The sequence below is a fragment of the Lysinibacillus sp. AR18-8 genome (genome assembly GCF_001705465.1).
Classification (GTDB): Bacteria; Bacillota; Bacilli; order Bacillales_A; family Planococcaceae; genus Lysinibacillus; species Lysinibacillus capsici.
On sequence record NZ_MDGU01000030.1, the window covers coordinates 1 to 57,671 of the forward strand.

The following is a 57,671-nucleotide window of genomic DNA, read 5'->3' on the forward strand; positions in this document are numbered from 1 at the left end:
GATCGAGGACTTAACCAAAAATGTTTGAAACATTCAATGTATCGTTTATCCAGTTTTGAAAGAACAAATCTTTCAATTAAATACAAAGTCTAGTGATGATGGCAAAGAGGTCACACCCGTTCCCATACCGAACACGGAAGTTAAGCTCTTTAGCGCCGATGGTAGTTGGGGGCTTCCCCCTGTGAGAGTAGGACGTCGCTAGGCAATTAAAAGGTCATGGATGTATTCCATGGCTTTTTTTATTTTGTGAACTATTCATAAAATGCTATAATATATTTAATATTTTCAAGTGGATTTAAAGGAAATTTCTTTCGCCTAGATACATTCTGGATTTAATAATGGAGGAATCAAAATGAGGCAGAACATTTTTTCTGCGATTTCGATCTCAAGTCTACTACTTATATTCTTTATGTTTGGCTATGATTCAACCAAATGGTATGGAAACTTTTTTACATTTCTCTATCGTGTAAATATGTTTATGCCGTTTATTTTAGGTGGTTTAGGCATCACCAGTGCCCTATTTGGTATCAAAGGATATCGTATGGTTCTTGTTGTCCTTCATTTGTTCCTACTGCTATTATTTTTTTGTATCTATTTAAAGGCATTTTTTGTTCCATGAGCATTCATCAAAACTGCGGAGAGGAATTCTGCAGTTTTTTCTATTTATTTAAGTTCTTACATACTTCTGTAAGCAACAAAAGGTATAATGAATTACAAATTGGTTGTGAATGAATATGTACAATGGAAAGGAAGAAAAAGTTGGGAAAAAAGCAAATTTGGTATGAGGTACAGGAAAACGAGTCAATCGAGGATTGCTTGGCAAGAATGCGGAAAGATGGCTTTATGGTCATAGGACGAAAAGAAGAGCCACTTTTTCATATCGTAGATGGTGAGCCAGCTTATTTGCGCCAAAAAATTCAGTTTAAAGGTATACTTGCTCAAGATATCGAATGATTTTGACTAAAAACCGAACGTTTTTTTTCACCTAATAAAAAATGTTCGCATTTTTGGATTGACGATAAGACAATCCCTTGTTAAAATGTGAGAAGGAAAAACAAATAGATCCCACATATATGCTAGAGGATTGGCTCTAGTGTCTCTACCCGGCACCGTAAATGCTGGACTATGCGGGAAAGCACTTTTGGCGTAAGGTGAGAAGGTCTTTGTACAGCTATGTACATGGAGACGATCTTGTCCGAATAATCCTCAAGTAAACTGCTTTCACGTGTACTGGTAGAGAGTAGTTTATTTGGGGATTTTCTTTGTAAATAAGAATTGCAGTAGCTATTCAAAATAGAGGCTAGCACAATAAATAATTGATCATTTTTCTATCGTTTAAAAGGAGCGACAATTTATGAATCCGAAAATCGGTGTCATTATGGGTAGTTCAAGTGACTGGGAAACAATGAAACATGCATGTGATATTTTAGATGAATTACAAGTACCGTACGAAAAGAAAGTTGTATCTGCACATCGTACACCTGATTTAATGTTTGAATATGCAGAGGCAGCTCGCGAGCGAGGAATACAAGTAATTATTGCTGGAGCAGGCGGTGCTGCACATTTACCAGGAATGGTGGCAGCTAAAACAACATTACCTGTCATCGGTGTACCAGTTCAATCACGTGCACTTAATGGACTTGACTCACTATTATCCATCGTTCAAATGCCTGGTGGTGTACCTGTAGCTACTGTTGCGATTGGCAAAGCAGGAGCGACTAATGCAGGGTTACTTGCAGCTCAAATTTTGTCAACAACAGATGCGGAGCTTGCTAATAAATTAGATGCTAGACGTGAAGCAACAAAGCAGCAAGTATTAGAAAGTACAGGTGACTTAGTGTGACGAAGATTATTTATCCTGGACAAACGATAGGCATTATAGGCGGAGGGCAACTTGGTCGAATGATGGCACTTGCTGCAAAGGAGTCAGGTTTTAAAGTGGCTGTTCTTGAACCAGCAATGGACTCACCTTGTGGGCAGGTAGCAGATATTCGCATTGTAGCTCCATATGATGATGAAGCTGCTTTAGAAGAACTTGCAGAAGTAAGTGATATTATCACATATGAATTTGAAAATATTGATTATGAAGGCTTAAAGCGTTTATCACAAATGGCTTATGTTCCTCAAGGAGCAGAGTTGGTACGTATTACACAAAACCGTATAACAGAGAAAGAAGCTATTGTGAAAGCTGGTTGCCCAGTAGCACCATATATTGTTGCAAAAACTTATGAAGAATTAGTAGCCAATATTGATTCGATTGGTTATCCTTGTATAGTCAAAACAGCAAGAGGTGGTTATGATGGCAAGGGACAGCAGCTTTTAAAATCAACTGAAGATTTGCCTTTAGCGAAAGAATTATTCACGCATTCGCAATGTATTGCAGAAGGATTTGTTCCTTTCGTAAAGGAAGTATCGGTCATTGTTCAAAGAAATGGTCATGGTGAATCGTATTGTCAGCCAGTTGGAGAGAACATTCATGTTCATCATATTCTTCACGAGACAATAGTACCTGCTCGCATAACTGAAAGCACAGCTCAAGCTGCAGAACGAGAAGCTTTGAAAATTGCAGATTATTTACATTTAGTAGGAACGCTAGCGGTAGAAATGTTTGTATTAGAAGATGGTAGTATTGTTATCAATGAATTAGCACCAAGACCTCATAATTCTGGTCACTATTCAATTGAAGCATGTAATGTTTCACAATTCCATCAGCATATTCGTGCTGTTTGTGGCTGGCCGTTACGTAAGCCACAACTATGGGCACCATCCATTATGGTCAATGTATTAGGGCAGCATGTCGTGCCACTCAGTAACTCAATTGCTAAATATCCTGAATGGTCCATACATCTTTATGGGAAAGCTGAAGCTAAGGTCAACCGTAAAATGGGCCATGTGACGATTATGACAAAAGACTTAGAAGCTACACTACAACAAATCGAGAGTTCTGGCATTTGGTCAGAATAGAAGGAGATACGCGATGATTGAACGTTACACAAGACCCGAAATGGGTGCAATTTGGACAGAACAAAATAAATACCAAGCTTGGCTAGAGGTTGAAATTTTAGCTTGTGAAGCATGGGCAGAGTTAGGAGATATCCCTAAAGAGGATGTTGCTAAAATTCGCGAAAATGCTTCATTTGATGTGAATCGTATATTAGAAATTGAACAAGAAACTCGTCATGACGTTGTAGCCTTTACTCGTGCTGTTTCTGAAACACTTGGAGAAGAGCGCAAATGGGTACATTATGGTTTAACTTCTACGGACGTAGTAGATACAGCACTTTCTTATTTAATCAAACAAGCAAATGATATTTTACGAAAAGATATAGTAAATTTCATTGATATTATTGCTACTAAGGCAAAAGAACATAAACATACAGTTATGATGGGACGCACACATGGTGTTCATGCTGAACCAACAACTTTCGGTTTGAAACTTGGTTTATGGTATGAGGAAATGAAGCGTAACCTTGAACGTTTTGAAGCAGCTGCCAAAGTAATTGAAACAGGAAAAATGTCTGGAGCTGTTGGAACATATGCCAATATCGATCCTCGTGTTGAGCAATATGTTTGCGATAAATTAGGACTTGCAGCATCACCGATCTCCACACAAACTTTACAGCGTGATCGCCATGCTCAGTATTTAGGTGCATTAGCTTTAATCGCTACTTCAATTGAAAAATTCGCAACAGAAATTCGTGGACTACAGAAATCTGAAACACGTGAAGTGGAGGAAGCTTTTGCAAAAGGACAAAAAGGATCATCTGCAATGCCACATAAGCGTAATCCAATCGGTTCTGAAAACATGGTTGGTATGTCTCGTTTAATGCGAGGTTATATGGTGACTGCTTATGAAAATGTAGCTTTATGGCATGAGCGTGATATTTCACATTCATCTGCAGAGCGTGTTATTTTACCGGATGCAACAATTACTCTTAACTATATGCTAAATCGCTTCGGTAATATTGTGAAAAACTTAACAGTATTCCCTGAGAACATGAAACGTAATATGGATCGTACATTTGGTCTTATTTATTCTCAACGCATCTTACTAGCATTGATTGATAAAGGACTAGTACGTGAAGAAGCTTATGATACAGTACAACCTTTAGCAATGCAGGCTTGGGACGAGCAAGTTCAGTTCCGTACATTAGTCGATGCAAGTGAAAAAATCACATCTTATTTAACAAAAGAAGAGTTGGATGATTGTTTTGATTACAACTACCACTTACAGCATGTTGATATGATTTTTGAACGACTAGGACTTAACTAATATTTATTTAGCCATCTAATAATAAATGTTAGAGCCACCAGTAAAAGTTTCAGAGTTGAATCGTAGAGATACGGTTCAATTCTGAACATTATTACAAGCGTATCTCATAATATCAGGGGGAAAACGAAATGACTAAAGGTCAACTTTTGTATGAAGGTAAAGCAAAAAAATTGTTCACAACAGAGGAGCCAAATGTGCTACTTGTTGAGTACAAGGATAGTGCAACAGCATTCAATGGTGAAAAGAAAGAGGAAATTGAAGGTAAGGGCATTTTAAATAATCGCATTACTTCATTAATTTTCGAAAAATTACAAGCTAACGGAATTGCGTCACATTTCGTAAAACGATTATCCGATACACAACAACTTGTAAAAAAAGTAGAAATTATTCCGATTGAGGTAGTTGTTCGTAATATTGCTGCTGGAAGTTTAGCAAAGCGTCTAGGTCTTGAAGAAGGGACACCTTTAAAACGACCAATCGTTGAATTTTATTATAAAGACGATGATTTAGGCGACCCACTTATTACGACAGAACATATTGATGTTCTTGAACTTGCCACACCAACCGAAGTAACAGCTATTTATGATGGTGCATTAGCCGTTAACAAAGTGCTACAGCCGATCTTTGCAGATGTCAATGTGACATTGATTGATTTTAAATTAGAGTTCGGCCGTGATATGGATGGTCATGTATTATTGGCAGATGAAATTTCACCAGATACATGCCGACTTTGGGATGCAACAACGAAGCAAAAGTTAGACAAAGATGTTTTTCGTCGTGACCTTGGTAATTTAACTGAAGTTTATACTATTATACTTTCTAGACTCGGAGGCAAATAACAATGAAAAAAGTAAAAATCTATGTAACATTACGTGAGAGTATTCTTGATCCTCAAGGCTCTGCAGTACAAGGTTCTTTAGCTAAGATGGGCTACGGTGAAGTAGAAGATTTACGTATCGGTAAATATCTTGAACTATCAATTAAAGATTCAGAACGTGACATTGATACTCTAGTAAAAGAAATGTGTGAAAAGGTTTTAACGAACGTTGTAATTGAAGACTACCGTTACGAAGTCGAGGAGGCTATTTAATCATGAAATTCGCAGTACTCGTATTCCCTGGGTCAAACTGTGACATCGATATGTATCATGCGATTAAAGACGAGCTAGGTGAAGAAGTAGAATATGTATGGCATACAGCAACAGATCTAAGTGGTTTTGATGGTGTATTAGTACCTGGAGGATTCTCCTATGGGGATTATCTTCGTTGTGGTGCAATGGCTAATCAATCTAACATTATGACAGAAGTTAAGAAGGCAGCAGATGCTGGTAAACCTGTATTAGGTGTATGTAATGGCTTCCAAATCCTAACGGAAGCAGGTTTATTGCCAGGAGCTTTATTGCGCAATAAAAACTTAAAATTTATGTGCCGTACAGTGCAGCTTAAAGTTGAAAACAACAATACATTATTCACAAATCAATATGAGCAAGGTCAAATCATCAATATTCCAATCGCACATGGTGAAGGTAACTACTACTGTGACGAGGAAACTTTACAATCACTAAAAGATAATAATCAAATCGTATTCACATACTCAGGTGACAATCCAAACGGTTCTTTAGAAGATATCGCAGGGATTATAAACGAGCGCGGCAATGTATTAGGGATGATGCCACACCCAGAGCGAGCTGTTGATGCACTGGTGGGCGGCGCAGACGGTCTAGCAGTATTTAAATCAATCGTGAAGCAGTGGAGGGAAAATCATGTCAACAACTAAGTTTGAGCCAACAGCACAGCAGATTAAAGATGAGAAGCTATACGCTGGAATGGGGATGTCAGACGAAGAATTTGCAATGGTAGAAGGTATTTTAGGACGTCTACCTAACTGGACAGAGACAGGTCTTTTCTCAGTAATGTGGTCTGAACACTGCTCGTACAAAAATTCAAAGCCAGTACTACGTAAATTCCCTACTAAAGGGCCACAGGTATTACAAGGACCAGGTGAAGGTGCAGGGATTGTTGATATTGGTGACGAACAAGCAGTAGTGTTTAAAATGGAATCGCATAACCATCCATCTGCAATAGAACCTTATCAAGGGGCTGCAACGGGTGTCGGTGGTATTATCCGTGACGTTTTCTCAATGGGTGCACGTCCAATCGCTATGTTAAACTCATTACGCTTTGGTGAATTAAAGTCAGCACGTGGTAAATATCTATTTGAAGAAGTAGTAGCGGGAATCGCAGGATATGGTAACTGTATCGGAATCCCAACAGTAGGTGGCGAAATTCAATTTGATCCTTGCTATGAAGGTAATCCTCTAGTGAATGCTATGTGTGTCGGTTTAATTGATCATAAAGATATTCAACGAGGCATTGCTGCTGGTGTAGGTAATACAGTGATGTATGTTGGAGCGAAAACAGGCCGTGATGGTATTCATGGTGCAACATTCGCCTCTGAGGAATTAACTGAGGAATCAGAAAACCAACGTCCAGCGGTACAAGTTGGAGATCCATTTATGGAGAAGCTTTTACTTGAAGCTTGTTTAGAGGTTGTAAAATCGGATGCTCTAGTTGGTATTCAAGATATGGGTGCAGCTGGTCTTACTTCTTCTTCAGCAGAAATGGCTTCAAAGGCTGGTTCTGGTGTAGAAATGAACTTAGACTTAGTGCCTCAGCGTGAAACAGGAATGTCAGCGTATGAAATGATGTTGTCTGAGTCTCAAGAACGTATGCTTTTAGTTGTGAAAAAAGGTCGCGAAGATGAAATTAAAGCGATTTTCGATAAATACGATTTAGATGCAGTAGCGATTGGTCGCGTTACAGATGATAAAATGCTTCGTCTGCTACACGCAGGACAAGTAGTTGCAGAGGTACCTGCAGACGCATTAGCAGAAGATGCACCTGTTTATCATAAACCATCTGCAGAACCTGCATACTATGCTCAGTTCCAAGCAATCGAAAACACTGAACCTGCTGTGACTGATTACAAAGAAACACTCATTGCTTTATTAAAAGCACCGACAATTGCTTCTAAAGAATGGGTATACGATCAATATGATTATCAGGTACGTACATCAACAGTTGTTAAACCAGGATCTGACGCTGCTGTTATTCGAGTACGTGGCACAAATAAAGGGTTGGCAATGACAACAGACTGTAACTCACGTTATATCTATTTAGATCCAGAAGTGGGTGGTGCTATCGCAGTAGCCGAAGCAGCTCGTAATATCGTGGCAACTGGTGGCACGCCACTTGCGATTACAGACTGCTTAAACTTCGGTAATCCAGAGAAACCAGAAATCTTCTGGCAAATTGAAAAATCTGCAGATGGTATTTCGGCAGCTTGTACGGCATTAAATGCTCCAGTAATCGGAGGTAACGTTTCTCTTTATAATGAGCGTTCAGGCGAAGCGGTGTATCCAACGCCAACAATTGGTATGGTTGGTCTTATTGAAGACTTAGCACATGTAACGACACAGGATGTAAAGGCAGCAGGAGATCTTGTCTTTGTTATTGGTGAGACAAAAACAGAGTTTGGCGGTTCAGAGCTTCAAAAACTTTTAAATAATGGTGTTATTTCAGGGAAAGCGCCAGCTATTGATTTAGAGGTTGAAGCGACACGTCAGCAAGCTTTATTAAAGGCGATTAAAGCAGGCCTTGTTCAATCTGCGCATGATGTAGCAGAGGGAGGTCTAGCTGTGGCGATTGCTGAAACAACATTTGGCGCTAACGGTCTTGGTGTGGATGTAACATTAACAGGCTCTGCAACAACTGCGCTATTCAGTGAGAGTCAATCTCGTTTTGTTGTTACAGTTAAAGAAGAAAATGCTGCAGCATTTGTAGAAATCATGAAAGATGCTCAAAAAATTGGTGTCGTAACAAACGATGCACTTGTGAAAATCAACGGGGACAAAGGTGTGCTTGTAGAAGGTACAGTGGAGGAATTCCGTTCTAATTGGAAAGGAGCAATCCCATGCTTGCTGAACTCAGAGGCTTAAACGAAGAATGTGGGGTGTTTGGTATTTGGGGTAACCCAAGTCCAGCGCACCTTAGCTATTACGGGCTTCATGCTCTTCAACACCGTGGACAAGAAGGCGCTGGAATTGTCGTTTCAGACGGACAGCATCTTCGCGCGGTGAAAGGCGAAGGACTAGTTAATGATGTTTTCAACGAAGATAAATTAAAAGCAGTGAACGGCAAAGCAGCTATTGCGCATGTTCGTTATACGACTGCTGGTGGTGGCGGTATTGAAAATGTACAGCCATTATTATTCCACTCCTCAACTGGTAGCCTTTCAATTGCCCATAACGGTAACTTAGTCAATGCGACACATTTAAAGCAATATCTAGAGCGACAAGGTAGCATTTTCCACTCTAGCTCTGATACAGAAGTGTTGGCGCATCTTATTAAGAAAAGTTCGCATTCACCATTCCGTGCGAAGGTGAAAAATGCCCTATCTCTTTTAAAGGGTGCCTATTCTTTCTTAATTATGACAAAGGATGAAATGCTTGTTGCACGTGATCCACATGGTTTACGTCCATTATCTCTTGGAAAGCTAGGAGATGGCTGGGTGGTAGCTTCTGAAACTTGTGCATTCGATTTAATTGGTGCAGAATTCGTTCGTTCGGTAGAACCAGGTGAATTAATCATTATTAATGATGAGGGCGTAAAATCAGATCGTTTTGCTGATATGGATAAACGTTCGATGTGTGCGATGGAATATGTTTATTTAGCACGTCCTGATTCGGATATTGATGGTATTAACGTTCATATGGCACGAAAACGTATGGGTAAACAGCTTGCTCGTGAGTGTGCGCATATTGAAGCAGATGTTGTAACAGGTGTTCCTGATTCAAGTATTTCCGCAGCGATTGGTTTTGCAGAAGAAAGTGGAATCCCTTATGAATTAGGTCTTATTAAAAACCGTTATGTTGGTCGTACGTTTATTCAGCCGACACAGGAGCTACGTGAACGTGGTGTGAAAATGAAACTTTCACCTGTTGTTCAAGTCGTAAAAGGAAAAAAAGTAGTAATGGTTGATGATTCTATCGTTCGTGGTACAACATCTCGTCGCATTGTCAAAATGCTAAAAGATGCTGGCGCAGCGGAAGTTCATGTTGTGATTTCATCACCGCCGATGACAAACCCTTGTTATTATGGCATTGATACATCAACGCATGAAGAACTAATTGCTTCTAGTCATAATGTAGATGAAATTCGTGAAGCAATTGGTGCAGACTCTCTGACATTCCTTTCTGTTGAGGGGATGGTAGAAACAATTGCACGACCATACGAAGATGAAAACCGAGGACTTTGTCTTGCATGCTTTACAGGCAAATATCCAACAGAGATTTTCCCGGATACGATTTTGCCACATGAAAAAGAATTATTACGTTAAGAACAACATCGCAACAAATTAGTGTCTTACAGTCATTTCTATCTAGGAAACTTAGGCGACTTGGATGATAAGGAGGAACTCTGCGTGTCAAAGGCATATGAACAAGCAGGTGTAAATATTGAAGCGGGCTATGAAGCCGTAAAACGAATGAAGTCTCATGTTGAACGTACGAACCGTCTAGGTGTAATGGGGACATTTGGTGGTTTTGGTGGCATGTTTGACTTGTCAGAACTGAATCTTAAAGAACCTGTTCTTATTTCGGGGACAGATGGTGTTGGAACAAAGCTAAAGCTAGCCTTCATGGTAGACAAGCACGATACAATCGGTGTGGACTGTGTAGCAATGTGTGTAAATGATATTGTTGCTCAAGGAGCAGAACCGCTGTACTTTTTAGATTACGTAGCTCTTGGAAAAGCAGAGCCTGCAAAAATCGAACAAATTGTCAAAGGTGTTGCAGATGGCTGTGTGCAATCAGGTGCGGCTCTAATAGGTGGAGAAACTGCGGAAATGCCTGGTCTTTATGAAGAAGATGAATATGATCTAGCTGGCTTTGCAGTAGGTGCGTGTGAAAAGTCTGCTATCGTGACAGGTGAAGAAATCGTAGAAGGCGATGTACTTATTGGAATTGCATCAAGTGGTGTACATTCAAACGGTTATTCTTTAGTGCGTAAAATTGTCTTTGCAGATCATCAATATGCTGTGGATGCTATTGTAGAAGGCTATGAAGATCTAGGCCCAATCGGTGAGGCGCTTCTAGTGCCAACAAAGCTATATGCTAAACCTGTGCTAGCAGCTTTAAAGGCAGCAGATGTACATGGCTGTGCACATGTTACAGGTGGCGGTTTCTATGAAAATCTACCACGCATGATGCCAGAGGGACTAGCAACGGAAATCGACTTAGGTTCTTGGCCTGTATTACGTATCTTTGAATTCCTAAAAGAGAAAGGTCAGCTAGAAGATAAAGATTTATATAATGTGTTTAACATGGGTATTGGCTTTGTAATAGCTGTGCCAGAAACTGAAGCTGATAAAGTAATCGCTGCAGTTGAAGCAAATGGTGAAAAGGCTTATACAATCGGACGTGTTATTAAAGGTGACGGAGTAGTATTTAATGGCTCACATGATGGGAGTTTAGTGTAATGACTGCACCAACAAAAATAGCCGTGTTCGCGTCAGGTAGCGGTAGCAATTTTCAAGCCATTCAAGAGGCCATTGAACGTGGTGAACTCCATGCAAAGGTCGCACTAGTGGTCACAGATAAGCCTGGAGCATTTGTAGTAACACGTGCTGAAAACTTTGGGATTCCAGTGTTAGCATTGAATCCAAAAGAGTTTGTCTCGAAGTCAGCATATGAGACAGCTATTATCGAAGCTTTACATGAGTGCGATGTGAAATGGATTGTGCTTGCTGGGTATATGCGTTTAATCAGTGACGTATTATTAGCAGCCTTTCCACAGCGAATTGTTAATATTCACCCGTCCCTATTGCCTGCCTTTCCTGGAAAGGACGCTATTGGACAAGCCATTAATCATGGTGTGAAAATAACAGGTGTAACAGTGCATTTTGTTGATGAAGGAATGGATACTGGACCAATTATCGCTCAGGCAGCGGTACCTGTCATTGAAGGAAATCGCGAGGCAACAGAAGTTGAAATTCACAAACAAGAGCATTTATTATATACAAAGGCATTACAGCAATTATTACAGTAACTGAAGAGGGAGTTAGGTCGAGAATCCTACTCAACAAGTAAGACCTAACTCTATTAATCTATTGAAGCAAGTCAGTTCGTGGACAGCACGATAAAAATTAGGAGGATATTGTTGTGACAAAACGTGCATTAATCAGTGTTTCCAATAAAGATGGTATTTTAGAATTTGCAAAGGAATTAGTAGCATTAGGTTATGAAATTTTATCAACTGGCGGTACAAAAAAAATGTTACAGGATAATGCGGTAGCTGTAACAGCAGTAGATGAAGTAACGAAGTTTCCTGAAATTTTAGATGGTCGTGTGAAAACTTTAAATCCAATGATTCACGGTGGTCTATTAGGAAAGTTTGATGATGTCTCTCATCAAGCACAGATGAATGAGCATGGAATTGAACCAATTGAAATTGTTTGTGTGAATCTCTATCCGTTTGTTGAAACAATTTCAAAGCCTAATGTAACTTGGGATGATGCAATTGAAAACATTGATATCGGTGGTCCAACTATGTTACGTTCTGCTGCAAAAAACCATCAATATGTAACAGTAATCGTGGACAGCAATGACTATGCAACAGTATTAGAGGAACTTAAAGCAGACGGTGCCACAACAATTGAAACACGTCGTAAACTAGCTGCGAAAGTTTTCCGTCACACAGCCGCTTATGATTCTTATATTTCGAACTACCTGACTGAAGAAGAGTTCCCAGAGAGCTTAACGATGACATATGAATTAAAGCAAAATTTACGCTATGGCGAAAACCCTCACCAAAAAGCGGCCTTCTACCAAAAGCGTCTTGGCTCTGACTTTTCATTAGCTTATGCTACACAATTACATGGTAAAGAGTTATCCTACAATAATATTCAAGATGGTAATGCAGCATTGCAAATTGTAAAAGAATTTGAAATGCCAGCTGCTGTAGCGGTGAAACATATGAATCCATGTGGTGTTGGCACTGGTGTCACGTTAGAGGCAGCATTCGATAAAGCATATGAAGCAGATCCAACATCTATTTTTGGCGGTATTATCGCATTAAATATGGAAGTGGATGCAGCAACTGCTGAGAAGCTAAGTCATATTTTCCTCGAAATTATTATTGCACCTGCTTTTTCACAAGAAGCATTGGATATTTTAACGAAAAAGAAAAATATCCGCTTACTAACAATTCCTTTCGAGCAAGCGAAACAAGATTCATTCAATGTAGTATCAGTTGAGGGTGGCCTTCTTGTACAGGAGCCAGATCGTTATGGCTTTGGCAATGCGGATATTAAAGTGGTGACAGATCGTGAACCAACAGAGCAAGAATGGGAAGCATTGCAACTTGGTTGGTCTGTTGTCAAACATGTGAAATCCAATGCGATTGTTGTAACAGATTCTCAAATGACACTTGGGGTTGGTGCAGGGCAAATGAATCGTGTAGGTGCAGCTAAAATTGCCTTTGAACAAGCTGGAGAAAAAGCGAAAGGTGCTGCATTAGCATCAGATGCATTTTTCCCAATGAGCGATACTGTGGAGGCGGCGGCAGCTGCAGGAATTACAGCAATTATTCAACCAGGTGGTTCCATTAAAGATCAAGATTCCATTGATAAAGCAAATGAATACGGCATTGCGATGGTATTCACAGGCGTACGTCATTTTAAACATTAATTGTGAAATTATATAGAAATCTAAACAGACCGAGATGTTGGTTCATCTCGGTTTTACTTACAAAGAGGAGGATTCTCTAAAATGAATGTATTAGTAATCGGAAGCGGTGGCCGTGAGCATGCAATCGCTAAACAATTTAGCATCTCTCCATCAGTGAACAACGTATTCGTAGCGCCAGGAAATGATGGGATGCGAGGCGAAGTAGAAGTTGTTGCTATTGATACAATGGATTTCGCAGGTCTCGCTCAATTTGCCAAGGAAAATGATATTGCATTAACATTTGTTGGCCCAGAACAGCCGCTTGCTGAAGGCATTGTCGATTTCTTTACAGCTAGAGGTTTACGTATTTTTGGTCCTACAAAAGTTGCTGCTCAAATAGAAAGCAGTAAATCCTATGCGAAAGAAATTATGAATAAATACAATATTCCTACAGCAGCACATGAAACATTTACTGAAGCAGAAAAAGCAATAGCGTATATTAAAGAACAAGGGGCGCCTATTGTCATTAAGGCTGATGGTTTAGCGGCTGGTAAGGGCGTCGTTGTGGCAATGACAGAGGAAGAAGCGATTGAAGCTGTAGAGGATATGATTGGAAACCAACGTTTTGGTGAATCCTCTTCACGTGTTGTCGTTGAGGAATTTTTAGACGGTGAAGAATTCTCTTTTATGTCTTTTGTGCACAAAGGACAAATTTATCCGATGGTTATTGCACAAGATCATAAACGAGCTTATGACGGTGATAAAGGACCAAACACAGGAGGTATGGGTGCTTATTCACCAGTACCACAAATCCCACAAGAGGTAATAGATATTGCATTTCAAACTATTGTAGAACCAACTGTTAAAGGGATGGAGGCAGATGGTGCTTCCTTTACAGGTATTTTATACGCAGGGTTAATTTTAACAAAGAAAGGTCCTCAGGTCATAGAGTTTAATGCTCGTTTTGGTGATCCTGAAACGCAAGTTGTATTGCCACGTATGGTTTCAGATTTTGGTGCATTTATGATGGCGTTAATGGATGAACAGCCTTTTGATTTACAATGGTCAGAAGAAGCAATGCTTGGTGTAGTCATTGCAGCAGAGGGTTACCCAGGAGACGTTGAAAAAGGTAAGGTATTACCGAATTTAGAGGCAATTTCGACATCACATGCAGTTTTCCATGCAGGTACAAAATTAGTAGACGGTCAATTCGTTGGTAATGGAGGACGTGTACTGTTAGTTGGTGCAAAAGCAGCTACTTTACAAGAAGCACAGGAAAAGGTTTATGAAGGTATTGCAACGGAAACATGGGATCACTTTTTCTTCCGTAAAGATATTGGCTGGCGTACGTTTAAGTAATTATTATTTTCACTAAATATTTTTTATCGTCTTTTGAAACCTCTTGTTGTTTCAAAACGTAAGAGGTAAGAGCCGTCTCAATAATAGATTGGGACGGCTCCTTTGACTAAGAAGGATTCTGAGCTTTATTCGTTGAAGAATCGCTACTATTTGAGGAATTTTGAGTTGAAGTGCTGGTGTTAGATTGTTTTGAAGCAGTAGCTTGTGAACCTGAAGAATTACCAGCTATAGCAGAGGAAAAATCCTTCATGAGCTTATCGATTTGTTCAGTAGACATAGAATTTTGCCCGCTGAACATACTTTGCATAGAGGTGTTCATGGCATTCTGCATATTGGAGCTTAAAACTGCTTTCGTTGGACAATATTTAAAAAGTCCCTCAGCCATTTTCATGGCACCTAATGCAATCATTAATCGACCTTTTGTACAATTAGGATTTCTAGAAACTTTAGCGATACCAAATGCGGTTAAACTTGTCCCCATGGCAAAACGACAAAATGCATTCTTTTCGCTTAAATTTGCTTGCTGCATCATCATTACTTCCTCCTTTAGTCATTGTGGAAAAAATAAGCGAGGTGCACTTTGCTTTATGAAAGTGCTGTGTTACGATTGAAACAAGATGATTGCATAAAGCATAATTTTTATGAAAATATGCGATTATGCAGTAGTAGTATGTGATTTCAAGTTGGATTTACACAATGAAAAATTACGTAATTTAGGAAGGAGCGAATAGCATGGATCCAGTATGGAAAATAACAAAAATACGTCAACAATTAGCAGTAATCGATGGGAAAAAGGCACCAGATATCGTGCTGAAGAATGCACGTTATTTGCATAGTATGTTAAAGCAATTCATAGTAGGGAACATTTGGATTTTGGGAGATCGCATTGTCTATGCTGGTGACAGAATGCCTCCTTTATTAGAAGGAACAGAAGTGGTGGATTGTACAGGAAAAACAATCGTACCTGGCTATATTGAGCCACATGTACACCCATTCCAGCTTTATCATCCACAGTCATTTGCAGATTTTTGTGGTCAGCTTGGGACAACAACTTTTATTTCGGATAATTTAAGCTTTGTTTTAAATTTAGAAAATAAGAAAGCGTTTTCAATTTTAGAGAGTTTGAAAAAGCTACCTTTTTCTTTTTATTGGTGGACTCGCTTTGACTCACAAACTGAATTGGAGCAAGAAGAAGAGGTTTTCTCTAATACTTCTATATTAGAGTGGTTAGAGCGAAGTGATGTCTTACTTGGTGGAGAGTTGACAGGCTGGCCTAAGCTGTTGCATGGCGACGATCAAATGCTTTATCGTATGCAAATGGCTAAGGGACTGGGAAAAAAAATTGAAGGTCATTTCCCTGGAGCTTCAGAAAGAACATTGGCACGAATGAAACTGCTTGGTGCTGATGGTGATCATGAGGCAATGACAGTAGAAGAGGTAGAGCGTCGTATTATGCAGGGCTATGCTGTAACTTTACGTCATTCTTCCATACGACCAGATTTACCACATCTACTAAAAGGAATAGTAGAAAAAGAGCTTCCAATCTTTGATCATTTAATGATGACAACAGACGGTTCAACTCCTTCATTCCATGAGGATGGTGTGATGGATAAATGCATTCAAGTAGCTTTAGATGCAGGGGTATCTCCTATTGATGCTTATCAAATGGCTTCCTATAATGTAGCACGTTATTACAACATGTCTAATTTACATGGTTTTATCGCAACAGGGCGTTTTGCTTCACTCAATATTTTACAAGATGAATATCATCCTGTTCCAGAAAGTGTTTTATCAAAGGGTGTCTGGTTGAAGCGTAATGGGGATCGTGTGCATAGAATGGCGACAATTGATTATTCTGCCATCCCAGCTTTAGATTTAGATTTCTCATTAGATTCACAGGATTTCCAGTTTTCTATGCCGTTTGGGATTCAATTAGTTAATGATGTGATTACAAAGCCTTATAATTCTTTAATTACGAAAGAAGGGCCATTGGCAAATCATGATGAGTGCTATTTAATGCTCATTAACCGAAAAGGCAACTGGCATGTAAATACAATGATTAAAGGATTTGCAACGGATGTCCAAGGCTTTGCATCCTCTTATTCCAACACTGGTGACATATTGTTAATTGGAAAAAATAAAGACGATATGATTAAAGCCTTCGAAGAAATGAAGGCAATGAATGGTGGTATTGTTCTCGTCGAAAAAGGAGAAGTTATAGCGGACATACCATTAACAATTGGTGGACTTTTATATGATGGAGATGTATTCACTTTAACAGAGAAAGAAAAGGCTTTAAAACAAGCTTTAGCAGATAGAGGCTATCAATTAGGAGATGCCATTTATACATTATTATTTTTACAATCTACTCATTTACCATATATTCGTATAACACCACAAGGAATTTTCGATGTGATGAAGAATAAGTTATTATTACCTGCTGTTATGCGCTAATTCATGAAAGTGTTTCAGTTGTTTAAACAATTACAAATATTGTAATTGTTCAAAGGAGAGATATGCTTGTGTTCAAATCGAAAAAATTATGGATTGCTTTTGCATTTAGTGCTTTGGTAATCGGGGGATGTTCAAAGGATACACCAAAAGTCAAAGAGGATGATGAACCAATTGTAGAGGAAGAAGCAGTAGTGGAGGAGCCTGTGCAACAACCAGCATTTGTTGCACCACTTACTGGGGAGGCTGTACAAGAAGAAATTACACAGCGACCAATTATCGTAACCATTAATAATCATCCAGCGGCACGTCCACAATCAGGCTTAGCTGCGGCGGATATCACTTATGAAATGCTTGCAGAAGGTAATGTGACACGCTTTTTAGCAGTATACCAAAGTGAACTGCCTGAAAATATTGGGCCAGTTCGTAGTGCACGCTCTTATTTTATCGATATGGCCAAGGGATTTGATGCCTTTTATGTAGCACATGGCTATAGTCCTGAGGCGAAAACAATGCTTGATCATCGTATCGTCGACAATATCAACGGTATGGCTTATGATGGTATTCTGTTTAAACGTTCTAACGACCGCGTTGCGCCACACAATTCCTATATTACATCAGAAAACATTCTAAAAGGTGCTGAAATGGTAGGCGCTTCAATGAATTACAGTGAAAAAGTACTTCAGGCTTTTTATGAACCAGATGAACGTGGTAAAATAGGTATTGAAACAAGTCAAGTTGACATTTATTACGGAAATAATGAAGATTTCCATAACGCGTATGTGTATAATCATCAAACGAATCACTATGAACGACAATCGGCTAGCGTGGACACAAAAGATATGTTAACAGGCGAAACAGTGTCATTAGCAAATGTTCTATTTTTCGAAATGGATCACCAAACAATTGATGATATTGGTCGCCAAGCAATTGATTTAACGTCTGGTGGAAATGCGTATGTATTTCAAAATGGCTATTTGAGGGAAGTCAAATGGGCTAATGTTAATGGAATACCAATGGCTGTAGAGCAAACAGGGGATCCTGTAAAGCTTGTACCAGGAAAGTCGTGGGTTCATTTCGTACCATCTTCGCCAGGGTTACAAGCAATGGTGAAAACGCAGCCTTAAAGGGAGGAAAATTGTATGCAAATCGAAAAAATTCGGGGGCATCAAACAGATCAATTATTTAAAGCAGTGTTAGAGTTGAAGGACATCGAGGAATGCTATAAGTTTTTTGATGATTTATGTACGATTAGTGAAATTCAATCGTTGGCACAACGCTTTGAGGTTGCACATTTATTACGATTAAAGAAAACCTACGAATCCATTAAAAAGGAAACAGGGGCAAGTACTGCAACTATTTCGCGCGTGCGTCGCTGCTTCGATTATGGGAATGATACATATGATGAAATGTTAGGTCGTTTGTATCCAGATGAAAAACCATTCCAAGCACCAAAAGAATAGTCAGAAAAAAGGCTGAGTAGAAGTTCTACTCGGTCTTTTTCATTTTTTTGTCGTGTATCATAAGCTATACTTGTAAACGAATAGATAGAAAATGATAGGTGGTAAACATAGATGGATTATTTAGAATGGAGACATGTGTTCAAGCTAGATCCAGCGAAGGACATTTCCGATGAAGCATTAGAAAAAATTTGCGAGTCTGGGACAGATGTTATTTTGGTCGGGGGAACAGATAATGTAACGTTGGATGGGGTATTAGATTTACTTGTTCGAGTGCGTCGTTTTGAGGTGCCGATAGCACTTGAAATTTCTACGATCGATGCGGTAACACCAGGTTACGACTATTATTTCATCCCAACGGTATTAAATAGTGATGATCCAAAATGGATTAAAAATTTACATCATGAGGCTATTAAAGAATACGGCGATATTATGGTATGGGATGAATTAGTAGCGGAAGGATATTGTATTTTAAATCCTGATTGTAAAGTAGCCCATGTAACGGGTGCGAAAACAGATTTAACGATTGATGACGTGGTAGCTTATGCACGCATGGCAGAGAATTTCTTTAAACTGCCTGTTTTTTATTTAGAGTACAGTGGAATGTATGGCAATCTAGAGGTAGTTAGTGCTGTGAAAAACGAACTGAAGCATACCAAACTCTTTTACGGTGGTGGCATAACATCTGTAAAGCAAGCAGAGGAAATGGCACGCGTTGCAGATACGGTAGTAGTTGGAAATATTATTTACGAAGATTTAAAAGCTGCACTTGCGACTGTTAAGGCTGTTAAAAATACGTTATAATTTTAGAACAAATGTTTGTAAGGCGGTGCGAAATGGAACAGTTAACAAAAAATTTACTAGCAGGCATGAATCCTGAACAAGAAAGAGCAGTTAAAACAACTGAAGGACCATTACTCATTATGGCAGGCGCTGGGTCAGGAAAAACACGAGTTTTAACACATCGTATTGCTTACCTAGTTATCGAAAAGGAAGTATATCCTTCTAAAATTTTAGCGATTACATTTACAAATAAAGCAGCACGAGAAATGCGTGAACGTATTGATGGCATTCTTGGTAATGGTACGGGCGATAGTATGTGGGTTTCTACTTTCCACTCTATGTGTGTAAGAATTTTACGTCGTAATATCGATCAACTAGGCATTTCTCGTAATTTCTCTATTTTAGATTCTACGGATCAGCTTTCAGTCATCAAAAATGTGATGAAGGAAGAAAATATTGATCCAAAACGTTTTGAGCCACGAGCAATTTTAAATGCTATTAGTGCAGCAAAAAACGAGTGTATAGCAGCGGATGATTACGCAGGCCAAATGAATGATAAGAATCCTTATGAACAAACAGTTGCACGTGTCTATAAAGGCTATGAGAAAAGATTACGCCGCAACCAATCCCTTGATTTTGATGATTTGATTATGACGACGATTACGTTGTTTAAACGTGTACCTGAAGTGCTTGAATATTATCAAAATAAATTTCAATATATTCATGTCGATGAATATCAAGATACCAATAAATCTCAGTATTTACTTGTACAATTACTAGCAAAGAAATTTAAAAATATTTGTGTTGTAGGTGATTCCGATCAGTCTATCTATCGTTGGCGTGGTGCAGATATTGGGAATATCCTATCCTTCGAAAAGGATTATCCAACTGCAAAGGTGATTATGCTAGAGCAAAATTATCGTTCAACTAAACGCATCCTACAGGCAGCCAATGACGTCATTCAAAATAATACAACACGTTACCCAAAAGAATTACGCACAGAAAATTCAGAAGGTGAAAAGATTGCACTATATAAAGCTTATAACGAGCAGGAGGAAGCGCAATTTGTTGTACAAACGATTCAACAGTTAATTGAAAAAGAAAATCGTTCATTTGATGACTTTGCTATTTTATATCGTACAAACGCTCAATCTCGTGTAATGGAGGAAGTACTTGTTAAGTCCAATATGGCCTATCAAATAGTAGGCGGAACAAAGTTCTATGATCGAAAAGAGATAAAGGACTTACTAGCATATTTACGACTTATTGCTAATAATGATGATGATTTATCACTAGCACGTATTATTAATGAGCCAAAGCGCAGTATTGGTGCAACTTCCTTTGAAAAAATGGCACGTTATGCGATAGATCAGGATCGTTCGATTTTTGACGCGATGAATGATCTTGTTTTCATGGGATTATCAGGGAAAGCAGCAAATTCGGCTGAGCAATTTTATGCCATGATTAAAGGCTTTACACAAATGCAGGAATATCTATCGGTCACTGAAATTGTGGAGCAAGTTATTGATAAATCGGGTTATCGAGCAATGTTACAAAACGAAAAAACAATTGAAGCAGAAAGCCGTTTAGAAAATATTGAAGAGTTTTTATCTGTCACAAAGGCTTTTGAAGAGCGCAGTGATGATAAAAGCTTAATTGCCTTTTTAACAGATTTAGCCCTTATAGCTGATATTGATGCACTTGACAAAGAGGATGCATCTAAAGGCAATATTATTTTAATGACGATGCATGCAGCTAAAGGCTTAGAGTTCCCAGTTGTCTTTATTATCGGTATGGAGGAAAACATCTTCCCACATTCACGCTCACTAGACGATCAAGAAGAAATGGAAGAGGAACGCCGCCTTATGTACGTAGGTGTGACCCGTGCTGAGGAACGTCTATATTTAACATGTGCCCAAAGCCGAACGATTTTTGGTCGTTCAAGCTTTAATAATGCATCCCGATTTTTAGGTGAAATTTCTCAAGATATTACAGAGTCAATTTCTAAGGCAGGGACAACATCAACAGTACCATTTGCTACTAACAATCGTTCAATCGGTGGCCATCAAAAGCGTACGCTGGGTGCTATTCAGCAAACACAACCTGCCACAGCACGTTTACAAGCAACGGGGGGAGATCAATTTGGATGGAAAGCTGGAGATAAGGCGATTCATAAAAAATGGGGAACAGGTATGGTTGTTAGTGTAAAAGGTGAAGGTGATAGTACAGAGCTTGATATCGCATTCCCACAACCAATTGGTATAAAGCGATTACTTGCTCAATTTGCACCGATTGAAAAAGCGTAAGCGGAGGAACGTAAATGAACGAAATAGAACAGCGTATAGCGGAGTTAAATAAATTACTGCATGAATATGGTTATGCCTATTATGTGTTAGATAAACCTGTCGTAGCAGATAGTGTCTATGACCAGCTATTACAGGAACTGATTGCATTAGAAGAAGCGAACCCATCCCTTATTTACCCCGATTCTCCTACGCAGCGTGTTGGTGGAGCAGTGGTAGAGGGTTTTAAAAAAGTGACGCATGATTACCCAATGCTTAGTCTTTCAAATGCTTTTCATGAAGCGGATTTACGAGAATTCGATCGTAAAGTGCGTCAGGCTATCGGAGATCAATTTTCATATGTATGTGAGCTGAAAATAGATGGTTTAGCTATTTCATTAAAATATGAAAATGGCATGTTTGTACAAGGGGCTACAAGAGGAGATGGTGTGGTAGGAGAAGATATTACCGCCAATTTAAAGACAATCCGTGCGATTCCCCTTCGTTTAAAGGAACCCATTACGATTGAAGTACGTGGTGAGGCGTATATGCCAAAAAAATCCTTTGAAAACTTAAATGCCCAACGTGCTAACAATGGTGAGGAGTTGTTTGCTAATCCACGGAATGCTGCTGCTGGCTCATTACGTCAGTTAGACCCTAAAATTGCGGCCAGTCGCCAATTATCAACGTTTATCTATGCCATTGGCGGAGACGGTGAAGTATATGGTATCGACGGTCATGCAGAAATGCTTGATTATTTAGAAGGCTTAGGCTTCCCTTCCAATAAAGAACGCCAACGATGCTCTACTATTGAAGAGGTAATGGCCTTTATAGAACATTGGACAGAAAACCGTCCAAAATTAGCTTACGAGATTGACGGAATTGTTATTAAAGTTGACCGTTATGCTCAGCAAGATGAACTAGGTTATACAGCAAAGAGTCCACGCTGGGCGATTGCCTATAAATTTCCCGCAGAGGAAGTTGTTACAACGTTACTTGATATTGATTTAACAGTAGGTCGTACAGGTGTTGTTACTCCTACAGCGATTTTAACCCCCGTACAAGTAGCGGGAACGACGGTTCAACGTGCTTCTTTACACAATGAAGATTTAATTCGAGATAAGGATATTCGTCTTGGAGATACAGTTATTATTCGAAAAGCTGGTGACATTATTCCTCAAGTTGTGGGTGTGCTAATAGAACAACGTCCTGAGGATTCAGTCCCTTTTGTCATGCCAAAAAATTGCCCTGTTTGTGATAGTGAATTGATTCGGATTGAAGGCGAAGTTGCCCTGCGCTGTGTAAATCCTGCGTGCTTTGCGCAAATTGCAGAAAGCATAAAATATTTTGTTTCTCGAAACGCGATGAATATTGACGGTCTTGGGGATAAAGTAGTGGAGCAATTATTACGTGCAGATTTAATACATGATGTTTCTGACCTGTATCATTTAACGGTAGAGCAGCTTGTGGAATTGGAGCGTATGGGCGAAAAATCAGCAACTAATTTAGTAAATGCCATTCAAGCATCGAAGGAAAATTCGATGGAGCGTTTATTAATTGGACTAGGAATTCGTCATGTTGGTGAAAAAGCAGCCAAAATCGTATCAGAGGAATTTGGTTCAATGGAAGCAGTGATGGCTGCAACAGAGGAGCAGCTTGTGGCAATTTATGAAATTGGAGATAAAATGGCTTCATCGTTAGTGGAGTATTTCTCAAATGAAGATGCACGAGCAGTCATTAAGCGTCTTGCTGAAGCAGGCGTGAATATGACATACAAAGGTAAAAAAGTAGAAGTAGCGATAGGTGATAGTCCTTTTGCAGGTAAAACAATTGTCTTAACTGGTAAACTTGAGCAATTGACACGCAACGAAGCAAAAGCGAAAATAGAAGAGTTAGGTGGTACAGTCACGGGTAGTGTCAGCAAAAAAACAGATCTAGTGATCGCAGGTGCGGATGCAGGCTCTAAACTAACAAAGGCTGAGCAATTGGGTATCGAAGTTTGGACTGAAGATAACTTAATTGAACAACTTAACCTCATTTAATAAGTGCATGATATCCTCCCTTTTATGAATAGGAGGCAATGTTGAGTGCACAACCGTTACAACAAGGCGTCGAGTAGATTCGTCGACCTAAAATTGACTATTAGTAAAGGAGCACTAAATAATGAAGTCTTTTCGACTCATTCCAGCAATCGTAGCTGCTGCAATGCTAGTCGGCTGTGTGCCTTCTGACAAGAAGGAGACAGAGCTTACACAGGAAACGCAACAGAAAGAAAAAGCTGAAACAACAATTATCCCAAGCATACAAATTGATGAATCTTATTATAAGACGCTTATCCCTTATAAAGAGAGTGCAAGTAGAGGTCTAGTGGTATCTAACATTTATACGAAATATGATATGAAGGAAGTTGAATCAGGTTTAATGCGTTTATCTCAAAACGAGTTCGACACAGAAAACTACTACTTCCAAGAAGGTCAATATTTAGCTGAAAGTACAGTAAGCTCTTGGCTTGCTCGTAGTTCACAAACAGAGGATGGATTAAATCCACCGACAACAGACACAATGACACCTGAGGAGCGAGCAACAAAGGCTCCAGTTTATTTATCCCATATTGTAGAGCAAAACTACTTAACAAAAACGAAGGATAATAAAGTGAAACTAGGCGGGATTTCAATCGGTCTTGCCTTAAATTCTATCTATTACTATCAAAAAGAACAGTATGGCGAATATTACGAGGAACCAATTTCAGAGTCTACTCTTATTGAGCAGGGCAAAAAAATGGCTACTGAAATCGTTTCTCGTTTACGTTCACGTGAAGAGTTAAAGGATGTACCGATTGTAGTCGGTCTGTTTAAGCAGCAAGCCCGTAATCAAATTATTCCAGGGACATACTTTAGCTATGGTGTAGCAAAAGCTGGGCAGAACAGCATCGCTGATTGGGAAGGTATAGATGAAAATTACGTCTTGTTCCCAACAGATGATTCACAAGATGTATACCGAGATGTCAACAATAACTTCAAGAACTTCAAGCAAGATGTTGATAAATATTTTTCTAACTATACAAGTGTGATCGGAACTGGTTTCTATCGTAATAAACAAATACAAAACCTTTCGATTGAAATCCCAATCCAATTTTTCGGCAAAGCAGAGATAATAGGATTTACGCAATATTTAACAGGGATTTTAATCAATCAATTTGATAATATTCATGTGGAAGTGAGTGTTACTTCAGTGAATGGTCCTGAGGCATTAATCATCAAAAAGGCCAATGACAAGGACCCTTACGTGCATGTCTATGATTAATATAGTCAGCCTTTGTGCTGACTATATTTTTTATGGTAATGGATTGAAATAGAGGAACACAACAGGATGATAGAGACAACACTTTGTTATAGTAGTGAAAGTTTCTATATTTTTAGTGAAAGTTGTGATTTTTAAAATGAAAAATGTTATGATTATTGGCATGGTTAACTTTATTCAACCCTATTGTTATCAATAAAAACAATGAATTGAACAAGTATTCGGAGGTGTGAAAAATGGCTAAATTAACAAAAGAAGAAGTAAAGCACGTGGCAAATTTAGCACGTCTTGCAATTACAGAAGAAGAAGCAGAGAAATTTGCTGAACAGCTTGGTAAAATTACAGACTTTGCGGAGCAGTTAAATGAACTGGATACAACAAATGTTGAACCAACAACGCACGTTTTACCATTAGTGAATGTAATGCGTGAAGACGTAGCAGTAAAAGGTTTAGACCGCGAAGTAATGATGTTAAACGTAAAAGAACAAGAAGATGGTCAAGTAAAAGTACCAGCTATCATGTAATACTAAAACATAGGAGGATTCCTCATGACGCTATTTGAACGTTCAGCTAAGGAGTTACAAGCAGAAATTAAAGCGGGTAACTTATCAATCGCTGACTTAACGAAAGAAGCATACGAGCGTATTGCAAAGCTTGATGGCGATGTACAAGCATTCCTTGCTTCAAACGAAGAAAAAGCAACTGCTCAAGCTGCTGAAATGGATAAAGTACCATTTGAAAAGCGTGGACCATTATTCGGTCTACCGATCGGTGTGAAAGACAACATCGTAACAGAAGGCTTAGAAACAACATGTGCCTCTAAAATTCTAGAAGGCTTTATGCCAATCTATGATGCAACTGTTGTCAACAAGCTACGTGAAGCTGGCATGATTACAGTTGGTAAATTAAACATGGACGAATTTGCAATGGGTTCTTCAAACGAAAACTCATACTATAAAACAACAAAAAATCCATGGAACTTAAACCACGTACCAGGAGGTTCTTCAGGTGCATCTGCAGCAGCTGTAGCAGCTGGTGAAGTACCATTCTCTCTTGGATCAGATACAGGTGGTTCAATCCGTCAACCTGCAGCTTACTGTGGTGTTGTAGGGATGAAACCTACATATGGTCGTGTATCTCGTTTTGGTCTAGTTGCATTCGCATCTTCTCTAGATCAAATTGGACCAATTACACGCAATGTTGAAGATAATGCGCTATTACTAGAAGCTATCGCTGGATTAGATCCAAATGATTCGACTTCTGCGAATGTTGAGGTGCCAAATTACGCTGCAGCTCTTACTGGTGATGTTAAGGGCTTACGTATCGCTGTGCCAAAAGAATTCCTTGGTGAAGGAGTTGGTGAAGCAGCTCGTCAATCAGTGCTTGCGGCATTAGAGGTATTAAAAGGCTTAGGTGCTACTGTAGAAGAGGTATCACTTCCTCACTCGAAATATGCACTAGCTGCGTACTATATCCTTTCTTCATCTGAAGCGTCTTCTAACTTATCTCGTTTCGATGGTATCCGCTATGGTTTCCGTGCAGAAAACGTTACAAATTTAATGGACCTTTATAAAGAAACACGTGCACAAGGCTTTGGTGATGAAGTAAAACGACGTATCATGCTAGGTACTTATTCACTAAGTGCAGGTACGTATGATGCGTACTACAAAAAAGCACAACAAGCACGTACATTGATCAAAGCAGACTACGATAAAGTATTTGAAGACTTTGATGTTATCATTGGACCAACAGCTCCAACACCAGCATTCAAGATTGGTGAAAATGTTGATGATCCAATGACAATGTATGCAAACGATATTTTAACAATCCCGATGAACTTAGCAGGTGTACCAGCGATTTCAATTCCTTGTGGCTTTGAAAACGGCCTACCATTAGGTTTACAAATAATTGGTAAATATTTCGATGAAGCAACTATTTACCGTGTGGCTCATGCTTTTGAACAAGCAACTGAGTTCCATAAAGAAGTTCCTCAAATGTGGGAGGGAAAATAACATGAACTTTGAAACAGTCATTGGTTTAGAAGTACACGTTGAGTTGAAGACTAACTCAAAAATCTTCTCACCAGCACCAGCTCACTTTGGTGCTGAACCAAATACAAATACAACAGTAATCGATTTAGGCTATCCTGGGGTCCTACCAGTCCTGAACAAAAATGTAGTAGATTTCGCTATGCGTGCAGCACTTGCACTCAATATGGAAATCGAACAAGAAACAAAGTTTGACCGTAAAAACTACTTCTATCCAGATAATCCGAAAGCTTATCAAATTTCACAATTCGATAAACCAATCGGTAAAAATGGTTGGATTGATATTGAAGTAGACGGCTATACAAAACGTATCGGTATCACACGTCTTCATATGGAAGAAGATGCTGGTAAACTTTCACATGCTGGTGACCATTCACTAGTTGACTTTAACCGTCAAGGAACACCGCTTGTTGAAATCGTTTCTGAGCCAGATATTCGTACACCAAACGAAGCATATGCATATCTCGAAAAATTAAAATCGATTATTCAATATACTGACGTATCTGATTGTAAGATGGAAGAAGGCTCATTACGTTGTGATGCCAATATTTCTATTCGCCCTTATGGTCAAGAAGAATTTGGTACAAAAACAGAGCTTAAAAACCTGAACTCCTTCAACTATGTTCGTCGTGGTTTAGAGCATGAAGAATTACGTCAAGCAGATGTATTATTATCTGGTGGCGTGATTGAGCAAGAAACACGTCGTTTTGATGAAAAAACAGGTAAAACAATTTTAATGCGTGTTAAAGAGGGAACAGACGATTACCGTTACTTCCCAGAGCCAGACTTAGTTCGTCTTTCAATTGATGATGCATGGTTAGAGCGTGTGAAATCTGAAATTCCTGAGCTTCCAGATGCTCGTAAAAAACGCTATGTTGAAGAACTAGGCTTAACACCTTATGATGCTGGAGTTCTTGTTATCTCTAAAGAGATCTCAGACTTCTTTGAGGCAATGGTAGCAAATGGGGCAGATGCTAAGCTTTCTGCTAACTGGTTAATGGGAGATGTTTCTGCTTATTTAAACGCAGAGCAAAAAGATCTAAAAGATACTGCATTAACACCAGAAAACCTTGCTGAAATGGTGAAATTAATCACAGACGGTACAATTTCTTCTAAGATCGGTAAAAAAGTATTTGCTGAATTGGTAGAAAATGGCGGATCTGCACAAGATATTGTGAAAGCAAAAGGCTTAGTGCAAATTTCTGATGAAGGTGCATTACTAGCAATCGTAACAGAAGTTTTAGATAACAATGCTCAATCTATCGAGGACTTCAAAAATGGTAAAGACCGTGCGATTGGCTTCTTAGTTGGTCAAATTATGAAGGCAACAAAAGGTCAAGCTAACCCACCAATGGTTAATAAATTATTACAACAAGAAATTGCCAAACGATAATACTCGTTGTAACATAATAGCCGAGAGAGCTTCATTGCTCCCTCGGCTATTAATTTTCAAAAATGTAACAAATTTGCATTTTGCGAAACTTAATAGTTGTTTAAAAAGAGTATTCATAGCAAAATATAGAATAGACAGTAATAAGGGGGACGAGCCAATGAAAACAGAACAACAGTATTTTAATGAAGCTATATCAATACAGCAATATATGGAGAACATGACGACGTTAAAAGAAGAAAGCTTTCGTATTTATGATGGCTTTGAAGTACCAACAAACGATGATTTTATTGAGTTATTAAAAGAAAAACAACCTAAAATTTTAACGATTACAGAGGATTGGTGCGGAGACGCAATGTTAAATAATCCAATTATTCGCCGTATTGCTGAAGCGGCAGGATTAGATATGCGTACCGTTTTCCGTGATGCTGATACAGAACTAATTGATCGTTATTTAACAAACGGTGGTCGTGCAATTCCAATTTATCTCTTATTAGATGATGCTGGAGAAGTGATTGGAAAATGGGGACCACGCGCACCAGAATTACAAGAGTTCGTCGTAACGAAACGAGCAAGCTTACCAGATAAAGAAGATCCAACATTTGAAGAGGCACAAAAGGCTCTTTATGCAGAAATTCGTGAAGAAAATATCTCCAATCAAACATATTGGACATTTGTTTATGAGGACTTTAAGAAGCAAGTAACAGAAGCATTACAAAAATAACAAGAGTATTGCAACATTTCAACGTACAAATCGTTGAATGAAGTAGAATCTTATGAAGCAGGAAGGTATGTTATGAAACGAGCAAGAATCATTTATAATCCTACATCTGGACGCGAAGTGTTTAAGAAACATCTACCAGAGGTGTTGGAAAAACTAGAGGTAGCAGGCTATGAGACATCCTGTCACGCAACAACATGTGAAGGCGATGCAACGCTTGCAGCAAAAAATGCGGTAGAACGCGGTTTTGATATCATCATCGCAGTTGGTGGAGATGGCACATTAAATGAAGTTGTTTCAGGTGTAAGTCCATTTGAAAACCGTCCGAAAGTTGGTCTAATTCCAATGGGCACTACAAATGATTTTGCCCGTGCCGTGCATATCCCTCGAAATATTGAAGAGGCAGTAGACATTATTATTCAAGGCGACACATTGCCAGTGGATGTTGGTCTCTTAAATGGCGAACGCTATTTCATCAATATTGCTGCTGGCGGACGTATTACAGAGCTAACATACGAAGTACCAAGCAAAATGAAAACAATGCTTGGTCAGTTAGCCTATTATGTAAAGGCAGTTGAGATGATTCCATCCATCAAAGCCTCACATATGCGCATTGAATATGATGGCGAAGTATTTGATGGCGACGCTATGATGTTCCTATGTGGGTTAACGAATTCAGTAGGCGGCTTTGAAAAACTAGCTCCTGATGCAAGCATTAATGATGGTTACTTTACTTTAATAGTGCTAAAGAAGGTAAGTCTTCCTGAATTTATTCAACTAGCTGCCATGGCACTAAGAGGCGAACATTTAAATGATGATCGTGTCATCTACAAAAAAGCTAGCGTTGTCAAAGTTACTACAGAAAATGAGGTCCACCTTAACCTCGATGGCGAATATGGCGGAGACGCTCCTGCTACATTTGAAAACCTAAAGCGTCACATCGAAATCTTTGTTCCACTCGCAGATATTCGAGAGGAAGACCGTATTTAATGAACCCGAAAAGCTCATCCGATTTTATTGTGGATGAGCTTTATTTTGTATTTTTTTGATTGCTTGAAGTGCTCTCAAAGAAGGAGAGGCCGCTCCAAATTAAAATTCCATCATTAGAATAAAACTGGCTAAATCCCATAAACTAAGCTTTAGAAGTAAGAATGTGAATGAAATTAGAAAAATGTTTGGCAAATGTGCGTATATTACTTGAACAAAATTTGAAACCTTAATAATAGACTGAAGTTTCGGTCCGTTATTAAGGTTTTTTTCGTTGGAATAGTGGAAAATGGGGGTATGGATAAGGGAAAGGAAGTGTTGCCTTTGTATAAGTCACAAGAAAAGAAGCTTATATGGCTAAGCTTTGGTGTTGCAATCATTATGCTACTTTCTATTCTTGGAAGAATATTTGGAAGTTAAGGGGGCAATGAGATGATTAATGAATCAGCGGTCTATTGGAGCCGAGCATTAACGGAGTTAACATTATCGTTCCATATTATTTATGCAACAATTGGTGTGGGTGTCCCGTTAATGATTATGATTGCTCAATGGACTGGGTATAAAAAGAATGATGAACATTATATCTTAATGGCAAGACGTTGGGCCCGTGGTTTTGTCATTACTGTAGCAGTCGGTGTGGTAACTGGAACCGCAATCGGCTTACAACTATCATTATTATGGCCTAATTTTATGCAACTCGCTGGTCAAACAATTGCGTTACCACTTTTTATGGAAACGTTTGCATTTTTCTTTGAGGCGATTTTCTTGGGCATCTATTTATATACTTGGGATCGCTTTGATAGTCAGAAAAAGCATATGCTTCTGTTAATCCCTGTTGCTGTCGGAGCATCGATGTCGGCAGTCTTTATCACAATCGTTAATGCTTTTATGAACGCACCAAGAGGATTTGATATCGTAGACGGAGAACTTGTTAATATTCAACCTTTTCTTGCAATGTTTAACCCCGCCATGCCAACGAAGGTTGCACATGTACTTGTGACAGCGTACATGACATCGGCATTTGTGCTAGCAGCTATTGCAGGATTTAGAATGTTAAAAGGCTCGAAGCATGTATACCATAAAAAATCACTACTTTTACTAATGAAAATTGGCTTGATTTTCTCCATAGCAGCCGCTGTGATTGGAGATTTTTCAGGAAAATACTTAGCCGAATATCAACCCGAAAAACTAGCAGCAGCAGAATGGCATTTTGAAACAGAAGGTAAGGCGTCTCTTGTATTATTTGGTGTCTTAGATGGAGAAGAAGTTAAATATGCTATCAAAATTCCGTATGCTTTAAGCATTCTTGCACATTTTAATCCTAATGCAGAGGTAATCGGCTTAGATCAATTTGAGGAAGAGGATCTACCACCACTCTATATTCACTATCTCTTTGATATCATGGTTTCCATTGGTATGTTTATGATGCTAGTTTCATTACTTTATGTTGTAGGGAAAGCACGGTGCTGGCAGTTTATTCATTCACGATGGTATAGATGGATTATCGTAGCGGGAGGACCACTATCAATTATCGCTATTGAAGCAGGTTGGTGGCTTGCCGAAGTTGGACGTCAACCATGGATACTTTATGGACTAATGCGTACACCTGAGGGAGCTACGACGAGCGACCATGTGGATTTAATGCTGCTTTTATTCGCAGGAGTCTATGCAGTATTAGCAGTGGGAAGTATTGTCGTATTGGTAAGAATGTTTAAAAAGAACCCAATCGAACGCGAGATTGAAGATCGCCACTCTGAAAAAGGCGGTGACATCCTATGACGTTAGAGATTTTAGGTATTTCAGTATTATGGATATTCCTATTTGGCTATGTCATAGTCGCATCAATCGATTTTGGTGCTGGCTTCTTTAATGCATACAGCCTACTTATTGGAAAAAATCATATTTTAACAAATATTATTAAACGTTATTTATCGCCTGTTTGGGAAGTTACCAATGTCTTTTTAGTATTCTTCTTTGTAGGAATCGTAGGTTTTTTCCCGCAAACCGCTTTTTATTACGGAACGATTTTACTTGTGCCCGTTAGTATTTCGCTTGTACTATTGGCAATTCGAGGCTCCTACTATGCCTTTGAATCGTATGGTACACGAGGCCATATCGGATATACACTGACATATGGTGTAGCAGGTTTATTAATTCCCGCTTCTTTATCCGTTGTCTTTGCCATTGCTGGTGGAGGCTATGTTGATGTAATTGATGGGCAGCCTGTGCTGAACTACTGGACTTTATATACAAGTCCATTTGCTTGGAGCATTGTGGTACTAAGTATCGCTGCGGTATTGTATATTTCAGCCGTATTTTTAACATGGTACGCGCATAAAGCAAATGATAGCGAAGCAACGAAACTAATGAGAAAATATGCTCTTGTGTGGGCAGCACCGCTAATGATTAGTGCGCTTGGCATTATGTATGAAATGAAATCCATCAACCCAGAGAGCTACAGTCATATGGTAAATTTATGGTGGATGTTTGCGATTTCAGCTGTCTTATTTATTGTCACAGTCGTACTCATTGCCATGCGTAAAAAGTACGGACTTGCAGTTGGGCTCCTGATTGCTCAATTTGCCGTAGCCTTCTTTGCTTATGGAATTGCTCAATATCCATATCTACTGTATCCGTATTTAACCATTTACGATAGCTTTACAAGCACACAAATGGCGATCGCTTTAGTTATCGCATTTATTTTAGGACTGTGTCTTCTTCTTCCTTCACTTTATTTATTGATGAAACTATTCTTATTCAATAAAAAATATGTGACAGGAAAAGAAGACAATCACGCATAGGAGGAAAGCACATATGCAAAGTTTTTTAATTTTTTATGCACCTTTTATTGTCGTCATTCTTGGGATCTTGTGTGCATTTTGGTGGGCACCAAGGGATTATCATATTACAAAAGAGCAGGAAAAGAGTCGCGAATAGCGACTCTTTTTTCAAGTTAATTAGCAGAGACGCGCAACAGCCAAGTCTTGTTCTTTTTTCATTCGCCAACACATGCTACAATAAGGAGATTGAAATGGAGGATGTACGAATGTCAGCACCCGTGAAAAAAAATGAACGACTTTCAGTTTATATAGAAGATCTAACGCATGATGGCAATGGTGTCGCAAAGGTTGAAGGTTATCCACTATTCATACAAGGCGCACTGCCAAACGAAACGGCCGAAATCCATGTGTTAAAAACATTAAAAAACTATGGCTTTGCAAAGGTAATAGATATTATCAAGCCATCTCCAGACCGTGTTGAAGCTCCATGTGATTACTTCAAGCAGTGTGGCGGCTGTCAATTACAGCATTTATCCTATGAGGGGCAGCTAAAATGGAAAGAAAATATGGTGCGCAATGTGATGCAGCGGATTGGTAAAATTCATGCACCTGTTCACCCAGTAAAAGGTATGAAAGAACCTTGGCACTACCGTAATAAAGCACAAATTCCTTTCTCTGAAAATGAAGCAGGACAAGCGATTGCCGGCTTTTATAAAACAAAAACGCATAGCATTGTGGATATGGATCGCTGTTTAATTCAAACAGGAGAAGCAGATGCTATTCTTGCAGGCTTGAAAAAGGAATTAGCAACGTTAGGTGTTCGCTCTTACAATGAGCATACACATGAAGGCATGTTGCGTCATGTCGTTATCCGTAAAGCACGAGCAACAGGAGAAGTCATGGTTGTCCTTGTAACGAAAAAGAAAAAGTTACCACAAAAAGAGGCAGCTATTGCAGTAATCCAAAAGCTAGTGCCAAACGTTACATCAATTATGCAAAATGTGAATAGTGAGAAAACCAATGTTATTTTTGGTGATGACACAATCAACCTTTGGGGTAAAGACGTTATTATTGATACTATCGGTAATGTACGTTTTGAAATCTCTGCTCGTTCTTTCTATCAAGTCAACCCAGAGCAAACAGAGGTCCTCTACAAGCAAGCACTAGATTATGCTGACTTACAGGGAGATGAACGTGTCATTGATGCGTATTGTGGAATTGGTACGATTTCTTTATTCCTTGCTCAAAAAGCAAAGACTGTCATGGGCGTGGAAATTGTCCCACAAGCGATTGAAGATGCCAAACGCAACGCAGTGCTTAATGGTTTTACAAATACTTATTTTGAGGCAGGCCCAGCAGAGGAAGTTATCCCAAGATGGTATAAAGAAGGCAAGGAAGCAGACGTACTAGTAGTTGATCCACCGCGCAAAGGCTGCGATGAAGCACTGCTAACTACTATTCTAGAGCAACGACCAAAACGAGTGGTCTACGTATCCTGTAACCCAGCCACACTAGCACGCGATCTTCGCATTTTAGAGGATGGCGGCTATCAAACGCAGGAAATCCAGCCAGTGGATATGTTCCCGCACTCCACACATTGTGAAGCCGTGGCATGGCTTAAGTTAAATGTGTAACACATTACTAAACTCATCTATACAATATAAAAATTACCGTTTTAGGACGGAATTTAGTTAAAATCAATAAAAACTCGGATTCGATCAAATACGAATCCGAGTTTTTTTCGATGTAATTTCTTCCATCTGTAACATTCACTAATTGAGCCAATTCCCACTGACAAAAACCATTCAGAACATCCCATCACTTATAAACTATATATAATTGTGTATCTCTAGTTTTAATTGTTTTTTTCTCCAATATGACTTAAAAGAGACTCTGTTAATTCTCGTCTTATTTGCGTGATATGGTTTTCCATGAGTTGCTTAGCTTGGTTCGCATCTCCAGAGGCGATGGCTAAGTAAATTTTTTTATGTTCATCGATAGTCTCTTGCGTTCGTTCTGGATCTTCCAAGCGTTGTCTGCGGGTAGCTCGGATTGTGTCTTGCATATGCTCACTAAGGGTTTGGAACAGTTGTAAAAATATAGAGTTATGTGAAGCGAGTACAATATTATGATGGAAACTTAGGTCTGCTTGAATTCCTAATTCTACATCATTTTTACCTTGATCCATCATGTCTAATGCTTGGCTAATTCGCTCTAAGTCTACAGAAGTAGCTCGTCGTGAAGCTAAAAAGGCACACTCTACTTCAAGTGCTTGGCGAAGCTCCAACATTTCATAAATTAATTTTTTTTCAGTATTAATAATTGTAGAGGAGAGTTCTTCACCTAAAGTATGGGACTCTGCTGTTTTAATAAAGCTACCACTGCCTTGTTTAATTTCAATAAATCCCTTTATTTCAAGCTTTCGAAGTGCCTCTCTTACCGATGTTCGACTGACATTAAAACGACTCGCTAATTCTCTTTCTGTCGGGAGTTTATCCCCAGGCTGTAATTCACCATTTAAAAAATATTCCTTTATTTGATCAACAATTACTTGATACGCTTTTTTCTTTGGTTGAGGCATTACCTATCTCACCACCTTAAATACATAGTACTATAAACGCTTTAATCATACAGAAATACAGCATGTTTATCAATTTACGAAAAAAAATAATAGTTGATATTTTCTGAATATTTAGTACAATGTAAAAAGGTTGGACCAATTTTAAGAATATAGAAAATTGGTATGACATATAAAATTAATAATTAAACCATCCAAATACTATGAGAGCAAAAGGGGAAGGAAAAAATGATTACTACAAATGAAGAATTAGTGATGGCCCTACGAAGTGTTCTTCCAGAAATTGAAGTGACAATCAATCAAACGATTTTAGAACAGCATAGCAGTGATGAATCCTATCATAGTGCCTGTCTACCCGATATTGTGGTATTTCCGACAAAGACAGAAGAAGTGAGTAAGATAATGAACATAGCAAATCAATACAAAGTACCAATAGTGCCATTTGGAAGAGGAACAAGCTTAGAAGGACATGTGATTCCTTATAATCATGGGATAACAATTGATTTTTCACTCATGAACAGAATAGTAGAAGTTAGAGAGAAGGACTTTCTTGTGAAAGTTCAACCAGGGGTGACACGTTCTCAATTGAATAAAGAGTTGAAGAAATATGGATTATTTTTCTCCGTAGACCCAGGAGCAGATGCGACAATTGGAGGAATGGCCGCAACAAATGCTAGTGGGACAACATCTGTTAAATATGGTACTATGCGCGATCAAGTTCGAGATTTAGAGGTTGTTCTGTCAGATGGAACAGTGATTCATACAGGGAATTTAGCAGAGAAATCTTCATCGGGCTATCATTTAAACGGTCTATTTGTTGGGTCAGAGGGAACACTTGGTTGTTTTACTGAGTTGACGTTAAGAGTTTATGGTATTCCTGAATGTGTCATGGCTGCTAGAGCGTCCTTCGAAACAGTGAATGATGCTGTGGAAGGAGTTGTGAGTATTCTACAAGCGGCAATTCCCATTGCAAGAGTTGAACTTGTAGATGAACCTTCAATGAAACAAGTGAACTTGTATAGTCAAACAGCTTATGAAGAACAACCAACCTTATTTTTGGAATTTGAGGGAAATGAGGCTGGCTTAAGGCAGGATGTAGAATTTATGAAAGAGATTGTAGCGGCTCATAATTGCAAAAATATTGAATTTGAGATGGATAATGCAGCCCGAAATCAACTATGGGAAGCTCGCCATAATTTAGCTTACGCCTATGTCCATGGACATCCAGGAAAAAAACTAATGGTAACCGATGTTTGCTTACCGATATCCGAGTTAGCAGGTGCTATTGAACATGCAAGAGAAGCACTTGATATGTTAGCGCTTACAGGTGGGGTTGTTGGACATGTTGGTGATGGAAATTTCCATGTACTATTAATGATTGATATGAATGATCCAAAGGAAATAAAGAAAGCTGATGAATTAAATGAGTTGATTGTGATGTATGCACTGGAACGAGGAGGAACTTGCACAGGAGAACATGGTGTGGGCATTGGTAAGCAGAAATATCAAGAGAAAGAACACGGTAAAGCACTTCTAGTGATGGAAAAGATTAAACAAGCACTTGACCCTGACACACTTTTCAATCCGAATAAAATATTGAAAATAAAAATATAGGGAGTGGAAATATGAAAATTTTAGAAGCGATTAGTACGATTGCTGGAAAATACTTTGCTATATGGGTTATTTGTATTGCTGTTATTGCCTTTATAGCTCCAGAACCCTTTTTAATATTTGGCGGGTATATCACGATTTTGCTAGGCATTGTTATGTTTGGCATGGGTCTGACGTTAAAAGCAGTTGATTTTAAATTGGTTATCACGAATCCAGTACCAGTCATTATTGGTGTATGTGCTCAATATGTTATCATGCCACTTTCCGCTTTTTTAATTGCTTATATAATGAACTTGCCAGCAGAATTAGCTGCAGGGCTAGTCCTTCTTGGATCTGTACCTGGTGGAACTGCTTCAAACGTCATGGTGTATTTAGCTAAAGGAAATGTACCTTTGTCCATCACAATGACATCCTTTTCGACATTATTAGCTCCAATTGCCACACCAATCATCCTATTATTACTTGCAGGTAAATGGATGCCAGTTGATCCAATAGCAATGTTTACTTCAATTATTCAAGTAATTATTATCCCTATTATCCTAGGGATTATTATCAGAAGAGTTGTTCCTCAAATCGTAGAAAAAAGTATTAATGTGATTCCTCTTATTTCAGTAGTTGCTATTATGATTATTGTATCTGCTGTTGTTGCTGGTAATGTCGATACCATCGCTTCGGCAGGCTCCATTATTTTTGCAGCTGTAGTGCTTCATAACGCATTCGGATTGTTATTTGGTTATATAACAGCCCGTGTATTAGGCCTTGATGAAAGCAATCGAAGAGCTATTTCAATTGAAGTTGGAATGCAGAACTCTGGTCTGGGTGTAGCGTTAGCCACTGCCCACTTCGGTCCCTTAGCGGCCCTACCTAGTGTACTTGGGGCTGTTTGGCATAATATTTCTGGTCCGATTCTCGCTACCTATTGGTCGAAAAAACCAGAGAAACCAGAGGTACAGTATAATAAACAGATGCAAGAAGATAACGGCAGAACTCAAATATAGAAAGTAAATATTTGAGTTCCACCCGATAGTATTGCAGTCATATTATCTATTTTGTTTAAATCCACCTCACAAATGGATCCATTCGAAAAAATATAGAAATGAAAATTAGGTATAATAAAAGTAGATGAGGTAGAAATAATCTATACCATCTACTTTTTTGTTTGTTAAAATACCATTTAGGACTGATTTTCGTTAAAATAAACATTGTTGATTTTTACATTAGCTCTTGATAATTAATGCTTCTACCTCTATTAGGTAATGAGGTAAATATATCAATATGTCCATAGTGAGAGGATTTGGAATTAACATGATAGATAATTTTTGGCGCGATTTACCACGGCCTTTTTTCGTGCTTGCACCGATGGAAGATGTAACGGATGTTGTTTTTCGTCACGTTGTAAGTGAAGCAGGTCGACCAGATGTGTTTTTTACTGAGTTTACAAATTCGGATAGCTACTGTCATCCAGAGGGAAAGAAAAGTGTGCACGGTCGTTTGCTCTTTACAGAAGATGAGCAGCCAATGGTGGCACATATTTGGGGAGATAATCCCGAATATTTCCGTGAAATGAGTATTGGGATGGCAGAGCTAGGTTTTAAAGGCATTGATATTAACATGGGCTGCCCTGTACCGAATGTAGCATCAAGAGGGAAGGGGAGTGGCCTTATTCTCCGACCAGATGTGGCCGCAGAATTAATTCAAGCAGCAAAAGCGGGCGGACTGCCTGTTAGCGTGAAAACACGGCTTGGCTACAAGGATGTAAATGAGTGGGAGGATTGGCTAACGCATATATTAAAGCAGGATATTGCGAACCTTTCGATTCATCTACGAACAAGAAAGGAAATGAGCCTAGTAGATGCGCATTGGGAGCTTATTCCGGAAATCAAAAAACTTCGTGACCGTATTGCACCTAATACGCTACTGACGATCAATGGAGATATTCCTGACCGTCAAACGGGACTCCAACTAGCTGAACAATACGGGATTGATGGCGTGATGATTGGACGAGGTATTTTTAAAAATCCTTTTGCTTTTGAAAAAGAGCCAAAAGAGCATAGCAGTAAAGAGTATCTTAATCTTTTAAGACTGCAGCTCGATCTTCAAGATCAATACGCGGAAGAACTACCACGTTCCATCACAGGACTTCATCGCTTCTTCAAAATTTATGTCAAAGGATTCAGAGGAGCTGGTGAATTAAGAAGTCAATTGATGAACACAAAATCAACGGATGAAGTGCGTGTATTGCTAGACAACTTTGAATCAAACGATATTGATTGACAATGAAATGATGAAACCACCAATAAAGTCAAGTAAATAACAGTAGAAATAGGAGCAAAGTTTTGAGGATGAGATTTCCCTTTCTTTGCTCCTTTCAATTTATCGCTATTGATGTTTTAGCTTCAGATGCTAGGGGGAGGGTTCTTGTTTTTATGTTCTTCTGTTTAAATGTAGTTTTTATCTAGTAATATGAATCCTCACAATTGATTTATCCTTATTTTTACAAATTCCTTTTAGTGGTATTAATATATATTGAAACTAAATGGTTAAAATAGTCGTATAAGGTATTATAGATTAGAGGAGGTCGGAAAAATGGATTATACTAAAATCTATAATAAGGAACTGATTGCCTTAGTAAAAGAGAAAATAAAGTCCGTCGGTGAAATTAAAGCGGTGAAGTTTGTGAGAGAACAAACAGATATGTCCTTAATACAGGCAAAAAAATTTGTCGATTTTTGTAAGAATAGACGTAAAAATTAGAGTCATTAAACTGTAGCTCTAATTTTTTATGAATTTATCTTCAATAGTCATTGAACTACTAAATAAGAAATATATGAGAAAACGCTATTATTAATAAAAATTAGTTATTCAACAAACGGGCGATTTTTCATAATAAGGAAAAGTGTCATTCTTTATGAATAGGACCATATTGCTAAAGAAGACTCTTTAATGAAGAAGAAGAAAATTTCCTCGAGCAGATCATTGACAATAGTTGAAAGGCTATCTTGAATACAGAGACGAAGGTGTAAATGAAACAAACCCGGGATTGGATTCCCGGGTTTGTTTTTACTTATTGGCAATTATGACCAATTTACCTGTATCCAGTTCCTTCTCGAATTGAGCAGCTTCCGATTCACTTAATCCGACAGAAGCTAACTTGTTGCGGAGTTCATCTCCACGGGAATTCACCAGGTTCTTCAGAGAAGTCAGGAACCCTTGCTCGCTAATACCAGCTTCTTCTGTCCCGAGTGCTTCGTTAATATCATCTTCACGTTCTTCATAGTGCGCAAAGATGTAAATGTTATCTCGAAGATATCCTTGCGCTTCTAATTTCTCCACTTCTTGTTTCGCCTGTACTACGTTTTCTACTGTCAATTTGACTGTCATTATTGATCCCTCCTATATATGTTCACATTCAATCTATTCCACTAAATTGAATGGATAAAACATCTTTTTAGTTTTTAATTATGTTAGAGTGGCATTAACAACTAATGGAATACTAATGAACAACTAGAAAACATTGGGAGTTGTTATTCTAAATCTTTATTCCAAAGCTACGTCCAATTCTTTATAGAGTCGGGTTTTTTTGTTTGCAATCAATAGAGGATTTAGAGAAACATCAGAGAATTGTATATAAGTACCATTATATGTAATGAAGAGCTTATAGGAGTTGTATGAAGATGATTGTGACAACTAGACCGTTAAAAATTAAATACAATAAATCAGCAAATACTTTTCAGGAGTTTATGCAAATTAATCACAACAAACATTCTCTTACGAAGGAAGTTGTTTTTCTACGATATATCGGTATACCTGATTCTGTAGATTTTTATAAAGATGAGATTCTAAAAATGGAGGAGTATTTCTCCAAGCAAAGCATTTTTTATTTACGACTGCATAAGCTTGAGGTCATTCGTAATAAGGAAGATGTAGATAGATTGTCGGAAAGTTGGAGAATGTGGCAGACTGCTGCTGAAAACCCGCAATTACTGTATAAGCTATCTTTCTGCAGTAAATTAGCGAGTGATCAACTTGAATGGACAAAAAAGCTAAGCTTTAAACAGATGATTCAACTATTTAAAGAAAATCAGCCTTATCCTAATGAAACGTTGTTAAAAAATTTTGCAGTTAAATTTTTGTATTGGATGGATTATTATTTACCACAAATTTTTTCGGAGGAAAATCCAACGTCCCCCAAAATTGTTTTTATAGGTGACATTACGCAGCATGAATTACTATTTTTATATTTCTTATCGTCACTGGGGTGCGATATTTGTTACATGAATCCCAAAGGAGATATTGCCAATATGTACCCTATAATAGAAGCGTCTTCTACCTTACATATGTGTCGTCATTTCTATGAAAAAGAAATAACATTGCCTATTAAAAGTACTTCAAGACAATTGAACATTCCTGCTCAAAAAACGAATGCGACAGAGGAGTGGAGTTATGAGCAATTAGCCTCCTTAGCCACATCTGTTGTGATGATTAAGACCTTCGGGGAGGATGACAAGGTTTTATGCTATGGCTCTGGTGTCGTTCTCCACCAAGATGGATATATTTTAACAAACCTGCATGTTGTGGGTGGTGGAAAATATTATTCTGTGCTCTATGAAAATGATACCAACGAGTATATTACCCATCAATTTGTAAAATATCATGATATGCATGATTTGGCTATTTTGAAGGTAGACAGAATAAGCCATCCTTTACCTGTAAAAATGGATGGACAATTAGTTCGAGGGCAAAAAATTGTGGCGATTGGCAGTCCGTTAGGATTGTTTAACTCAGTTTCTGATGGGATTGTTTCGGGTTTTCGTGATATTCGGCAAATGTCTATGATTCAATTTACAGCCGCTATATCAAATGGCAGTTCAGGTGGTGCTTTATTGGATATGCATGGGCGATTGGTTGGTCTGATTACAGCAGGCTTCGATGATGGTCAAAACCTTAATTTGGCTGTACCTGCCAATCTAATTTATCAGTTTGCTCAAAACTTTATAGAAATACCGTGTTGAATTTCCACTATTCGACCATTGCTTTTTCTTCAGTAATCTTATAGAATGTAGAACGGTATAAATGAACGATATATAAATCCTTTAATACGGTCCAGAGAGGCTGAAAAGGGCTATGTGATATTTTTAAGCTAATATCTTTGCTTTGTCATGCCCTTTTGTCCTCTGTGACGGAAGGGCTTTTATTATTGTTTCGTACCCCTCTTTTAAAGGAAGTCCCGTGAGGCTTCAAAAGAGAATGGACAAGACAGCTATAATCCATTCACTAAAAGAGATCGACAACTAGAAAATGGAGGCTAAAAAGAATGGATTATCGTAAAAAAACCGTGGTTGCTTCAGTGGCAGGGCTAACGCTAGAAGGAATGGACATTATGTTTATTTCCTTTGCTATGACAATGATTATTGCAGAATTTAATATTGATCTTGCAACAGGTGGATTGATTTCATCCATCACGAATATTGGGATGCTACTGGGTGGTATTATTTTCGGTGTATTAGCAGATAAATATGGTCGAGTAAAAGTGTTTACGTATACGATTATTTTGTTTGCCATCGGAACGGCCTTAACAGGAGTAGCAACAAGTATTGAACAAGTTTATGTTTATAGATTTATCGCTGGTTTAGGTGCTGGCGGAGAATATGGTATTGGGATGGCGCTTGTGGCGGAGGCTTGGCCAAAGAATAAACAAGGTAGAGCATCCTCTTATGTCAGTGTAGGTGCACAATATGGAGTAATTTTAGCTGCTTTATTAAGTGCTATTATTTTACCAACTTTAGGGTGGCGTGCATTATTCTTTGTAGGATTACTACCAGTTATTTTCGCCTTTATCGTACGTAAAAATATTGATGAATCACCAGAATGGTTAGCAGCGCAGAAACAACAAAATAATAAGCAAGAGAACGGGAAATTAGCACAATTATTTGCTTCACCTCGTATCACCATGACAACACTCTCCCTAATTCTAATGGCAACTGTTCAAATTGCAGGCTATAATGGTCTAATGATTTGGCTACCTTCGATGTTACAGAAATCGCAAGGTTTATCGGTTTCAAGCTCAGCATTGTGGACAATTAGTACCGCAGTTGGCATGATCATTGGAATGCTGACGTTTGGTAGATTTATGGATCGTTTTGGTGCAAAGCGAACATTCGGGATCTTTTTAGTAGCCTCTGCATGTGCTGTATTCTTTTACTCGTTTGCAACAGGTGCAGTAGCGATATTAGTAGGCGGTGCGGTTGTAGGATTCTTCTCTAATGGAATGTTTGCAGGGTATGGTGCATTAATTAGTAGCTTTTATCCAGTACAAATTCGCAGTACAGCAACAAACACCATTTTTAACTTTGGACGAGCTATAGGTGGGTTTTCACCAATCTTTGTAGGTTTTATTTTACAAAGCTACGATATGACTGTCGTGATGATTTACTTAGCAGCACTGTATTGTATTTCCTTTATCGTTATGCTAACGCTTAAGAGCTCAGGGAAGGAATTGCAAACAGCATAATTTTATAGAGCACGAAAGAACGAATTCCAATTATGTAAATGGGATTCGTTCTTTTCTTATTAGTATTTAATTATAATAAACCTTTTGAACGTTTTTCAGCGATTTCAACAAGACGTTTTGTAATCTCTCCTCCAACGGAACCATTTGCACGAGAAGATGCTTCTGGCCCAAGCTGAACGCCAAACTCTTGTGCAATTTCATATTTCATTTGATTGACAGCCTCATGTACTCCAGGTACTAGAAGTTTATTTGAACTGCGGTTATTGTTAGCCATTGTTCTCACCTCCTTGACCTTAGAATGGTTGCGATTAAATTTTTCATACATTTAAAAAGTAGGAAATGCACACGCTATTTGCTAACAACAACAACTTGTGGAAAGCTAGCAATAATCAGCAAACTCTCTGTTATAATTAAGCCTGGCTCTTTACTATATAAGGTTAATTAAAGGAGGAACATATATGACAAATAATGATATCTTAATTCGTTTACGCTATGCGTTCGATATAAAAAATGTAGATATGGTAGAAATTTTTAAACTTGGTGGCATGGATTATTCAAAGGAAGAAGTATTAAATATGCTGATTAAGATTAATGATGAGGAAGAAGCGCCAGAGGAATACATCAAATGTAATAATAAAATGTTAGAGGCATTTTTAAATGGATTAATTACTTTTAAACGTGGGCCTCAGAAACCAAGAGAAGGACAGGCTGTTGGACCTTTACCTGTGTCAGGTAAAGAAAGCCCAAATAATATGCTGCTAAAGAAAGTAAAAATTGCTTTAGCTTTAACAACTGAGGAGATGCTTGAGATTTTATATGACGGCGGCATTAAAGTTACAAAAGGTGAATTAGGTGCTATTTTAAGAAATCCAAGTCATCGTAATTATAAAGAGTGTGGCGATTCATTCGTACGAAATTTTTTAAGGGGCCTAACATATAAATATAGAGCATAATGCACAATGGATATCAATCATAAAGTGCCATTTTTTTCTTTAAAACTCGTTGACAATTTGTGACGAAATTGTGTACAATAAAATTATCACAAAATGTTCACAAAAAAGATGAAAAATGTTCACAGACAAAGGGGTGCTTGTATGATTTATTTTGACATCTTATTAGTAGCTATTGCATGTATTACAATGCCTTTTATTGTTGCAGTTATGTTAGATATTTTTTATGCGGAACGAAAAAAAGTACGCTTTTCATTACGTCGTACTTCCGTATGGTATATCGCTATGTTTGCGTTATCCTTTATACCTTCCGTATTACTTGTCACACAAAACGTATAATTTATTCAAACACTTAGGGGTAAGTGAATTGAAAGTGGACAGCTACAACGCTAATTGAGGTTGTAGCTGTTTTATTTTGTTCAATAGATGAATCATAATTAAGTAATTTATATAATTATTAATGAAGGAACAGCTAGTATAAAATATGTATGTTTTAAGTAGAGAGCATTGACTACTTTTACCTACTGTGTTAATTTTGGTAGGGAAATATAGGCAAATTTACTGAAAAGTAAAGACGCAAAGCTACAGGTCTAAGGCAATAAATGCTATGGCGGCTGGGTTGCAAAAGAGTGCTAGTTGTATCATTCTCATTCTAGTTTTTGTTCTTTTATGCCTATTTCTTTTGAAATAGGCATTTTTTTGCAAGTAAAGTTCAAAGGAGGAAAAGGGGAAATGAAGTTGTTAAAAAACACATCATTAAAAAATAAGCTTTTACTAACAGTCTCTATCGTTGTATTACTGCTTATCGCTATTATTACGACGCAAAGTATTAGTGAATTGAATAATCGGATGAATGTGGATTTGGAGCAAGAATTAAAAAGTGTTGGTTTATTAACAGCTATGAACTTAGACAGTGATGAAGTAAAAGATTTGCTGTCCGAAAAAGGGGAAACAAACGCAAAGTTTACAAAGATCCAAAAGCAACTTGATATGATTCAGGACCAGCAAGGTATTATGAGCTGGAGTTATATTTGGGATGTCAAGGATGAGGGTGGCGTCAATCCAATTGGCTATACCTCTAATCTAAATGAAGTATATGAAGCCGGTGAAATTTTTACTGATTTAGCGGATGAACATGTAGAAACAGCAAAATTAGCTATTGAAAATAATAGTACAGAGGTAACTGATATATTCGAGGATCCTTTTGGTTCTTGGAGAACGGTTTTTAGTCCTATTAAAGATGATAATGGCCAACTGATTGCCCTATTAGGGATTGATTACTCCGCTGATTATATCAATACGATTATTAAAACAAGTGTGATTAAGCAAATTGTCATTGCCATTATCGGCATTTTAATTTTATTAGTTTTAGTTTACATAATTATAGATCGACTATTAAAGCCACTGAAAAAAGTAGTGAACGTTGCCAATCAAGTGGCAAATGGTGAATTAATAGATGTGGATTTAGAGACATCGAAGGATGAAATTGGTAAATTATCTGAATCCATTCGTACAATGGTGGCTAATTTGCAACATATTATTTTAAACATACGCAATACATCCAATCACGTTTCTTCAGCAGCCAATCAATTAACGGTACATGCTGGTGAAACTTATAACAGCTCAACAAATATTGCACTAGACATGAATCAAATTACACAAAATGCTGAGGCCTCGATGACCATGACAGAGGAAACAGCTGCTGCTATGGAAGAAACTGCAACAGGTATTCAGCAAATTGCTGATTCTGCAAATGTAGCTGCGGAATCCTCTATTTCAGCATCACAGGCTTCTGAACGAGGCAATGAAGTTGTACAACAAGTTATTGCTCAAATGGAGTTAATTAATGATTCTGTTGAACAAATAGGGACAACCATTAATGGACTACATGTTAATACTAAAAAAATAAGTGAAATTGTTAGCTTAATTACTGCTATAGCTGATCAAACAAATCTATTAGCTTTAAATGCTGCGATCGAAGCGGCACGAGCAGGTGAACACGGTAAAGGCTTTGCCGTTGTTGCGGATGAAGTGAGACGCTTAGCTGAACAATCCTCTCAATCAGCAACAGAAATTTACAATTTAATTAGTTCTATTCAGTCTGATTCAAACGCTTCTATCACGGTTATGGAGAAAGGTAAAGAGGATGTTAAGGTAGGGATGGCATTTACCAATGAAGTAGGCGAAATCTTTAAAGAAATTCTTACTTCCTCAGAAGAAGTAGCTAGCCAAATACGTGAAATTTCAGCAGCCTCACAACAAATTTCTGCATCCTCAGAAGAAGTGGCGGCATCTGTTAATAATATTAAACAATCTGCAGAGCAGTCAGCAGAGTTCTCTTCAAATGTCTCGAATTCTACACAAGAGCAATTATCTACCATGCAGGAAGTAAAGGATGCCTCTTCATCACTGGGCAAAACAGCAGAAGAGCTGCAAGGTCTAGTGGCAAAATTCAAATTGGAGAATGATCATAATGGACATTAATTTTACAGGAAAAAATGTTTTAATTACAGGCTCTAGTAAAGGAATCGGTAAAGCAATTGCTTTAGGCTTTGCGCAACATGGAGCTAATATTTTAATTAATTATATTGGGGATGAGCAAGAGGCAGAAGCTGTACGTGCAGAAGCAGAAAAGTTGGGTGTGAAAGCTTTAATATTCCACGCAGATGTATCTAACTCTCAAGAAGTACAAGCGATGCATCAATTTATGGACGAGCATCTCGGGAATCTTGATATTCTTGTAAATAACGCTGGATTTGCACAGGGTTCCAGCATTACAGATTTAACGGATGAGCAGTGGGATCGTATGATTAAAGTTCATTTATATGGCTGTTTCTATAATTGCCGTGAAGCAGCTAAAAGAATGAAGGAACGTAATACAGGAAAAATCATTAATATTTCATCTGATATTGGTAGCTTGGGTTGTGAAGAATTCACGCATTATTCAGCTGCAAAGGGTGCTATTAATGCTTTTACAAAGGCTTTAGCAAGAGAATTAGCACCTTCTATACTTGTCAATGCAGTTGCTCCTAGTGGAACATTTACGGACATTCTACAAGAGTTTGGCGATAACTATGTGGAGGAAGAATCCGCAAAATATCCATTAAAACGTTTAGCGCAACCAGAAGAGATTGCGAAAAGTGTATTATTTTTAGCCTCTAATCATGCTGACTTCTATACAGGTCAAATTTTAACGCCAAATGGTGGGGTCGTAATGAACGGTTAATGGAAAACGAAGGAGTAAATAATGTTAAATATTATTATCTTTTGCTTATACTTATTATTTATCTATTATATTGGCTATAAAGGCTATAAGCGTGTCAACACAGCCGAGGATTTAATTGTTGCTGGCTGGAGCATGCCTTTATCCGTTGTAACGGGTAGTTTAGTCGCTGCATTATTAGCAGCTCCCTTCTTTTTTGCAGCGGTAGGCTCTGGCTATACAAGTGGTGGCTTTGAAGGTTCGGCAACAATGGGTGGTTTAGGGACTTGTATGATTCTTGGAGCACTCATTTGGACAAAGCCATTACGACGTTTAAAGGGCTGGACATTAGCAGATTACTACGGTTTACGCTATGGCAGTAAAAAGCTAGGAGCCTATACAGGGGTTGTTATGGCAATTGCTTTTGGAGTTTTTAATGCAGCGGCGTTAACAGTTGGTGGAACGTATATTATTCAGCAATTGTTGCAAATTGATTTTATACCTGCGGCTCTTCTATTTGTATCGCTAACGGCTATTTATTCAGTTATTGGTGGTTTATGGGCAGTTGCCTATACTGAAATCGTACAAGGTGCGCTTGCAGTGGCAGGTATTTTGGGTATTACCATTTTTATTTTGTTTTACTATCCAGATGTTACATTTAATCCCGAGTGGTGGAATATCAGTACATTATTTGAGAAGGCAGGAGCAGAATTCTGGACTTTGTATCTTGTACTAGCACTTGGAGATATCCCTGCAGTTGACCTTGGGCAGAGGGTAGCTGCTGCAAAAAGTCCACGAGTGGCACAACGAAGCATGATTATTGCTGGTATTATTGTCATTGCAATTAGCTGGATTCCAGGGATGCTAGGGGAAGCCTTTAAGTCTATTTATCCTGAAAGCACAAACCCAGAAACACTGATGCTTACCTTTGCACAAGGTTATTTTCCTCCTTTATTAGCAGCTATTTTCTTAACAGCCATGGCAGCCATGGGGATGTCTACAGTAGCTGCATGTTATGTAGCGACTTCAGGGATTGTGACAAAGAATATTTATTTAGATTTTATTAATCGTAATCCTGATCCTAAGAAGCTATTAAGATTTTCACGATCTATTATTCTAGCTAGTGCTTTATTAGGTTTAGTGCTAGCTGTAAGCTTCCAAAAAGTAATTGATTTAGCTTATTTAGCTTGGGATATTATATTCGTAACAATATTCTGGCCAATCGTTTTAGGACCATTTTGGAAACGTGTCAGTACACCAGCAGTTTGGGCAAGTATTTCCGTTGGCTTAGTTTATTACATTGTGACATCACTAACATTCGTACCTAGTCTGACAATCCAATCAGAAGGCTTCATAGGTCTATTAAATGAATTATGGCAGGCTCCTGTATTTTCAGGTGTTGTTATAACTGGTATCACAATTGTCGTGGTGAGCTTACTCGTTCCGCCATCTGAGCATGTTCTTGAGATGCATAAAATAGAAAAAGATAAAACATTAGACGACGTAAGTAGTAAAGAAGAGCTAATTGGTCGTTAAAAGCAAAAGCACGGATTCATTGTAAAGTTCAATGAATTCGTGTTTTTTATTAGAATGAAACGATAGAATCAAGAATACTATTGCTAGTACATCATCTGAATTTTTCTAGTGATTATCTTGATAAAGGCGGGAATTGGATGAAAAATATTTTCTTCATTTTATTAGGGATTGTCTATCTTTATCTAGCAAATGCCATTGAATTAGTCATTATTAAGCAACTATTTTTTTTAATCGGGCTGGCTTTAGTCGGTCTAGGGAGTATCCGTTATTTAAAAGAGCGTTATATTGCCATACAAACTTTGACAGCCATGACGGAAGCTAGTGAGGAGGAGATAATGGCTATTCCTCATACACAATGTACAGTTTCCAATGATGCTTTAAATGCTTTACTGTTAAATGAACAGACAAACATGCTTATTTTCGCCCGAAGAGAAGCTTTAGACGAAGAACTAAAAATTATAGAGGTTCCATTTAACAGAATATATGAGGTTGCCATCATGGAAGATGAAGTATTTACGGTTAGAACAAAGAATCATCTAATGAGTGGTTCCTTACTTGCTGAAGCAGATGAAATAGAAGAAGAGGAGGTAGAAGAAGATACAATTTCACAGCTATCGCTAAAGTTAGTAGTAGATCATTTATCAGAGCCTATTCAAGAATATATGTTCATGGATAATAGTGAAGATCCCATATCAAAAGAGGAGGACGACTATAAAGAAGCCATAGAGCTTTGTGAGAAATGGTTTCAAAAGATAAGTGTTATTATTAAACGTCATGAACTGGAACGAGTGCCAATAAGTCATTGGCAATAAGAGAGAAGGCTATCTCAAAATAGAAAAATTTGAGATAGCCTTTGTTGTTTAGATGATTAAATTTTAAATTGCTGTAGCTGCGTATTTAACTCTTCGGCCATTCCAGCAAGCTGATTTGCACTTCTAGCGATTTCATCCATTGTAGCGGCGGTTTCCTCAACAGTTGCTGTTGTTTGCTCAACGCCAGCAGCGGATTCCTGTGAAATGGAGGCCATATCATCAATAGAAGCATTAATGGTTTCCGAATTTTGAGCAAGCTGATTTAAATTCGTTGAAATCGTTGAAATATTAACAATCATATCCCCAACAGCATCAGAAATTTTTTCAAATGTTTCATTTGTTTCATCGAGCTGTGCTGTTCCTCTTTTTACTTCCTCATAGCCAGTCTGAAGGGCAGATGTTACATTGCCAGTCTCACCTTGAATACGCTGGACAATTGTTGCAATATCCGTGACAGAGAACTGTACTTGCTCAGCAAGCTTTCGGACTTCATCTGCCACAACAGCAAAGCCCTTGCCATGCTCACCTGCTCGTGCTGCTTCGATGGCTGCATTTAAGGCAAGTAAATTTGTTTGGTTTGAAATATCATCGATAACTGACACAAGCTTGGATATTTCAGCAGACTGTTCATTTAAATTTTCTACCTTTTTCACAGAGTCTAATACAATTTCATTTATTTTAGCCATTTGTTTGGTAGATTGCACCATTAAACTTTTCCCTGAAACCGTTAATTTTTGAACATGACTAGAATGTTCGCTTAATTCAATGCCCTCTTGTGTAGTTTCATGAATGCTACGCTTAAATGCAGTCATTGTTTCTGCCAAATCACCTGTGGTAGATGCTTGTGTTTCTGTACCAGATGCCAGCTCTTGCATCGTTACTGTAATTTGCTCAGTACCTGCTTGTACCTCATTCGATGATTGAGCAAGTTCTTCACTACTAGCTGCTACTGTTTCAGAAACCGAGTAGATAGAATGGATCGTTTGTTTTAATTTTTCGTTCATGTCATTGGCTGCTACCATTAATGTTCCAATTTCATCTCGGGCTTTTACAGGCAGAGGCTCTAGTTGCAAATTTCCATCTGCTAATTCTTTCATCCGGTCGGCTACTACTGTAACAGGTTTAGAGATGGTACTGGCTGTGATAATGGCAATTAGAATACCAGCTATAGTTAGAATCAAGCTAAAGGCGATACCAATTGTTCGATTCTCAGAGCTAGTTGATACAACATCATTACCGACATCTGTAATGGCTTTAGCGCGTTCATCTGCCAGTTTTTCGTAACCATATCGCACTTTCGTTACGAGTTCATGTGTATCCATTAAATTTTCTAAAGCTAATTCTTTATTGCCCTTTTGGTAGATATCAAATACCTCTGTATTGACAAGGGTACTCCAATCACGAGCGATTACTACAAGTTGATCGCGTTCATCTGATTTTTCATATTTGTCTAGAATAGCGTTATTTTCCTCAGCCATTTTGCGATACTCATCAAATGATTGCTTGTATTTTTCGTCGCCTGTCAACACATAATTTAACGCTGCAGATAGACGGACACTCATAGAGAGTGCTAAATTTTTACTTGCATTTAAAACAACTAAATCTTCTTTTACTAAATCTTTTGCCTGTTTTTCCATATTTGTATTGGAATTGTAAGTGTAGGTTGTAAAGCTAACTACTAAAACTAACAAAAGAATAAATGCACTTAAAATTCGTGTTTTAAGTGTTTTAAACTTGATAATGCCTTTCATTTTCCCATCCCTTTACTATCTCATTGAGAAATTTTTTCAACACAAGTATTATTTTATAACTAATTATGTGTATTAATAAGCCTTTCGATAGAAATATTTAAAAATAGTTTTTTAGTACAATGATATAATTATTTTCCTTTTCTTAATAGTTAAATATATATAGATGTCTAACAACCAATTTATATATTTATGTAAAATTTCCTATATAGAAAGAAAATACACCTGAAGCAAAATGCTTCAAGTGCCATAAGTAAAGGATTCTCTATTGTTTTTGATTTTTCGCCTGGCGTTCCCACTGTAGAAGGGAAGGATAAGGGTCAAAAGCCCATTCCGTTTTTCCATTAAATTTATAAATACCATAATGAAGATGTGGAGGGAATTTGCCCGATGTACCTTCTTTTCCATATCCAGAGCTTCCAACATAGCCAAGAACAGTACCAGGTTTTACAATTGTACCTACTTCAATTTCCTTATGATAGCTACCGAGGTGGGCATAATAGTGGTAGGAATTATGATTGTCGCGAATACCAATACGCCAGCCACCAAATTGATTCCATCCTTTTACCTCAACAATTCCAAAAGAGGTAGATAATACAGGCGTTCCATAGCTGGCAAAAATATCAGTTCCCTCATGAATACGGCGTCCACCCCAACCGCGATTGGCGCCCCAAGTGCCCCGGTAACTGTAATCAGAGCGAATATTTAGCGGGAAGGTATGTGCATCAAGTTCAATGGTTTTAAAATGTCTGTACAATGTGGAGATGGTAAATATTTGATTGACTGCTTCTTCGCTTCCGTAATATTCCCATAAAGCTAATTTAAAATCCTCATCAGTCGTTCCAAATTTCCCTAAATAACTAGCCATCGAAAATATGACATCCTCATCATCCTTTGGACTAGCGATTCCATCATGATTACCATCAAGGCCCATTCCTCCGAAATAGCTAATTGTCTCAGGAGAAGTGTCTTCCTTTACAGGATTTAATGCACCTGACCAGTATTCATCAGAAAATTGGATAGCCAAATAGCCTTCTCGTTTAGGGATGTCTTTACGAACTGATTGTAGGTTTCTTTCATATTGATCGATAGCGGCTAAAAAATGCCATGGAATGAGTAATTCATCGAATTGTACATAATAGGACATACGCTGCTGTAAAATTTCTTCTTCTGTAAGATCCTCCTTTGCAAAAGAGACAGAAGGGTACAGCATAATCCCTAAAAATAAAAATGTGAAAAGAAATATAAAATGGCGATGCAATGATGGACCTCCTTTCTAACGTTAGAATAACCGAAATTTTTATCTTCATTCAGTAAGGTTCTATGTATGAAAACAGTTGATATATCCGCAATTTTTTTGCCCCAAAAAATAGAAATAATAAGAAGAAACTTCATCAAAGAAAAAGTAATGGTATCATCATGCCATTAACTTCATACTATGTTATAAATCAAGCCCTGAATGGAGGGAAGGCTATTAACATTTTAGATAAAGTGAAAAACTATCGCGAAGAAGAAAACAGGCTGAAGTGGGAAGGGACATTTGCAGATTATTTAAACATCATTAGGGAAAGACCTGAAGTTGCTCAAACAGCCCATTCACGCGTCTACAATATGATAAAAAGTTCTGGTGTAGAGGAACGCGATGGGCAAAAAATGTACAAATTTTTCGGACAAGAAATTTTTGGGCTTGAAACAGCAATTGAAAGACTGGTGGAGGAATATTTCCATCCAGCAGCACGCAGGTTAGATGTTAGAAAACGTATTTTATTATTAATGGGACCAGTTAGTGGTGGTAAATCAACTATCGTTACCTTACTAAAACGCGGATTAGAGCAATATTCGCGAACAGATGAAGGTGCAGTTTACGCAATTAAGGGATGTCCAATGCATGAAGATCCGCTCCATTTAATTCCACATCATTTGCGTAATGAGTTCTTTGAGGAATATGGGATTAGAATTGAAGGAAGTTTATCGCCTTTAAATACAATGCGTCTTGAAAAGGAATACGATGGACGCATTGAAAATGTAATGATTGAACGTATTACTTTTTCAGAAGATAAACGTGTGGGTATAGGGACATTTACACCATCAGACCCTAAATCACAGGATATTGCAGATTTAACAGGAAGTATTGATTTTTCTACAATTGGTGAATTTGGTTCAGAGTCGGATCCTCGTGCTTACCGCTTTGATGGGGAGCTGAATAAGGCTAATAGAGGAATGATGGAATTCCAGGAGATGCTAAAACTAGATGAAAAATTCTTATGGAATTTATTATCATTAACGCAGGAAGGAAATTTCAAAGCAGGAAGATTTGCTTTAATTAGTGCAGATGAGTTAATCGTTGCTCATACAAATGAAACAGAGTATCGTTCATTTATTTCGAACAAAAAGAATGAGGCATTACATTCTCGAATTATCGTTATGCCAATTCCCTACAACCTCAAAGTTAGTCAGGAAGAGCATATTTATGAAAAGATGATAAAAGAGAGCGATATGTCCCATGTCCATATTGCACCGCATGCTTTAAAGGCCGCAGCAATCTTTTCGGTTCTCACTCGTTTGGAAGTTCCGAAAAAACAAGGTGTGGATCTAATTAAAAAAATGCGCTTGTACGACGGAGAAAATGTGGAGGGATTTAATTCCGTTGACTTAGAGGAGCTGAAGAAAGAGTTTCCGAATGAAGGCATGAACGGTATTGATCCACGCTATATTATTAATCGTATTTCTTCTGCTATTATCCGCAAAGAGATACCATCGATAAATGCATTAGACGTTTTACGAGCATTGAAGGATGGGTTAGATCAGCATGCATCCATTTCTCAAGAGGATCGTGAAAAATACATGAATTACATTGCGGTTGCTCGTAGAGAATATGATGAAATTGCTAAAAATGAAGTACAAAAGGCTTTTGTGTACTCCTATGAGGAATCTGCAAAAACGTTGATGAATAACTACCTTGATAATGTAGAGGCATTCTGTAATAAAAATAAAATTTATGATCCACTTACTGGGGAAGAAATGAATCCAGATGAAAAATTAATGCGCTCGATTGAGGAGCAAATTGGCATTTCAGAAAATGCTAAAAAGGCATTCCGTGAAGAGATTCTCATTCGAATTTCTGCCTATGCACGAAAAGGTAAACGTTTTGATTATAATTCTCATGAAAGATTGCGAGAAGCCATTCAGAAGAAATTATTTGCAGATTTGAAAGATGTCGTTAAAATTACTACTTCTTCTAAAATGCCAGATGAATCTCAACTGAAGAAGATTAATGAGGTTGTGGCAAGGCTTGTTGATGAACATGGCTATAATACAACATCAGCAAATGAGTTGCTACAGTATGTAGGAAGTTTGCTCAATCGATAACTTGATGTTCATTGTTCCAAGTCAGATAGGAGTGTCCCATTTTTAGGGCACTCCTTTTATTATCAGGAGGAGAGATTTATCAACAAAAAGCCCCAGAGGATGTCCGAGACTTTGAAGAGAAACTTTAGAGCATGGTCGAAAAAAATCTGGACCCATTGAGGCGTGATTGATAGATATACAATTGATTTTATGAAAAAAGTTCAAAAATTTAGCTCACAAGCATAGTATAGAAAAAGCGAATTTGATAGATGGGTGAGGATAAAAATGACTGAACACGAAAATAAACGCTTTGTCATTTCTCAGGAAAATTGGTCCCTCCATCGTAAAGGGCACCAAGACCAACAACGCCATATGGAAAAAGTGAAAGATGCGATTAAAAATAATTTACCTGATTTAGTTAGCGAAGAAAGTATTGTGATGTCCAATGGTCGCGAGGTTATTAAGATACCAATTCGGTCACTTGATGAATATAAAATTCGATATAACTATGATAACTCTAAGCATGTAGGGCAGGGACAAGGGGATAGTAGTGTTGGAGATGTAGTAGCGCGGGATGGCAGTAAGGCCAATCAGGCTCCAGGTAAAGGAAAAGAAGCGGGTGACAAGCCTGGCCAAGATTATTATGAAGCGGAAGTCAGTATTGAGGAAATTCAAAATGTTTTATTTCATGAATTAGAGTTACCTAATTTACAGCAAAAAGAAAAGGCAGATATTAAAACAGAAAAAATAGAGTTTAATGATATTCGAAAAAAGGGACTCATGGGTAATGTCGATAAAAAGCGTACCATTTTAAATGCATTAAAGCGCAATGCGATGCATGGGAAAGCAGAAATAACGCCAATCCACAATGACGATTTACGTTTTAAAACATGGGATGAAGTGGAGAAACCAGAATCCAAAGCAGTAGTGCTCGCCATGATGGATACAAGTGGCTCAATGGGCGCATTTGAAAAATATTGTGCGAGAAGCTTCTTCTTTTGGATGACGAAGTTTTTACGGTCAAAATATGAAACAGTAGAAATTGAATTTATTGCTCATCATACTGAGGCAAAGGTTGTCACAGAAGAGGAGTTTTTTACAAAGGGTGAAAGTGGAGGAACCATTTGTTCTTCAGCTTATAAAAAGGCATTGGAATTAATTCAGGATAAATATCATCCGTCTCGCTACAATATTTATCCTGTCCATTTTTCAGATGGTGAAAATATATCGATGGACAATGAAAAGTGCTTGAAGCTAGTAGGAGAGTTAATGGATGTATCCAGCATGTTTGGCTATGGTGAGGTGAATCAGCATAACCGATTCTCAACGCTTATGTATACGTATAAAAAAATTGATGATCCTAAATTCAGATACCATATTTTGAGAAAAAAAGGCGATGTGTATGACGCCTTAAAGAGCTTTTTCAAGAAAAGTGAAGAGTAACATGGAAGTATCCTCAGCACCACGTTCAAAGGAGGGGGCGTAAAATGGACACAAAAGAGCTTCATCGTGCAATAGATGAAATTACCGAAATTGCCTCAAGCTTTGGCTTAGATTTTTATCCAATGCGTTATGAAATTTGTCCAGCAGATATTATTTATACATTTGGCGCCTACGGTATGCCCACGCGCTTTTCCCATTGGAGCTTTGGTAAACAATTTCATAAAATGAAGCTTCAATATGATTTAGGACTTAGTCAGATTTATGAGCTTGTCATTAATTCAAATCCTTGCTATGCATTTTTACTCGATACCAATACTTTAACCCAAAATAAATTGATTATTGCCCATGTTCTAGCACACTGCGATTTCTTCAAAAATAATATACGTTTTTCTAATACAAGAAGAGATATGGTAGAAAGTATGACCGCAACTGCGGAGCGAATAGCTGGCTATGAGAGAGAGTATGGCAAGGATGAGGTGGAGCAGTTTTTAGATGCTGTTTTAGCTATTCAAGAACATATTGATCCATCAATTTTAAGACCAAAGCTATCCTGGAGTGAGGAGGATGAGCTTGAGGAGGAAAAAACACCAACAAAATCACCGTATGATGATTTATGGAGTATAGAAGAAAAAGAAAAAGTTTATAAACCAATTCGACGCAGATTAAAGCAATTTCCTCCTCAGCCAGAAAAGGACCTGTTGTTATTCTTAGAGGAACATAGCCGTGAATTGGAAGACTGGCAACGAGATATATTAACAATGATGCGAGAGGAAATGCTTTATTTTTGGCCTCAATTAGAGACTAAAATAATGAACGAGGGTTGGGCCTCATTCTGGCATCAACGAATCATGCGGGAGCTAAAGTTAACTACTGCTGAAACTATCGAATATGCCAAATTAAATGCGGGGGTTGTGCAGCCCTCCAAAACATCGATTAATCCATATTATCTTGGGATTAAAATTTTCGAGGATATTGAAAATCGCTATAATAATCCTACCGAGGAAATGAAACGGTTAGGTGTTTTGCCAAATACGGGACGTGAAAAGATTTTTGAGGTAAGAGAGGTAGAATCAGATATTTCCTTTATTCGAAACTATTTAACAAAGGATTTAGCGAAGCGTGAAGATTTGTACTTGTTCCAAAAGAAAGGGAATGAATACCGTATAACGGATAAGGATCACGAGATGGTTCGCGATCAACTTGTATCCATGCGTGTAAACGGAGGCTTCCCATATATTGTGGTAAAAAATGGTGATTATTTGCGGAATGGCGAGCTATATTTAGTTCATGGCTATGAAGGGATGGAGTTAGATCCACACTATTTAGAAAATGTATTACCTTATATTTACCAGCTATGGGGACGTCCTGTTCAT

The 57,671-nt window shown here is 38.1% G+C and carries 51 protein-coding genes, 1 rRNA gene and 2 riboswitches (1 of these 54 running past the window's edge); of the genes, 46 read left to right on the forward strand and 6 right to left on the reverse strand.

Going from position 1 to position 57,671, the window contains the following annotated elements:
* Positions 1–88: 88 nt before the first annotated feature.
* The 15 genes from rrf (at position 89) to purD (ending at position 14,357) form a co-directional block, all read left to right on the forward strand.
* Positions 89–204: ribosomal RNA gene (gene rrf / locus BFM98_RS19395) — 5S ribosomal RNA — on the forward strand.
* 148 nt (positions 205–352) lie between these two features.
* Positions 353–619, forward strand: a complete 267-nt coding sequence (locus BFM98_RS19400; protein ID WP_066038204.1) for a hypothetical protein — start codon at positions 353–355, stop codon at positions 617–619.
* A gap of 140 nt (positions 620–759) precedes the next feature.
* Positions 760–954, forward strand: coding sequence for an NETI motif-containing protein (locus BFM98_RS19405; protein ID WP_066038205.1), 195 nt, complete (start codon positions 760–762; stop codon positions 952–954).
* Positions 955–1,047: 93 nt separating this feature from the next.
* A riboswitch (purine riboswitch) is annotated at positions 1,048–1,146 on the forward strand.
* 208 nt (positions 1,147–1,354) lie between these two features.
* A complete protein-coding gene (gene purE / locus BFM98_RS19410; protein ID WP_004225751.1) occupies positions 1,355–1,843 on the forward strand; it encodes a 5-(carboxyamino)imidazole ribonucleotide mutase in 489 nt (162 codons plus the stop codon).
* The gene (gene purK / locus BFM98_RS19415) at positions 1,840–2,964 is read left to right on the forward strand and encodes a 5-(carboxyamino)imidazole ribonucleotide synthase (protein WP_004225748.1); all 1,125 of its coding nucleotides are present in this window, start codon (positions 1,840–1,842) and stop codon (positions 2,962–2,964) included. The genes purE and purK overlap by 4 nt, the downstream gene beginning before the upstream one ends.
* A 13-nt stretch (positions 2,965–2,977) precedes the next feature.
* Positions 2,978–4,273, forward strand: coding sequence for an adenylosuccinate lyase (purB, locus tag BFM98_RS19420; RefSeq protein WP_004225746.1), 1,296 nt, complete (start codon positions 2,978–2,980; stop codon positions 4,271–4,273).
* 128 nt (positions 4,274–4,401) lie between these two features.
* On the forward strand, positions 4,402–5,112 hold the full coding sequence (purC, locus tag BFM98_RS19425; protein ID WP_048394896.1) for a phosphoribosylaminoimidazolesuccinocarboxamide synthase: 711 nt from the start codon (positions 4,402–4,404) through the stop codon (positions 5,110–5,112).
* A 2-nt stretch (positions 5,113–5,114) separates the two neighbouring features.
* A complete protein-coding gene (gene purS / locus BFM98_RS19430) occupies positions 5,115–5,363 on the forward strand; it encodes a phosphoribosylformylglycinamidine synthase subunit PurS (protein WP_004225741.1) in 249 nt (82 codons plus the stop codon).
* A 2-nt stretch (positions 5,364–5,365) separates the two neighbouring features.
* The gene (gene purQ, locus BFM98_RS19435) at positions 5,366–6,049 is read left to right on the forward strand and encodes a phosphoribosylformylglycinamidine synthase subunit PurQ (protein ID WP_048394895.1); all 684 of its coding nucleotides are present in this window, start codon (positions 5,366–5,368) and stop codon (positions 6,047–6,049) included.
* Positions 6,036–8,270 (forward strand): phosphoribosylformylglycinamidine synthase subunit PurL, encoded by a 2,235-nt coding sequence (purL, locus tag BFM98_RS19440; protein ID WP_066038206.1) that lies wholly within the window; start codon positions 6,036–6,038, stop codon positions 8,268–8,270. Before purQ ends, purL begins: the two co-directional genes overlap by 14 nt.
* Positions 8,246–9,670, forward strand: a complete 1,425-nt coding sequence (gene purF, locus BFM98_RS19445; RefSeq protein WP_048394893.1) for an amidophosphoribosyltransferase — start codon at positions 8,246–8,248, stop codon at positions 9,668–9,670. Before purL ends, purF begins: the two co-directional genes overlap by 25 nt.
* 84 nt (positions 9,671–9,754) lie before the next feature.
* A complete protein-coding gene (purM, locus tag BFM98_RS19450; RefSeq protein WP_048394892.1) occupies positions 9,755–10,810 on the forward strand; it encodes a phosphoribosylformylglycinamidine cyclo-ligase in 1,056 nt (351 codons plus the stop codon).
* A complete protein-coding gene (gene purN, locus BFM98_RS19455) occupies positions 10,810–11,379 on the forward strand; it encodes a phosphoribosylglycinamide formyltransferase (RefSeq protein WP_054548977.1) in 570 nt (189 codons plus the stop codon). The genes purM and purN overlap by 1 nt, the downstream gene beginning before the upstream one ends.
* Before the next feature lie 113 nt (positions 11,380–11,492).
* Positions 11,493–13,019, forward strand: coding sequence for a bifunctional phosphoribosylaminoimidazolecarboxamide formyltransferase/IMP cyclohydrolase (gene purH / locus BFM98_RS19460; protein WP_066038207.1), 1,527 nt, complete (start codon positions 11,493–11,495; stop codon positions 13,017–13,019).
* 81 nt (positions 13,020–13,100) lie between these two features.
* The gene (gene purD, locus BFM98_RS19465) at positions 13,101–14,357 is read left to right on the forward strand and encodes a phosphoribosylamine--glycine ligase (RefSeq protein ID WP_066038208.1); all 1,257 of its coding nucleotides are present in this window, start codon (positions 13,101–13,103) and stop codon (positions 14,355–14,357) included.
* Positions 14,358–14,463: 106 nt separating this feature from the next.
* On the opposite strand, the gene BFM98_RS19470 is transcribed toward purD, so the two are convergent.
* A complete protein-coding gene (locus tag BFM98_RS19470; RefSeq protein ID WP_053075731.1) occupies positions 14,464–14,889 on the reverse strand; it encodes a YgaP-like transmembrane domain in 426 nt (141 codons plus the stop codon).
* A gap of 200 nt (positions 14,890–15,089) precedes the next feature.
* Here BFM98_RS19470 and BFM98_RS19475 point away from each other — a divergent pair, with 200 nt between their 5' ends.
* The 16 genes from BFM98_RS19475 (at position 15,090) to rlmD (ending at position 34,193) form a co-directional block, all read left to right on the forward strand.
* Positions 15,090–16,811, forward strand: coding sequence for an adenine deaminase C-terminal domain-containing protein (locus BFM98_RS19475; RefSeq protein WP_054548980.1), 1,722 nt, complete (start codon positions 15,090–15,092; stop codon positions 16,809–16,811).
* A 68-nt stretch (positions 16,812–16,879) separates the two neighbouring features.
* The gene (locus BFM98_RS19480; RefSeq protein WP_054548981.1) at positions 16,880–17,935 is read left to right on the forward strand and encodes a DUF3048 domain-containing protein; all 1,056 of its coding nucleotides are present in this window, start codon (positions 16,880–16,882) and stop codon (positions 17,933–17,935) included.
* A 15-nt stretch (positions 17,936–17,950) separates the two neighbouring features.
* Positions 17,951–18,271 (forward strand): YerC/YecD family TrpR-related protein, encoded by a 321-nt coding sequence (locus BFM98_RS19485; RefSeq protein WP_004225717.1) that lies wholly within the window; start codon positions 17,951–17,953, stop codon positions 18,269–18,271.
* Between the two features lie 111 nt (positions 18,272–18,382).
* Entirely contained in the window at positions 18,383–19,072 is a 690-nt protein-coding gene (gene pcrB, locus BFM98_RS19490; RefSeq protein ID WP_054548982.1) for a heptaprenylglyceryl phosphate synthase, read from the forward strand.
* 32 nt (positions 19,073–19,104) lie between these two features.
* Positions 19,105–21,357 carry a DNA helicase PcrA gene (gene pcrA, locus BFM98_RS19495; protein ID WP_054548983.1) on the forward strand — a complete coding sequence of 751 codons (2,253 nt, stop codon included), beginning with the start codon at positions 19,105–19,107 and terminating at the stop codon, positions 21,355–21,357.
* A gap of 14 nt (positions 21,358–21,371) precedes the next feature.
* A complete protein-coding gene (gene ligA, locus BFM98_RS19500) occupies positions 21,372–23,375 on the forward strand; it encodes an NAD-dependent DNA ligase LigA (RefSeq protein WP_054548984.1) in 2,004 nt (667 codons plus the stop codon).
* Positions 23,376–23,496: 121 nt separating this feature from the next.
* Complete coding sequence (locus BFM98_RS19505) at positions 23,497–24,636, forward strand: CamS family sex pheromone protein (RefSeq protein ID WP_054548985.1); 1,140 nt, start codon at positions 23,497–23,499, stop codon at positions 24,634–24,636.
* Positions 24,637–24,869: 233 nt separating this feature from the next.
* The gene (gatC, locus tag BFM98_RS19510; RefSeq protein ID WP_004225708.1) at positions 24,870–25,157 is read left to right on the forward strand and encodes an Asp-tRNA(Asn)/Glu-tRNA(Gln) amidotransferase subunit GatC; all 288 of its coding nucleotides are present in this window, start codon (positions 24,870–24,872) and stop codon (positions 25,155–25,157) included.
* Positions 25,158–25,181: 24 nt separating this feature from the next.
* On the forward strand, positions 25,182–26,645 hold the full coding sequence (gene gatA / locus BFM98_RS19515) for an Asp-tRNA(Asn)/Glu-tRNA(Gln) amidotransferase subunit GatA (protein WP_004225706.1): 1,464 nt from the start codon (positions 25,182–25,184) through the stop codon (positions 26,643–26,645).
* Between the two features lies 1 nt (position 26,646).
* Positions 26,647–28,074, forward strand: coding sequence for an Asp-tRNA(Asn)/Glu-tRNA(Gln) amidotransferase subunit GatB (gene gatB, locus BFM98_RS19520; RefSeq protein WP_048394874.1), 1,428 nt, complete (start codon positions 26,647–26,649; stop codon positions 28,072–28,074).
* A gap of 157 nt (positions 28,075–28,231) precedes the next feature.
* Positions 28,232–28,795 (forward strand): thioredoxin family protein, encoded by a 564-nt coding sequence (locus BFM98_RS19525; protein WP_054548986.1) that lies wholly within the window; start codon positions 28,232–28,234, stop codon positions 28,793–28,795.
* A gap of 72 nt (positions 28,796–28,867) precedes the next feature.
* The gene (locus BFM98_RS19530) at positions 28,868–29,782 is read left to right on the forward strand and encodes a diacylglycerol kinase (RefSeq protein ID WP_004225701.1); all 915 of its coding nucleotides are present in this window, start codon (positions 28,868–28,870) and stop codon (positions 29,780–29,782) included.
* A gap of 429 nt (positions 29,783–30,211) precedes the next feature.
* On the forward strand, positions 30,212–31,558 hold the full coding sequence (locus tag BFM98_RS19535; protein WP_054548987.1) for a cytochrome ubiquinol oxidase subunit I: 1,347 nt from the start codon (positions 30,212–30,214) through the stop codon (positions 31,556–31,558).
* Entirely contained in the window at positions 31,555–32,580 is a 1,026-nt protein-coding gene (locus BFM98_RS19540; RefSeq protein WP_004225693.1) for a cytochrome d ubiquinol oxidase subunit II, read from the forward strand. Before BFM98_RS19535 ends, BFM98_RS19540 begins: the two co-directional genes overlap by 4 nt.
* Positions 32,581–32,593: 13 nt before the next feature.
* The gene (gene cydS / locus BFM98_RS24470) at positions 32,594–32,716 is read left to right on the forward strand and encodes a cytochrome bd oxidase small subunit CydS family protein (protein ID WP_004225690.1); all 123 of its coding nucleotides are present in this window, start codon (positions 32,594–32,596) and stop codon (positions 32,714–32,716) included.
* A 109-nt stretch (positions 32,717–32,825) separates the two neighbouring features.
* Complete coding sequence (rlmD, locus tag BFM98_RS19545; protein WP_066038233.1) at positions 32,826–34,193, forward strand: 23S rRNA (uracil(1939)-C(5))-methyltransferase RlmD; 1,368 nt, start codon at positions 32,826–32,828, stop codon at positions 34,191–34,193.
* Between the two features lie 221 nt (positions 34,194–34,414).
* Here rlmD and BFM98_RS19550 read toward each other — a convergent pair whose 3' ends face one another.
* Positions 34,415–35,140: a FadR/GntR family transcriptional regulator gene (locus BFM98_RS19550; RefSeq protein ID WP_066038209.1), complete on the reverse strand. Its 726-nt coding sequence runs from the start codon at positions 35,138–35,140 to the stop codon at positions 34,415–34,417.
* Positions 35,141–35,365: 225 nt separating this feature from the next.
* Between BFM98_RS19550 and BFM98_RS19555 the strand changes: the two genes are divergently transcribed.
* From BFM98_RS19555 to BFM98_RS24060, 4 genes are all read left to right on the forward strand, one after another.
* The gene (locus BFM98_RS19555) at positions 35,366–36,751 is read left to right on the forward strand and encodes an FAD-binding oxidoreductase (RefSeq protein WP_048394866.1); all 1,386 of its coding nucleotides are present in this window, start codon (positions 35,366–35,368) and stop codon (positions 36,749–36,751) included.
* A gap of 11 nt (positions 36,752–36,762) precedes the next feature.
* The gene (locus BFM98_RS19560; RefSeq protein ID WP_048394864.1) at positions 36,763–37,746 is read left to right on the forward strand and encodes a bile acid:sodium symporter family protein; all 984 of its coding nucleotides are present in this window, start codon (positions 36,763–36,765) and stop codon (positions 37,744–37,746) included.
* A gap of 307 nt (positions 37,747–38,053) precedes the next feature.
* On the forward strand, positions 38,054–39,022 hold the full coding sequence (locus tag BFM98_RS19565) for a tRNA dihydrouridine synthase (protein WP_066038210.1): 969 nt from the start codon (positions 38,054–38,056) through the stop codon (positions 39,020–39,022).
* A gap of 312 nt (positions 39,023–39,334) precedes the next feature.
* Positions 39,335–39,502 carry a hypothetical protein gene (locus BFM98_RS24060; RefSeq protein ID WP_175400781.1) on the forward strand — a complete coding sequence of 56 codons (168 nt, stop codon included), beginning with the start codon at positions 39,335–39,337 and terminating at the stop codon, positions 39,500–39,502.
* A gap of 306 nt (positions 39,503–39,808) precedes the next feature.
* Here the strand turns inward: BFM98_RS24060 and BFM98_RS19570 are convergent, their stop codons facing one another.
* The gene (locus BFM98_RS19570; protein WP_054548992.1) at positions 39,809–40,129 is read right to left on the reverse strand and encodes a YflT domain-containing protein; all 321 of its coding nucleotides are present in this window, start codon (positions 40,127–40,129) and stop codon (positions 39,809–39,811) included.
* 293 nt (positions 40,130–40,422) lie between these two features.
* On the opposite strand from BFM98_RS19570, the gene BFM98_RS19575 reads away from it, so the two are divergent.
* Both BFM98_RS19575 and BFM98_RS19580 read left to right on the forward strand, forming a co-directional pair.
* Positions 40,423–41,760 carry a trypsin-like peptidase domain-containing protein gene (locus tag BFM98_RS19575; protein WP_066038211.1) on the forward strand — a complete coding sequence of 446 codons (1,338 nt, stop codon included), beginning with the start codon at positions 40,423–40,425 and terminating at the stop codon, positions 41,758–41,760.
* A gap of 302 nt (positions 41,761–42,062) precedes the next feature.
* Positions 42,063–43,259, forward strand: a complete 1,197-nt coding sequence (locus BFM98_RS19580; protein ID WP_004225665.1) for an MFS transporter — start codon at positions 42,063–42,065, stop codon at positions 43,257–43,259.
* Positions 43,260–43,329: 70 nt separating this feature from the next.
* Here the strand turns inward: BFM98_RS19580 and BFM98_RS19585 are convergent, their stop codons facing one another.
* A complete protein-coding gene (locus BFM98_RS19585) occupies positions 43,330–43,533 on the reverse strand; it encodes an alpha/beta-type small acid-soluble spore protein (protein WP_004225662.1) in 204 nt (67 codons plus the stop codon).
* 184 nt (positions 43,534–43,717) lie between these two features.
* On the opposite strand from BFM98_RS19585, the gene BFM98_RS19590 reads away from it, so the two are divergent.
* The 6 genes from BFM98_RS19590 to BFM98_RS19615 all read left to right on the forward strand — a co-directional run bounded on the left by BFM98_RS19590 (position 43,718) and on the right by BFM98_RS19615 (position 49,759).
* Positions 43,718–44,212 carry a YehS family protein gene (locus BFM98_RS19590; RefSeq protein WP_048394854.1) on the forward strand — a complete coding sequence of 165 codons (495 nt, stop codon included), beginning with the start codon at positions 43,718–43,720 and terminating at the stop codon, positions 44,210–44,212.
* A gap of 141 nt (positions 44,213–44,353) precedes the next feature.
* Positions 44,354–44,548: a hypothetical protein gene (locus tag BFM98_RS19595; protein ID WP_004225659.1), complete on the forward strand. Its 195-nt coding sequence runs from the start codon at positions 44,354–44,356 to the stop codon at positions 44,546–44,548.
* A gap of 202 nt (positions 44,549–44,750) precedes the next feature.
* Positions 44,751–44,836, forward strand: a riboswitch (cyclic di-GMP riboswitch).
* Positions 44,837–44,941: 105 nt separating this feature from the next.
* Complete coding sequence (locus BFM98_RS19600; RefSeq protein WP_009374258.1) at positions 44,942–46,693, forward strand: methyl-accepting chemotaxis protein; 1,752 nt, start codon at positions 44,942–44,944, stop codon at positions 46,691–46,693.
* Complete coding sequence (locus BFM98_RS19605; protein ID WP_009374257.1) at positions 46,683–47,435, forward strand: SDR family NAD(P)-dependent oxidoreductase; 753 nt, start codon at positions 46,683–46,685, stop codon at positions 47,433–47,435. The genes BFM98_RS19600 and BFM98_RS19605 overlap by 11 nt, the downstream gene beginning before the upstream one ends.
* 21 nt (positions 47,436–47,456) lie before the next feature.
* Entirely contained in the window at positions 47,457–48,947 is a 1,491-nt protein-coding gene (locus BFM98_RS19610; protein WP_066038212.1) for a sodium:solute symporter family protein, read from the forward strand.
* A gap of 137 nt (positions 48,948–49,084) precedes the next feature.
* Complete coding sequence (locus tag BFM98_RS19615; RefSeq protein ID WP_054548995.1) at positions 49,085–49,759, forward strand: hypothetical protein; 675 nt, start codon at positions 49,085–49,087, stop codon at positions 49,757–49,759.
* A gap of 56 nt (positions 49,760–49,815) precedes the next feature.
* On the opposite strand, the gene BFM98_RS19620 is transcribed toward BFM98_RS19615, so the two are convergent.
* Positions 49,816–51,510 (reverse strand): methyl-accepting chemotaxis protein, encoded by a 1,695-nt coding sequence (locus BFM98_RS19620; protein ID WP_066038213.1) that lies wholly within the window; start codon positions 51,508–51,510, stop codon positions 49,816–49,818.
* 262 nt (positions 51,511–51,772) lie between these two features.
* Entirely contained in the window at positions 51,773–52,768 is a 996-nt protein-coding gene (locus tag BFM98_RS19625; protein WP_066038214.1) for a M23 family metallopeptidase, read from the reverse strand.
* Between the two features lie 212 nt (positions 52,769–52,980).
* Between BFM98_RS19625 and BFM98_RS19630 the strand changes: the two genes are divergently transcribed.
* The 3 genes from BFM98_RS19630 to BFM98_RS19640 all read left to right on the forward strand — a co-directional run.
* A complete protein-coding gene (locus BFM98_RS19630; RefSeq protein ID WP_066038234.1) occupies positions 52,981–54,876 on the forward strand; it encodes a PrkA family serine protein kinase in 1,896 nt (631 codons plus the stop codon).
* Positions 54,877–55,140: 264 nt separating this feature from the next.
* On the forward strand, positions 55,141–56,298 hold the full coding sequence (gene yhbH, locus BFM98_RS19635; RefSeq protein WP_048394843.1) for a sporulation protein YhbH: 1,158 nt from the start codon (positions 55,141–55,143) through the stop codon (positions 56,296–56,298).
* Positions 56,299–56,342: 44 nt separating this feature from the next.
* On the forward strand, positions 56,343–57,671 hold the 5' portion of the coding sequence (locus BFM98_RS19640) for a SpoVR family protein (RefSeq protein ID WP_066038215.1). 75 nt of this gene lie beyond the right edge of the window; only the first 1,329 of its 1,404 coding nucleotides appear in the window; the start codon lies at positions 56,343–56,345; the stop codon falls past the right edge of the window.

Bases quoted from the DNA above. Each gene is read 5' to 3' on its own strand.
- BFM98_RS19570 (WP_054548992.1), bottom strand. From the start codon at position 40,129: ATGACAGTCAAATTGACAGTAGAAAACGTAGTACAGGCGAAACAAGAA.
- purE (WP_004225751.1), top strand. From the start codon at position 1,355: ATGAATCCGAAAATCGGTGTCATTATGGGTAGTTCAAGTGACTGGGAA.
- ligA (WP_054548984.1), top strand. From the start codon at position 21,372: ATGAACGAAATAGAACAGCGTATAGCGGAGTTAAATAAATTACTGCAT.
- BFM98_RS19575 (WP_066038211.1), top strand. From the start codon at position 40,423: ATGATTGTGACAACTAGACCGTTAAAAATTAAATACAATAAATCAGCA.
- BFM98_RS19550 (WP_066038209.1), bottom strand. From the start codon at position 35,140: ATGCCTCAACCAAAGAAAAAAGCGTATCAAGTAATTGTTGATCAAATA.
- BFM98_RS19600 (WP_009374258.1), top strand. From the start codon at position 44,942: ATGAAGTTGTTAAAAAACACATCATTAAAAAATAAGCTTTTACTAACA.
- BFM98_RS19610 (WP_066038212.1), top strand. From the start codon at position 47,457: ATGTTAAATATTATTATCTTTTGCTTATACTTATTATTTATCTATTAT.
- BFM98_RS19530 (WP_004225701.1), top strand. From the start codon at position 28,868: ATGAAACGAGCAAGAATCATTTATAATCCTACATCTGGACGCGAAGTG.
- BFM98_RS19475 (WP_054548980.1), top strand. From the start codon at position 15,090: ATGGATCCAGTATGGAAAATAACAAAAATACGTCAACAATTAGCAGTA.
- cydS (WP_004225690.1), top strand. From the start codon at position 32,594: ATGCAAAGTTTTTTAATTTTTTATGCACCTTTTATTGTCGTCATTCTT.
- yhbH (WP_048394843.1), top strand. From the start codon at position 55,141: ATGACTGAACACGAAAATAAACGCTTTGTCATTTCTCAGGAAAATTGG.
- BFM98_RS19485 (WP_004225717.1), top strand. From the start codon at position 17,951: ATGCAAATCGAAAAAATTCGGGGGCATCAAACAGATCAATTATTTAAA.
- gatA (WP_004225706.1), top strand. From the start codon at position 25,182: ATGACGCTATTTGAACGTTCAGCTAAGGAGTTACAAGCAGAAATTAAA.
- BFM98_RS19505 (WP_054548985.1), top strand. From the start codon at position 23,497: ATGAAGTCTTTTCGACTCATTCCAGCAATCGTAGCTGCTGCAATGCTA.
- BFM98_RS19555 (WP_048394866.1), top strand. From the start codon at position 35,366: ATGATTACTACAAATGAAGAATTAGTGATGGCCCTACGAAGTGTTCTT.
- BFM98_RS19470 (WP_053075731.1), bottom strand. From the start codon at position 14,889: ATGATGCAGCAAGCAAATTTAAGCGAAAAGAATGCATTTTGTCGTTTT.
- BFM98_RS19400 (WP_066038204.1), top strand. From the start codon at position 353: ATGAGGCAGAACATTTTTTCTGCGATTTCGATCTCAAGTCTACTACTT.
- BFM98_RS19595 (WP_004225659.1), top strand. From the start codon at position 44,354: ATGATTTATTTTGACATCTTATTAGTAGCTATTGCATGTATTACAATG.
- BFM98_RS19580 (WP_004225665.1), top strand. From the start codon at position 42,063: ATGGATTATCGTAAAAAAACCGTGGTTGCTTCAGTGGCAGGGCTAACG.
- pcrA (WP_054548983.1), top strand. From the start codon at position 19,105: ATGGAACAGTTAACAAAAAATTTACTAGCAGGCATGAATCCTGAACAA.
- BFM98_RS19535 (WP_054548987.1), top strand. From the start codon at position 30,212: ATGATTAATGAATCAGCGGTCTATTGGAGCCGAGCATTAACGGAGTTA.
- BFM98_RS19560 (WP_048394864.1), top strand. From the start codon at position 36,763: ATGAAAATTTTAGAAGCGATTAGTACGATTGCTGGAAAATACTTTGCT.
- gatC (WP_004225708.1), top strand. From the start codon at position 24,870: ATGGCTAAATTAACAAAAGAAGAAGTAAAGCACGTGGCAAATTTAGCA.
- BFM98_RS19590 (WP_048394854.1), top strand. From the start codon at position 43,718: ATGACAAATAATGATATCTTAATTCGTTTACGCTATGCGTTCGATATA.
- gatB (WP_048394874.1), top strand. From the start codon at position 26,647: ATGAACTTTGAAACAGTCATTGGTTTAGAAGTACACGTTGAGTTGAAG.
- BFM98_RS19605 (WP_009374257.1), top strand. From the start codon at position 46,683: ATGGACATTAATTTTACAGGAAAAAATGTTTTAATTACAGGCTCTAGT.
- purL (WP_066038206.1), top strand. From the start codon at position 6,036: ATGTCAACAACTAAGTTTGAGCCAACAGCACAGCAGATTAAAGATGAG.
- purF (WP_048394893.1), top strand. From the start codon at position 8,246: ATGCTTGCTGAACTCAGAGGCTTAAACGAAGAATGTGGGGTGTTTGGT.
- rlmD (WP_066038233.1), top strand. From the start codon at position 32,826: ATGTCAGCACCCGTGAAAAAAAATGAACGACTTTCAGTTTATATAGAA.
- BFM98_RS19585 (WP_004225662.1), bottom strand. From the start codon at position 43,533: ATGGCTAACAATAACCGCAGTTCAAATAAACTTCTAGTACCTGGAGTA.
- purB (WP_004225746.1), top strand. From the start codon at position 2,978: ATGATTGAACGTTACACAAGACCCGAAATGGGTGCAATTTGGACAGAA.
- BFM98_RS19525 (WP_054548986.1), top strand. From the start codon at position 28,232: ATGAAAACAGAACAACAGTATTTTAATGAAGCTATATCAATACAGCAA.
- purC (WP_048394896.1), top strand. From the start codon at position 4,402: ATGACTAAAGGTCAACTTTTGTATGAAGGTAAAGCAAAAAAATTGTTC.
- BFM98_RS19615 (WP_054548995.1), top strand. From the start codon at position 49,085: ATGAAAAATATTTTCTTCATTTTATTAGGGATTGTCTATCTTTATCTA.
- BFM98_RS19620 (WP_066038213.1), bottom strand. From the start codon at position 51,510: ATGAAAGGCATTATCAAGTTTAAAACACTTAAAACACGAATTTTAAGT.
- purD (WP_066038208.1), top strand. From the start codon at position 13,101: ATGAATGTATTAGTAATCGGAAGCGGTGGCCGTGAGCATGCAATCGCT.
- BFM98_RS19565 (WP_066038210.1), top strand. From the start codon at position 38,054: ATGATAGATAATTTTTGGCGCGATTTACCACGGCCTTTTTTCGTGCTT.
- BFM98_RS24060 (WP_175400781.1), top strand. From the start codon at position 39,335: ATGGATTATACTAAAATCTATAATAAGGAACTGATTGCCTTAGTAAAA.
- purN (WP_054548977.1), top strand. From the start codon at position 10,810: ATGACTGCACCAACAAAAATAGCCGTGTTCGCGTCAGGTAGCGGTAGC.
- purQ (WP_048394895.1), top strand. From the start codon at position 5,366: ATGAAATTCGCAGTACTCGTATTCCCTGGGTCAAACTGTGACATCGAT.
- BFM98_RS19540 (WP_004225693.1), top strand. From the start codon at position 31,555: ATGACGTTAGAGATTTTAGGTATTTCAGTATTATGGATATTCCTATTT.
- pcrB (WP_054548982.1), top strand. From the start codon at position 18,383: ATGGATTATTTAGAATGGAGACATGTGTTCAAGCTAGATCCAGCGAAG.
- purS (WP_004225741.1), top strand. From the start codon at position 5,115: ATGAAAAAAGTAAAAATCTATGTAACATTACGTGAGAGTATTCTTGAT.